General features: G+C 41.9%; 55 protein-coding genes. 32 read left to right on the top strand and 23 right to left on the bottom strand.

Features of this window, described 5'->3' with window-relative positions; translation table 11 throughout:
• Window positions 1–97 precede the first annotated feature (97 nt).
• Window positions 98–1,009: a DUF808 domain-containing protein gene (locus AN390_RS16510; protein WP_055255408.1), complete on the bottom strand. Its 912-nt coding sequence runs from the start codon at window positions 1,007–1,009 to the stop codon at window positions 98–100.
• Window positions 1,010–1,142: 133 nt separating this feature from the next.
• Here AN390_RS16510 and AN390_RS16505 point away from each other — a divergent pair, with 133 nt between their 5' ends.
• From AN390_RS16505 to AN390_RS16490, 4 genes are all read left to right on the top strand, one after another.
• A complete protein-coding gene (locus tag AN390_RS16505; protein ID WP_055255407.1) occupies window positions 1,143–1,436 on the top strand; it encodes an MliC family protein in 294 nt (97 codons plus the stop codon).
• A 136-nt stretch (window positions 1,437–1,572) separates the two neighbouring features.
• Complete coding sequence (ubiD, locus tag AN390_RS16500) at window positions 1,573–3,039, top strand: 4-hydroxy-3-polyprenylbenzoate decarboxylase (protein ID WP_055255406.1); 1,467 nt, start codon at window positions 1,573–1,575, stop codon at window positions 3,037–3,039.
• A gap of 103 nt (window positions 3,040–3,142) precedes the next feature.
• Entirely contained in the window at window positions 3,143–3,856 is a 714-nt protein-coding gene (fre, locus tag AN390_RS16495; protein ID WP_004588968.1) for an NAD(P)H-flavin reductase, read from the top strand.
• 162 nt (window positions 3,857–4,018) lie between these two features.
• Entirely contained in the window at window positions 4,019–4,435 is a 417-nt protein-coding gene (locus AN390_RS16490) for a CBS domain-containing protein (protein ID WP_055255405.1), read from the top strand.
• 46 nt (window positions 4,436–4,481) lie between these two features.
• On the opposite strand, the gene add is transcribed toward AN390_RS16490, so the two are convergent.
• The 8 genes from add to cyaY form a co-directional block, all read right to left on the bottom strand.
• Window positions 4,482–5,483: an adenosine deaminase gene (gene add, locus AN390_RS16485; RefSeq protein ID WP_055019972.1), complete on the bottom strand. Its 1,002-nt coding sequence runs from the start codon at window positions 5,481–5,483 to the stop codon at window positions 4,482–4,484.
• 138 nt (window positions 5,484–5,621) lie between these two features.
• Complete coding sequence (locus tag AN390_RS16480; RefSeq protein WP_055255404.1) at window positions 5,622–8,312, bottom strand: CHASE domain-containing protein; 2,691 nt, start codon at window positions 8,310–8,312, stop codon at window positions 5,622–5,624.
• A 46-nt stretch (window positions 8,313–8,358) separates the two neighbouring features.
• Window positions 8,359–9,468 carry a heme biosynthesis HemY N-terminal domain-containing protein gene (locus tag AN390_RS16475; RefSeq protein ID WP_055255403.1) on the bottom strand — a complete coding sequence of 370 codons (1,110 nt, stop codon included), beginning with the start codon at window positions 9,466–9,468 and terminating at the stop codon, window positions 8,359–8,361.
• Window positions 9,465–11,297: a uroporphyrinogen-III synthase gene (locus AN390_RS16470; protein WP_055255402.1), complete on the bottom strand. Its 1,833-nt coding sequence runs from the start codon at window positions 11,295–11,297 to the stop codon at window positions 9,465–9,467. Before AN390_RS16470 ends, AN390_RS16475 begins: the two co-directional genes overlap by 4 nt.
• Window positions 11,298–12,236 carry a hydroxymethylbilane synthase gene (gene hemC / locus AN390_RS16465; RefSeq protein WP_055255401.1) on the bottom strand — a complete coding sequence of 313 codons (939 nt, stop codon included), beginning with the start codon at window positions 12,234–12,236 and terminating at the stop codon, window positions 11,298–11,300.
• 35 nt (window positions 12,237–12,271) lie between these two features.
• Window positions 12,272–13,207 (bottom strand): DUF2914 domain-containing protein, encoded by a 936-nt coding sequence (locus AN390_RS16460; protein WP_055255400.1) that lies wholly within the window; start codon window positions 13,205–13,207, stop codon window positions 12,272–12,274.
• Window positions 13,208–13,228: 21 nt separating this feature from the next.
• Entirely contained in the window at window positions 13,229–13,885 is a 657-nt protein-coding gene (locus AN390_RS16455; RefSeq protein ID WP_055255399.1) for an alpha/beta hydrolase, read from the bottom strand.
• Complete coding sequence (gene cyaY / locus AN390_RS16450) at window positions 13,882–14,205, bottom strand: iron donor protein CyaY (protein ID WP_004588977.1); 324 nt, start codon at window positions 14,203–14,205, stop codon at window positions 13,882–13,884. The genes AN390_RS16455 and cyaY overlap by 4 nt, the downstream gene beginning before the upstream one ends.
• 148 nt (window positions 14,206–14,353) lie before the next feature.
• On the opposite strand from cyaY, the gene lptM reads away from it, so the two are divergent.
• The 9 genes from lptM (at window position 14,354) to AN390_RS16405 (ending at window position 21,806) form a co-directional block, all read left to right on the top strand.
• Entirely contained in the window at window positions 14,354–14,545 is a 192-nt protein-coding gene (gene lptM / locus AN390_RS16445) for an LPS translocon maturation chaperone LptM (protein ID WP_055255398.1), read from the top strand.
• Entirely contained in the window at window positions 14,546–15,799 is a 1,254-nt protein-coding gene (gene lysA / locus AN390_RS16440; protein ID WP_029773748.1) for a diaminopimelate decarboxylase, read from the top strand.
• A 64-nt stretch (window positions 15,800–15,863) separates the two neighbouring features.
• Window positions 15,864–16,694: a diaminopimelate epimerase gene (gene dapF, locus AN390_RS16435; protein ID WP_004588980.1), complete on the top strand. Its 831-nt coding sequence runs from the start codon at window positions 15,864–15,866 to the stop codon at window positions 16,692–16,694.
• Window positions 16,691–17,302 carry a DUF484 family protein gene (locus tag AN390_RS16430; RefSeq protein WP_024032071.1) on the top strand — a complete coding sequence of 204 codons (612 nt, stop codon included), beginning with the start codon at window positions 16,691–16,693 and terminating at the stop codon, window positions 17,300–17,302. The genes dapF and AN390_RS16430 overlap by 4 nt, the downstream gene beginning before the upstream one ends.
• Entirely contained in the window at window positions 17,299–18,243 is a 945-nt protein-coding gene (locus AN390_RS16425) for a tyrosine recombinase XerC (protein WP_055255397.1), read from the top strand. Before AN390_RS16430 ends, AN390_RS16425 begins: the two co-directional genes overlap by 4 nt.
• 10 nt (window positions 18,244–18,253) lie before the next feature.
• Window positions 18,254–18,961 carry an HAD-IA family hydrolase gene (locus AN390_RS16420; protein ID WP_055255396.1) on the top strand — a complete coding sequence of 236 codons (708 nt, stop codon included), beginning with the start codon at window positions 18,254–18,256 and terminating at the stop codon, window positions 18,959–18,961.
• A gap of 24 nt (window positions 18,962–18,985) precedes the next feature.
• Window positions 18,986–20,086, top strand: a complete 1,101-nt coding sequence (locus tag AN390_RS16415; protein WP_055255395.1) for a retroviral-like aspartic protease family protein — start codon at window positions 18,986–18,988, stop codon at window positions 20,084–20,086.
• A gap of 24 nt (window positions 20,087–20,110) precedes the next feature.
• Window positions 20,111–21,412, top strand: a complete 1,302-nt coding sequence (locus AN390_RS16410; protein WP_055255394.1) for a hypothetical protein — start codon at window positions 20,111–20,113, stop codon at window positions 21,410–21,412.
• A gap of 37 nt (window positions 21,413–21,449) precedes the next feature.
• The gene (locus tag AN390_RS16405; RefSeq protein ID WP_029773753.1) at window positions 21,450–21,806 is read left to right on the top strand and encodes a HopJ type III effector protein; all 357 of its coding nucleotides are present in this window, start codon (window positions 21,450–21,452) and stop codon (window positions 21,804–21,806) included.
• 15 nt (window positions 21,807–21,821) lie between these two features.
• Here AN390_RS16405 and AN390_RS16400 read toward each other — a convergent pair whose 3' ends face one another.
• Together AN390_RS16400 and AN390_RS16395 are read right to left on the bottom strand one after the other, a co-directional pair.
• The gene (locus tag AN390_RS16400) at window positions 21,822–22,229 is read right to left on the bottom strand and encodes a GNAT family N-acetyltransferase (protein WP_055255393.1); all 408 of its coding nucleotides are present in this window, start codon (window positions 22,227–22,229) and stop codon (window positions 21,822–21,824) included.
• Window positions 22,230–22,270: 41 nt separating this feature from the next.
• Complete coding sequence (locus AN390_RS16395; RefSeq protein WP_004588987.1) at window positions 22,271–22,576, bottom strand: DUF6482 family protein; 306 nt, start codon at window positions 22,574–22,576, stop codon at window positions 22,271–22,273.
• A 91-nt stretch (window positions 22,577–22,667) separates the two neighbouring features.
• Here AN390_RS16395 and AN390_RS16390 point away from each other — a divergent pair, with 91 nt between their 5' ends.
• The 3 genes from AN390_RS16390 to AN390_RS16380 all read left to right on the top strand — a co-directional run bounded on the left by AN390_RS16390 (window position 22,668) and on the right by AN390_RS16380 (window position 25,058).
• Entirely contained in the window at window positions 22,668–23,360 is a 693-nt protein-coding gene (locus AN390_RS16390) for a pseudouridine synthase (protein WP_055255392.1), read from the top strand.
• A 102-nt stretch (window positions 23,361–23,462) separates the two neighbouring features.
• The gene (locus AN390_RS16385; RefSeq protein WP_004588989.1) at window positions 23,463–23,837 is read left to right on the top strand and encodes a BlaI/MecI/CopY family transcriptional regulator; all 375 of its coding nucleotides are present in this window, start codon (window positions 23,463–23,465) and stop codon (window positions 23,835–23,837) included.
• 9 nt (window positions 23,838–23,846) lie between these two features.
• Entirely contained in the window at window positions 23,847–25,058 is a 1,212-nt protein-coding gene (locus tag AN390_RS16380) for a TonB family protein (protein ID WP_055255391.1), read from the top strand.
• A gap of 73 nt (window positions 25,059–25,131) precedes the next feature.
• Here AN390_RS16380 and AN390_RS16375 read toward each other — a convergent pair whose 3' ends face one another.
• Window positions 25,132–25,515, bottom strand: a complete 384-nt coding sequence (locus AN390_RS16375; RefSeq protein WP_055255390.1) for an MAPEG family protein — start codon at window positions 25,513–25,515, stop codon at window positions 25,132–25,134.
• A gap of 254 nt (window positions 25,516–25,769) precedes the next feature.
• Between AN390_RS16375 and AN390_RS16370 the strand changes: the two genes are divergently transcribed.
• Window positions 25,770–26,648: a DMT family transporter gene (locus AN390_RS16370; protein WP_173644041.1), complete on the top strand. Its 879-nt coding sequence runs from the start codon at window positions 25,770–25,772 to the stop codon at window positions 26,646–26,648.
• A gap of 82 nt (window positions 26,649–26,730) precedes the next feature.
• On the opposite strand, the gene AN390_RS16365 is transcribed toward AN390_RS16370, so the two are convergent.
• The 4 genes from AN390_RS16365 to AN390_RS16350 all read right to left on the bottom strand — a co-directional run bounded on the left by AN390_RS16365 (window position 26,731) and on the right by AN390_RS16350 (window position 31,861).
• Window positions 26,731–27,048, bottom strand: a complete 318-nt coding sequence (locus AN390_RS16365; RefSeq protein ID WP_004588993.1) for a multidrug efflux SMR transporter — start codon at window positions 27,046–27,048, stop codon at window positions 26,731–26,733.
• Entirely contained in the window at window positions 27,048–28,580 is a 1,533-nt protein-coding gene (locus AN390_RS16360) for a bifunctional GNAT family N-acetyltransferase/carbon-nitrogen hydrolase family protein (protein ID WP_029773759.1), read from the bottom strand. The genes AN390_RS16365 and AN390_RS16360 overlap by 1 nt, the downstream gene beginning before the upstream one ends.
• An 88-nt stretch (window positions 28,581–28,668) precedes the next feature.
• On the bottom strand, window positions 28,669–29,517 hold the full coding sequence (locus tag AN390_RS16355) for an MBL fold metallo-hydrolase (RefSeq protein ID WP_055255388.1): 849 nt from the start codon (window positions 29,515–29,517) through the stop codon (window positions 28,669–28,671).
• Between the two features lie 58 nt (window positions 29,518–29,575).
• On the bottom strand, window positions 29,576–31,861 hold the full coding sequence (locus AN390_RS16350) for a penicillin acylase family protein (RefSeq protein ID WP_055255387.1): 2,286 nt from the start codon (window positions 31,859–31,861) through the stop codon (window positions 29,576–29,578).
• Between the two features lie 146 nt (window positions 31,862–32,007).
• Here AN390_RS16350 and ycaO point away from each other — a divergent pair, with 146 nt between their 5' ends.
• From ycaO to folX, 7 genes are all read left to right on the top strand, one after another.
• The gene (ycaO, locus tag AN390_RS16345; protein ID WP_024032086.1) at window positions 32,008–33,768 is read left to right on the top strand and encodes a 30S ribosomal protein S12 methylthiotransferase accessory factor YcaO; all 1,761 of its coding nucleotides are present in this window, start codon (window positions 32,008–32,010) and stop codon (window positions 33,766–33,768) included.
• A gap of 114 nt (window positions 33,769–33,882) precedes the next feature.
• Complete coding sequence (locus tag AN390_RS16340) at window positions 33,883–37,245, top strand: ATP-binding protein (protein WP_055255386.1); 3,363 nt, start codon at window positions 33,883–33,885, stop codon at window positions 37,243–37,245.
• A 41-nt stretch (window positions 37,246–37,286) separates the two neighbouring features.
• Window positions 37,287–37,913, top strand: a complete 627-nt coding sequence (locus tag AN390_RS16335) for a YceH family protein (protein WP_055255385.1) — start codon at window positions 37,287–37,289, stop codon at window positions 37,911–37,913.
• Window positions 37,914–37,982: 69 nt separating this feature from the next.
• Entirely contained in the window at window positions 37,983–38,819 is an 837-nt protein-coding gene (gene nadE, locus AN390_RS16330) for an ammonia-dependent NAD(+) synthetase (RefSeq protein WP_055255384.1), read from the top strand.
• A gap of 117 nt (window positions 38,820–38,936) precedes the next feature.
• Window positions 38,937–39,656, top strand: a complete 720-nt coding sequence (folM, locus tag AN390_RS16325) for a dihydromonapterin reductase (RefSeq protein WP_055255383.1) — start codon at window positions 38,937–38,939, stop codon at window positions 39,654–39,656.
• A gap of 24 nt (window positions 39,657–39,680) precedes the next feature.
• Window positions 39,681–40,235, top strand: coding sequence for a GTP cyclohydrolase I FolE (folE, locus tag AN390_RS16320; protein ID WP_004589001.1), 555 nt, complete (start codon window positions 39,681–39,683; stop codon window positions 40,233–40,235).
• Between the two features lie 2 nt (window positions 40,236–40,237).
• On the top strand, window positions 40,238–40,594 hold the full coding sequence (gene folX / locus AN390_RS16315) for a dihydroneopterin triphosphate 2'-epimerase (protein WP_024032091.1): 357 nt from the start codon (window positions 40,238–40,240) through the stop codon (window positions 40,592–40,594).
• Between the two features lie 2 nt (window positions 40,595–40,596).
• Here folX and AN390_RS16310 read toward each other — a convergent pair whose 3' ends face one another.
• Both AN390_RS16310 and AN390_RS16305 read right to left on the bottom strand, forming a co-directional pair.
• Entirely contained in the window at window positions 40,597–41,031 is a 435-nt protein-coding gene (locus tag AN390_RS16310) for a YqaA family protein (protein ID WP_024032092.1), read from the bottom strand.
• A 55-nt stretch (window positions 41,032–41,086) separates the two neighbouring features.
• On the bottom strand, window positions 41,087–41,452 hold the full coding sequence (locus AN390_RS16305) for a DUF4870 domain-containing protein (protein WP_024032093.1): 366 nt from the start codon (window positions 41,450–41,452) through the stop codon (window positions 41,087–41,089).
• A gap of 181 nt (window positions 41,453–41,633) precedes the next feature.
• On the opposite strand from AN390_RS16305, the gene AN390_RS16300 reads away from it, so the two are divergent.
• The 4 genes from AN390_RS16300 to AN390_RS16285 are packed head-to-tail and all read left to right on the top strand — an operon-like array spanning window position 41,634 to window position 45,360.
• The gene (locus AN390_RS16300) at window positions 41,634–42,335 is read left to right on the top strand and encodes a spondin domain-containing protein (RefSeq protein ID WP_024032094.1); all 702 of its coding nucleotides are present in this window, start codon (window positions 41,634–41,636) and stop codon (window positions 42,333–42,335) included.
• 11 nt (window positions 42,336–42,346) lie between these two features.
• Window positions 42,347–43,081: a spondin domain-containing protein gene (locus AN390_RS16295; RefSeq protein ID WP_055255382.1), complete on the top strand. Its 735-nt coding sequence runs from the start codon at window positions 42,347–42,349 to the stop codon at window positions 43,079–43,081.
• Window positions 43,082–43,139: 58 nt separating this feature from the next.
• The gene (locus AN390_RS16290) at window positions 43,140–43,865 is read left to right on the top strand and encodes a response regulator transcription factor (protein ID WP_055255381.1); all 726 of its coding nucleotides are present in this window, start codon (window positions 43,140–43,142) and stop codon (window positions 43,863–43,865) included.
• A gap of 10 nt (window positions 43,866–43,875) precedes the next feature.
• A complete protein-coding gene (locus AN390_RS16285; RefSeq protein WP_055255380.1) occupies window positions 43,876–45,360 on the top strand; it encodes a cell wall metabolism sensor histidine kinase WalK in 1,485 nt (494 codons plus the stop codon).
• A 42-nt stretch (window positions 45,361–45,402) separates the two neighbouring features.
• Here AN390_RS16285 and AN390_RS16280 read toward each other — a convergent pair whose 3' ends face one another.
• Window positions 45,403–47,589, bottom strand: a complete 2,187-nt coding sequence (locus tag AN390_RS16280) for a S9 family peptidase (RefSeq protein ID WP_055255379.1) — start codon at window positions 47,587–47,589, stop codon at window positions 45,403–45,405.
• Window positions 47,590–47,722: 133 nt separating this feature from the next.
• The gene (locus AN390_RS16275; protein WP_055255378.1) at window positions 47,723–51,430 is read right to left on the bottom strand and encodes a S8 family serine peptidase; all 3,708 of its coding nucleotides are present in this window, start codon (window positions 51,428–51,430) and stop codon (window positions 47,723–47,725) included.
• A 238-nt stretch (window positions 51,431–51,668) separates the two neighbouring features.
• Between AN390_RS16275 and AN390_RS16270 the strand changes: the two genes are divergently transcribed.
• The gene (locus AN390_RS16270; protein WP_004589012.1) at window positions 51,669–52,133 is read left to right on the top strand and encodes a DUF2721 domain-containing protein; all 465 of its coding nucleotides are present in this window, start codon (window positions 51,669–51,671) and stop codon (window positions 52,131–52,133) included.
• Window positions 52,134–52,183: 50 nt separating this feature from the next.
• Here AN390_RS16270 and AN390_RS16265 read toward each other — a convergent pair whose 3' ends face one another.
• Window positions 52,184–52,717: a S8 family serine peptidase gene (locus AN390_RS16265; RefSeq protein ID WP_055255377.1), complete on the bottom strand. Its 534-nt coding sequence runs from the start codon at window positions 52,715–52,717 to the stop codon at window positions 52,184–52,186.
• Between the two features lie 11 nt (window positions 52,718–52,728).
• A complete protein-coding gene (locus AN390_RS16260; RefSeq protein WP_055255376.1) occupies window positions 52,729–55,062 on the bottom strand; it encodes a S8 family serine peptidase in 2,334 nt (777 codons plus the stop codon).
• 214 nt (window positions 55,063–55,276) lie between these two features.
• Between AN390_RS16260 and AN390_RS16255 the strand changes: the two genes are divergently transcribed.
• Complete coding sequence (locus AN390_RS16255) at window positions 55,277–55,729, top strand: cytochrome c (protein ID WP_024032101.1); 453 nt, start codon at window positions 55,277–55,279, stop codon at window positions 55,727–55,729.
• 64 nt (window positions 55,730–55,793) lie between these two features.
• On the opposite strand, the gene AN390_RS16250 is transcribed toward AN390_RS16255, so the two are convergent.
• Window positions 55,794–56,456 carry a cytochrome b/b6 domain-containing protein gene (locus AN390_RS16250; protein WP_055255375.1) on the bottom strand — a complete coding sequence of 221 codons (663 nt, stop codon included), beginning with the start codon at window positions 56,454–56,456 and terminating at the stop codon, window positions 55,794–55,796.
• A 149-nt stretch (window positions 56,457–56,605) separates the two neighbouring features.
• Between AN390_RS16250 and AN390_RS16245 the strand changes: the two genes are divergently transcribed.
• Together AN390_RS16245 and AN390_RS16240 are read left to right on the top strand one after the other, a co-directional pair.
• Window positions 56,606–57,310 (top strand): AzlC family ABC transporter permease, encoded by a 705-nt coding sequence (locus tag AN390_RS16245; protein ID WP_055255374.1) that lies wholly within the window; start codon window positions 56,606–56,608, stop codon window positions 57,308–57,310.
• Window positions 57,307–57,606 (top strand): AzlD domain-containing protein, encoded by a 300-nt coding sequence (locus AN390_RS16240; protein WP_004589018.1) that lies wholly within the window; start codon window positions 57,307–57,309, stop codon window positions 57,604–57,606. Before AN390_RS16245 ends, AN390_RS16240 begins: the two co-directional genes overlap by 4 nt.
• Window positions 57,607–57,671 lie beyond the last annotated feature (65 nt).

Genomic DNA, 57,671 nt, shown 5'->3' with positions numbered 1-57,671 from the left:
TTTTTGATTGAGCTTTTATGTTACATACTTTTAACAAAAATATACACCATACTTCTTCCCTTTATGTAAACAGGCGTAAATTAATAGGGTTATAAATCTAATGCTTAGGGTTAGTAAGCTTACTCCAAACTAAATGCAGAATAACAATGCATAGCCCTGCTACTACTCCTAGTAATCCGTCAAATATAAGGGGAGCTAATGTTTCGCCGGTGCCATTTAATAACGACTTACCTATGGCTATTACTTCTAATTGCCAATGATGTAGTAGCTCAATACCATGGGATAAAATGCCGCCACCGACTAAAAACATGGCTACTGTGCCGGCAAAGGCTAAAAATTGCATAAGCCTTGGTGCTGCAGCTAATAGCCCCTTACCAAGCATCTCTTTAAATTTATTAGCCGACACCTTTGATTGATTAAGCAAATACAACCCCGCGTCATCAAGCTTTACAATACCGGCTACAAGGCCGTATACACCTATGGTCATTAATACGGCTATAACACATAGTACAAGTGCCTGATTTACAAGTGTGGCACCTGCAACCGTTCCCAAGGTGATCACTATAATTTCGGCTGAGAGAATAAAGTCGGTGCGTATGGCTCCTTTTACTTTTTGCTTTTCATACTCAGCTGGGTCTAATTGCTGCGACTCATCAGCCTCTTTTTCGGGGTGAGGTAAAAACCGAGCAAATACTTTCTCAGCGCCTTCAAAACATAAAAATAAGCCACCGATTATTAGCAGCGGGGTTATTAACCAAGGCAGCCATACACTTATGAGCAATGCACCAGGCACCAAAATGGCTTTATTTAAAAATGAGCCCTTTGCCACAGCCCAAACCACAGGTAACTCACGATCGGCTGTAACCCCTGTAACTTGCTGAGCATTAAGTGCTAAGTCGTCACCAAGTACACCGGCTGTTTTTTTAGTGGCGACTTTACTCATTGTAGCAATGTCATCAAGTAAGGTGGTTATATCATCAAGTAATGTTAAAAGGTTAATGCCTGCCATGTTGCTTCCTAGCTAAAAAATAATGCTATCAACATAGCGTAATCCGTAATTTTCACCAACGGTTAATTTTGCTTTGTTATGCTGATTAAACGCACTGATTTTTATCAATGGCAAACTTACTTAGGGGATATTAATGAAAGCATCGGTGGTTATTTTTACAAGCATGCTGGTTTTATCAGCCTGTAGTAATGAATCTAAAAGTACCCACTACTTATGCAACGAGCGCGTAGTAGAATTAACCCACCAAGGAGCGGGGGCAACACTTACTTTAAATGAGCAAACATATACGCTTAATAAAGAGCCGAGCGCATCAGGGGTAAAGTATATTAATGAGCGAGTGCTATTTTGGTCTAAAGCCGATGAAGCGATGTTGATTGTTTCAGGTAATAAATACCACTGCCAACTTCAACAAGCCGACGCCTTATAATTTTGTCTTTCGCGATTTAAACTTTTTCTTTTTTCTCATCGTAATAAATAGCCTGTTATTACGCTAAACAACTGCACATGCATTTGTTGTTTAGTTGGGTATAATACTTTCACTTTTTGCTTAGTAGCGGCCTACCATGAAATATAAAGATTTACGTGATTTTATCGATTTGCTTGAAAAAAAAGGCGAACTTAAACGTATTACTCAAGAAATCGACCCGTATCTTGAAATGACCGAAATAGCCGACCGTACATTACGTGCTAAAGGCCCCGCATTATTGTTCGAAAACCCAAAAGGTCACAGCATGCCTGTGCTTGCAAACTTATTTGGTACACCTAAGCGCGTTGCTATGGGCATGGGCCAAGAAGATGTAAGCGAGCTGCGTGAAGTTGGCAAGCTACTCGCTTTTTTAAAAGAGCCCGAGCCACCAAAAGGGATTAAAGAAGCACTAGGGCAAATTCCGGTATTTAAACAAGTACTCAATATGCCGGCTAAAGAAGTTAAAAAAGCACCGTGCCAACAAGTTGTTCTAGAAGGTGACGAGGTAGATTTAGCTAAGTTACCAATACAGCACTGCTGGCCTGGAGATGCCGCTCCCCTTATTACTTGGGGTTTAACCGTTACCAAAGGGCCTTATAAAAAGCGCCAAAATTTGGGTATTTACCGCCAGCAGCTATTAGGTAAAAATAAAATAATTATGCGTTGGTTATCGCATCGCGGTGGCGCACTCGATTTTCAAGAATGGTGTAAAGAAAACCCTGGCGAACCGTACCCGGTTTCGGTTGCATTAGGAGCTGATCCTGCCACTATTTTAGGTGCGGTGACACCTGTGCCAGACACGTTAAGCGAATATGCCTTTGCTGGCTTACTGCGCGGTAGTAAAACAGAAGTGGTTAAGTCAATTTCAAATGACTTACAGGTCCCTGCTAGTGCCGAAATAGTACTTGAAGGCTACATTATGCCTGGCGAAATGGCTCCCGAGGGGCCGTATGGCGACCACACTGGTTATTACAATGAAGTTGATGATTTTCCTGTGATGACAGTGACCCATTTAACACACCGTAAAAACCCAATTTACCACAGTACATTTACCGGCCGTCCACCTGATGAGCCAGCTATTTTAGGTGTGGCATTAAACGAAGTGTTTGTGCCTATATTGCAAAAGCAGTTTCCAGAAATCGTCGACTTTTACTTGCCACCCGAAGGCTGCTCTTACCGTATGGCCGTGGTAACCATGAAAAAACAATACCCAGGCCATGCTAAGCGCGTAATGATGGGCGTATGGTCGTTTTTACGTCAGTTTATGTACACTAAGTTTGTTATTGTTTGCGATGATGATGTAAATGCCCGTGACTGGAACGATGTTATTTGGGCCATCACTACCCGTATGGACCCTGCGCGCGACACCACATTAATTGAAAACACGCCAATAGATTACCTCGATTTTGCATCGCCGGTATCTGGGCTTGGCTCAAAAATGGGTATGGATGCAACAAATAAGTGGCCAGGTGAAACCGACCGCGAATGGGGCGAGCCAATTGTCATGGATAAAGCGACAAAAGATCGTGTTGACGAAATTTGGCAAAGCCTCGATATACTTTAAGCACGCTTAGTGAATATAAACAGGCTATAAAATAACCCCGCAGATATGTTAATATTGCTCCACTTAACTGCATATCTGCGTAAACGCTGCTAAAAGGTAAAAAATGCAAACATTAAAAGCTGAAGTTGTTGCCATCAGCCCACTTACAGAATTTGTTCATAAAGTAATTTTAAAGCCTCAACAACCTGTTACGTTTGAAGCTGGCCAATACATGCAACTTGTACTTGGCGAAAAAGACAAGCGCGCATTTTCGATTGCAAGTCGTCCATCGCAATGTGATGAAATAGAGCTTCATATTGGCGCATCTAAAGCCGATTCATACGCAATGCAATCGCTTGAGCATTTACGTAATGCGCATCAAAATAATACACCGGTAGATATAGAAGCCGGCCTTGGTGTATCGCAACTACGCCTACAATGCGAGCGCCCTATTATTTTATTGGCTGGCGGCACTGGTTTTTCTTATGCAAAATCAATGGCTGATCACTTAGCTGAAATTAACTGCGACCGCCCGGTACTATTTTACTGGGGTGTTAAAGAAGAGTCTGCATTGTATGCTCACAGCGAAATGCAAGCATGGGCAGAGAGTAACGAGCACTTTAAATTTATTCCTGTTGTAGAAAACCCATCTGCTAATTGGCAAGGCCACACCGGGTTTGTACACAAAGCAGTCATGCAAGATATTGTGTCGTTAGAACCTTACGACATTTATATGGCTGGTCGCTTTGACATGATTGGCATTGTCCGTGATGACTTTATTGCTCACGGTGCTGTTCGCGAAAACATGTACGCCGATGCATTCGCGTTTATAAAATAAATTTTTATTTATAATACAAAGGCGCCCCATGGCGCCTTTGTTATTTCTATCAAATTTAAGCTATTAATTGGTATAACCTATTACTTTAATCAGTATAAACAATTTCCTAAATTCCTATCTATAAACCATACTTTGTATAGAACATCAGCGGGAGAGACCCAAATGTTAAATACAAAAGTAAAAGATTTTATGCAACGTAAGTTGCCACACATTACCCCAAATACCGAAATGACCACCGCCATTAGTGAGCTGCAAAAGTTTAACTTATTAGGTGCACCAGTATTTGATGACAATAAATCGCTGGTTGGCTTTATATCTGAGCAAGAGCTGTTAAAACCATTAATGCGAAGCAGCTATTTTTGCGATGGCGTTGTAAAAGTTTCGCAGCTTATGCAAACCGATGTTGTAACCGTTAATGCCGATACCAACATTATCGAGCTTGCTGAGCAAATGAAAACAGGAAAGCCAAAAAACTACCCCGTTGTTGAGGGTGATACCGTGATAGGGCTGATTGGCCGAAGCGATGTATTAAAAGCACTGTTTGATAATTACGTGAGCTGCCAAACAAAAGTAAGCTAACATAAAAAATGCCGCTAATAAGCGGCATTTTTTGTATTAAGTGTGTTTAACGTGCTGCAGCAAGCGCAGTTAATGCGTTTTTATCGCTGTCGCTTAAAAATGCAATCTCTAAGGCATTAGCTTGTGCCTTATGCATATCGGCTTGTGTTAAACCCGCCTTTGGCGCAGCCACTAAATATTCATGCTCAATTTCAATGCCCTCTACAGCCGGATCGTCGGTATTAATACACGCTAAAATACCGTGATCTAAAAACTGTTTAAGAGGGTGTTTAGCTAAATCGTTTACGGTACTGGTTTGAATATTACTGGTTAAGCACGACTCAATACCAATGCGGTTATCGCGCAGGTAGTCCATTAATTTAGGGTCTTCAATTGCTTTTACCCCATGACCTATACGGCTTGCACCTAATTCATTAATGGCTTGCCAAATACTCGCTGCGCCCAGCGCTTCACCGGCATGAATGGTAGCGGCCAGGTAAGCGTCTCTTACTTGCTTAAATTGTTCGACAAAAAGCTCTCCCGGAAAACCAATTTCATCTCCGGCTAAATCAATCGCCACTAAATCATTTTTAAAGGCAAGTAATGCGTCAAGCTCCTGCTGGCAGGTTTTAACACCGTAAGTACGCGACATAATACCAATTAAGTTTGCTTTAATATTTGCGCCTTGCGTAGCCGATTTAATACCATCAACCACGGCCTCAACCACCCCTTGCGGGTGTAAGCCTTGGCTTTGTGCCATATAATACGGGCTAAAGCGAAGCTCTACATAATCAAGTCCCTGAGCTTGAGCATCTTCTATGTTTTCAACGGCAATGCGTCTACAGGCGTCGTAGTCGCCCAGTACCGTTACACCCCAGTCGAGCTTTTGCAAAAACGCCATTAAATCAGGCTCAGGATCAATAACTTGCACATGAGGGATAAGCGCCTCTACGTTATCAGCAGGTAGCGTAATATTAAACTGTCGACCAAGCTCTAGTATGGTTTGCGCACGTACATTGCCATCTAAATGACGATGAATATCTAGCAGAGGTAATTTTTTATTTATCATAATAGCGACTCGGTTAGGTTAAAATTGCGCGCATGATACGCAGGTACAGTTATTTTTCAAGTGTAGAGCAGTTAAAGTAAATATTAGCGGTCATATGTCTGCTTTTTACTCAAAAAGTGAACAAAATTAGGTTTTTGTTCACTTATTTTGATGAGCTAAGTGATGCCAGAGTGTTTTGAATAAGGTATTTGCTTCAATGGGTTTAGTAATATAATTATCCATACCGCTGGCAACTGCTTTTTTAACATCGTCATCGTGGGCATTAGCAGATAAGCCAATAATAGGTAGGTCAAACAAACCAAGTTCATTACGAATAACTCGCGTGGCTTCAAGGCCATCCATTTTTGGCATTTGTATATCCATAAGCACAATGTCGTAGGTATGCTCTGTCAGCTTTTCAATCGCCTCAAAACCATCATTAGCAATATCAGCAACGCACCCTTTGGTTTTTAAAATAGCACTCGCGACGTGCTGATTTAATGGGTTATCTTCAACAAGTAATAATTTATAATCTGCAAAAGAAAGCGTACTAACATCTATCTCATCATATTGTTGCTTTATTTGCTCAGCCTTTGGTAGCGGCGAATAAATTGGCAGGCTAAAAGTAAACGTAGAACCGTGCCCTTCGTGGCTTATTAAATCAATTTCTCCGCCCATCAACTCTACAAGCTTTTTGCATATACTTAAACCCAAGCCCGTGCCGCCATATTGACGCGAGGTAGAGCTATCTGCTTGTGCAAACGGTTTAAAGAGCTGTTTTTGTGCCTCTTTACTAATACCAATACCGGTATCGTTAACGCTAAAGTAAGTCATTTTTTTAGATTGCCACACTTTAAGCGTGATGCTGCCTTTGGCTGTAAACTTAATGGCATTATTGATTAGGTTTAGCAAAACTTGTTTTAAGCGTATTGGGTCGGTGTTAATAACCAAGTTACTTGATTTATCGTAATCAAGCATAAATTCTAGCGACTTTGCTTCTATATCAAACTGCAGTAAATTAGCCACTTCTTCACTGAGTGTGCCTACATCAATTGGCTCTTGAATTAAATCAAGTTTGCCTGCTTCCATTTTAGAAAAATCGAGCACATCATTTAATACTCTAAGCAATACGCCTAGTGCCCCATCTGCTTGCTCAATATAGCTGCGAGCTTGCTGCCAATCGTTTTGCTGTAGGGCTAAATAATGCAGCCCTTTAATACCATTAATAGGCGTGCGAACTTCGTGGCTCATATTTGCTAAAAACTGGCTTTTTATTTCATTGGCTTCATCGGCCTTTTGCTTTTCTAAGCGTAAAATTTTTGTTTGTTTTGCTACCTGCTCACGTATACGAATATTGGTACCCGTTACCGATATTAAAAAGGTAATAAGCAGCCAAACAAATAACATGCCGGCTATTTGTGCAAGCCAGTAAACTAACCATGACTCTCGTTGCATTGGCTGATGCAGCTCCACCTGCCACACCCGCTTACCTACCAATAACTTATAGTCTTTTAACGGCAATAGTTGCTGGTGATCGGCAATAAAAATAGGCTGTGCATTATTCTCTGTCGTGGTGTCTGTAAAGCTCACTGCAACGCCGTTGTTTTGATCAAATAACACCGCGTTTGATAGTCTTTCTAAACTAACAACGGCTACCACAAAACCTTTAAAATCGTCTTCGGTAATATTGTTGCCAAACACCGGATGAAAAAACAACACGCCGCGCTCAGCTTCGTTTTGTACTAAATTTATTGGCTCACTGATCACCAGCTCATTTAACACTTTTGCTTTTATTAATGCAGATCGCCTTACCTCATTTGAGGCAAGATCAAAGCCAATTACGTCTTCATTTCCCGACAAAGGATGTGCGTATTGTACGGGGTAGTAAAAATCTCGTGGGGGTGCGGCCTGCCAACTGCCATCTTTTGCTCTTTCTTTTAAGTTATATTTAGCCAGCTCGGTGTTGTTATTAGCCTCTATATACTGAGCTAAGTTTTCACTTGGTAAGTAGGGCACCCACTCAAATGCTAAAATTTCTTCGCTGTAACTAAGCTGCTTAGAAGTAAACTGCTTAAATTCAGTAAAGCTCACATCGTCACTACTAGAAAAAAAGGTCGCCAGTAAGGCGAGGTGTGCGGTTATTTCGTTAATTTTATTGTTGATAGCATCTTGAGTGGCTAATATTTTCAGCTCTTCTTTTTGAATGTTTTTTTCTTTTTTTACACTGGCCGCGCCATAAAAACTAATACTTATAACCATATAAATTAACAGTGAGGGCAGTATAACTTGTAGGCGATAATTTACCTGTGAATAGTTAAATGCCGCTAGCATAAGCGGAGTAAAAACAAGCACCCCAATACTGTCGCCTATCCACCACGCTATAAACGTATCCCAACCGGCTTGAGACACAATAACGCCATTAAAAATTAATAAGCTGGTGCCTACACCTGCAGCTATAACACAGCACAATGGGCCGGCAACAACGAGGCTTTGAATACAGTGTTTTAAAGAAGATAAGTCGAGTGGTGCTTTAATCACTTTAGTGACCAATTGGCTACCTACCCATGCTTGTAAAGTAGCAGCAAAGGTAACAGCCGCAGCATGCATAAATACACTTAACTGAAATATCGCTGAGGCGCTTTCTAAATGAATGAGGTTAGTAAAAAAAGCCCCTAAAACAATACCTAGTAAGCTCTTTCTGCCCCAAATTAAAAAGCCAGCAAGCGCAATTCCCGAAGGCGGCCACACAGCCACTGCGTAGCCATCTATCGCTAATAGTAAATTACTAAGATATCCGGTAAAAAAGTAAGCGCACGCTAAACTTACAGTGACAATGAAAAAGTGTTTCAACCCAATGCTCCCGAATATCAAAGCTGCAAAAGTATAAGTGTAGCCTTTATTGATACAAAACGAGTGCTTTATCGGCTTGTGCGGTATTTTTATAGCTAAGAGCTGCTTGCTGAGCAAATTGCTTTTTGTTTTCGATATTCAAGGCTTTATCAAAAACCTTTGCGGCTAACTCATAATCGCCTTGGGCATTAGCTAAACACGCAAGCGAGAGTAATAATGCGTTGTTTGCATCATCTTTTTTCAGGCGCTCTTGAATACTACTTTGAAGCTTTACAGCCTCTGCCGAGGTGGCGTTACTTAATATATTAGCCAGCTGAGCATGTTGCTCGTCGTGCTTCACCATTTTAATTAAGTCACTTTCAATCGCACTTAACTGGCCCACTTTAGCCATTTGAATTAAGTAAGCTGTATTAGCATGAGCTTGTAGCTTTTTAGGAAGTTGTTTATATTTTTCAGTGATTTTATCGCTAACTTGTGCATTAAAATAGGCATTAAACAGCTGCGTCCACTGCGCATCGTTGAGGACTTTTTTGCGAAGTAAACGCGGTAAAAAGTCTTCAAGTGCACTAAAGTGCTGTTGCTGTACAAGTATTTCGGCGTATAGCTTAAGCTCAAGTGGTGTCGCTTTTTTTGAATCGCTGTTTGCACGCATTTGTGATTCTATTGCGCTGCTATCGCCACTGGCTATCCAAAGTTTAGCAACGTTAAGTTGCTGCTCTGGGCTAATTTCAAATAAACGCTCTAGAGCTTTGTCGGTTTGGTTATTAGCAAGCGCTGCTTTTGCTAATAGCGCTAAGCGTATATCTTCAAACTTACTGGGTACACTATTACCTGATAACGTTTGCTCAACAAGCTCGTAATCATCGTTTATCGCACTCCATAAGGCTTGCTCTATAGCTGCTTGCTTTCGGTCTTCGCTACGCGCAAAAAATCCATGTTTAGTATTATGATAAATCGACAATAAATAGCGCACTAATTTGTAAGTTAAAAACAAAATTGTTGCACTAATTACCGCCATAATACAAAACGATACAATCGTGCCTTCAATCGTGGTGTTGTTAAACGAGATCAGCACATAGCCTTTTTCATCCAGTACAAATGGCGTAATCGCTAAAACTAAAACAATCGCAACAATTAATACTATAAGCCCTATCATTGCGCCCACTCCTTAACCTGCTGCGTACTTTGTAGGTTTACTTCAGGGTTAAAGTTTAATGGCTCTTTTTCTAGGCTAGTTAGTGCATTTATAACCACTTTTGTCGCCTCGTCATCTTGTTTAAAGTACTCATTAACAAGACGCTTTGCCTCACTTATGGCACTAAAATAAATGCTCGCTTGTTTGCTCATTAATGCATCTTGAGCTTGCGTCACATTTAATTTAATACGTTGATTAATTAAGTGGCGCTCCTGATCGGTTAGCAGTGGCTCTATAGCAACCCCTTCGTGCTGGCGAATAGTAATAAAGCTATCAACTAGCTTGTTCCAGCTATTACTTAGGTTTTGCTGCCAATCGCTTACATCTTCACTCAAGGCATTTTTTTCAATTTCTGCTGCTTCTTGCGGTATGTTAACGGCATTAAATGCAAGCTTATCTATGTTTGATAACACACTATTAAGTTTTAAGTAAATGGCTTCTGTTGGGATAGGTTTTAAGCTATCTAGTGTTTGAATGTCTTGTGTTATTGCTTGACGAACTGCAACAGTACCTGGGTGTTCACTCAATAAGGCATCTAAGCGTTTAAGTACAGCGCTGGCACCTTGGTAATCTTTTTCAGCCCACAGTTTAAACTCAGCCATACGTTGTAAGCTGGTTACTTCTTGCGGGTTTAGTGAAGCGCCTTGCTGCTGAGCTTGTTGCAATGCTGCTTTTAATTGTTGCTGGTTACTCTCTGCACTTTCATTAAGCGCAGCTGCCACTTTTTGCTCACTATTGAACAATGCTTGCTGAAGATTAGATTGCGCCGACTTGAGCGCCTGTAACTCTTGTGACAATAACGCGTTTTCTTCTTTTAGTTCATTAACAGCTACATTTTGGGCTTTACCTGCATTGAGTTTTTGGTAAAACTCATACCCCACACCACAGGCAACAATAAGCGAAATGATCAGCGCTAATACCGCTAATTTACTTATTTTTTGCTTATCGTTATGTGGTTTACTGTGTGCTTTAGCTGCCTCTTTTTTTTGTGCAGAGGCCGCTGCCTTAGTGGTTGGTGTATTATCTGCCGTTACTGGCTTTGACTGTTCGCTCATCTTGCTACCTTGCTGTTTTATGCAGGAAAACATAGCGGTATCGCTTGCCCCTGCGGCAATGTGTATATTAGCCGAGCTTACCTGTTGCTGTTGTAAATAAGCGGCTATACGCTCGCTAGCAACATAAAATCGGCACTGTTGTAACCACTGTAACTGTTGTTCAGTCAGGTTATTAAATATTGCATCAACTGCTGCATTACTGGTTATGACTATACCTTGTACTTTCAGGCTTTGCCAGTGGTCTGTCCAGTTGATTTTTTCAGCGCTTATTGGCTCGCGCTTGTATACCACACAGTTATTTAAAAATGCCCCACGCGCCTTTAAGGTTTTGGCAATATCAGGGCGCCCCGCTTGGCCTTTTACTAATACAATATTGCTACCATCAACCTCAGCTAACGAGTTTAGCGCCAATAACCCTTCAGAATCATGTAGCTTAGGCACTGCTGCTCGCACGCCAAATAACGCATAAATAGTATCTGCAGTTTGCTGCCCTACTGCGTAAAATTGCGCTTTGGTATTTATTGTTGGCTTTAATTGCGCAAGGGCAGTAACGGCATCTTGAGAGATAAAAATAATTTTATCGGCATTAATTAGCGGGCTTAGCTCGGTAGTAGAAGGCGTAAGGTAGGATATTTTTAAAACAGGAAATAATGACGCCTGATAACCCGCTTGCACAAGTTGCTGAGCAAGGGCTGCGCCTTTTCCTTCGGGCCGAGTTATCAGGATATGTGTCATTTATGCGTCTCTATATACTTCTGCTAATATTTTGTCGGCGCCTTGCGCTAATAATTTTTTAGCAAGCTGCACACCGATAGCTTCTGCATCATTTATATGACCGGTTACTTCGTCATGTAAAATTTCACTACCATCTACCGCACCCACTAAGCCGCGTAAATGCACTTGCTCGCCATCAACTAATGCGTAGGCACCAATTGGTACTTGGCAGCCACCTTCTAAATGACGATTCATAGCACGCTCTGCATTTACACGAATGCGTGTTTGGGTATGCTCAAGTGGGGCCAATAAGGCTTTTGTTACTTCATCATCAATGCGACATTCAATGCCGACTGCACCTTGTCCGTTAGCAGGTAGAGATACCTCAGGCTCGATATAATCAGCAATACGCTCGTCCATTTTTAAACGTAGCAGTCCGGCTGCGGCTAAAATAATCGCATCGTACTGGCCATCATCTAGCTTAGCTAAACGAGTATTAACATTACCACGTAAGTCTTTAATGACTAAATCAGGGCGCAAAGCTCTAATTTGGCACTGACGACGAAGGCTAGAAGTACCAACTACAGCGCCTTGTGGTAATTCGCTTAAATTGGCAAAGTTATTTGATACAAACGCGTCGCGCGGGTCTTCACGCTCACAAATTGTGTGCATTGCTAAGCCTTCTGGAAATTCAACGGGTACATCTTTCATTGAATGCACAGCAATATCCGCGCGGCCATCTAACATTGCTTGCTCAAGCTCTTTAACAAACAAGCCTTTACCACCAATTTTAGCAAGCGGTGTATCTAAAATAATATCCCCTTGAGTAGACATAGGGACTAATTCTACGCGCACATCAGCATGAAAATGCTCAAGCTGTGCTTTTACAAATTCAGCCTGCCAAAGCGCTAAAGCACTTTTACGGGTTGCAATGCGTACTAACTTTGTTTTTTCTGTCATAGGGGTATCCAAATAGTTACAGCTAATAGCCAAGCTTAATTAGCTAAAATTCTAAATTCTTTTTGAGCAATTAAATTACCTTGCTCATCAACAACATCTACACGCCAATGGCCTGTTTGTGTATTCATAATATTTTTGGTTGAGTACGTTCTGTAGCGCGGCGAGGTAACATTAAGTGAAATCTCAGCCATGGTTTCACCCTCATAAGACCATACATGCTTTACTTGTTGGCCTTGTAGGTTTTTAAGCTCACTAAAAAACGAAAGTGCCTCTTCAAACTGATTTAAGCGGATATCTGCAGCAAATACATTAGTGGGCTCGCGCTTACTTACTTTGCGAGTAAGCACTGCACGGCTAATTTTACCTGTATCAATTTGTGCGCCCAACGCAACACTGGCAATGTGCGCATTAGATGAAAAACCTTCACTGCTAGTTAGCGAGCCGTCGTCGTTTTCAATATCTGGAAGCTGCCCATTGGGGGATGCGCTTAACTGCGTGCTAGTAAGCGGCTGATTAGCGATAGGCTCAGCGAGTTCGGTATCTGATTGCTCAATAACAGAAACTTGATTGCTTTGAACGTTAGCAATTGGTTCTATATCCGTTTGCTCATTATTGCTTTGCGCTAACGAAGTATTATTAACGCTTTCATCCTCAAGCACCGCTGGCGCAACATCTGCTATATCATTTGTAAGCTCATTTGGGCGCGCTTGCTCGTCATTTACACTCACCGTGGGCTCAACATTATCTGCTGTGTTGTCGCTTAAATGTAAATATGACGATTGCTCATTAGGTTGCTCGCCCTGCTCGGCATTTACCGAGCTAGTTAAGCCATACACAACCGCTGCCGAGGTCATTGCTACCAACATAGAAACACTCGCAATACGACGCCAATGCCACTCGTAGCTTACATTAGGTACACTATTTTGTGGTTCGCGTTTTACATTTGCTTTAATAACTATTTTTTGACTCATATTGACCTCAGCGGCTCCAAATTAGCTTAAACGGGCAATTAACCATTGGCGAATAGCTTGCAGTTCTTCTGCGCAAACCTGATGAGCCATAGGGTATTCTTGCCAGCTTACATCCATGTTATGTGCTGTTAATACTTCAAACGCACTTCTACCCGCGCTATGCGGCACTACATTATCTTGGCTGCCATGAGCCATAAATACATTTAAATCAGTATGCTTTGCTTCTTGCGCTAGCTTTTCAGGCACGCACATATAAGTAGACAGCGCCATAATACCTGCAAGTTTGTGCTCAAATCGCGGCGCTAAATGTAAAGACACCACGCCCCCTTGCGAAAAGCCCGCCAAAATAATTTTATCGGCAGGTATACCATTTTCAATTTCTTGATTGATCAGGGTTTGCACTTTTTCGGCTGAATCTCTCACGCCTTGTTCATCGGCACGTTTGTCTAATTCTATAGATTTAATGTCGTACCACGAGCGCATTTCCATGCCACCATTTATGGTGACCGGTTGAATAGGCGCATGCGGAAAAATAAATCGTATACCAAGCTCACTGGGTAAGTTAAGTTGCGGTGCAACCGGTGCAAAGCCATCGCCCGAGTCGCCTAAACCATGTAACCAAATAACAGTGGCTTTGTGCTCACCTTGCGCTGGATATTGTGCAAACTCTAAACTCATAAGCTTGATTGCCACTTAATTTCTTGGCCAGCTTGGCGAGTAGACGCTTGGTTCATAAACTCCCAAAACTCTGCACCCGAGCGGTTATCAATCCACTGGCCGTCACGCATTTCAAAATGGTGGCCATTAAATTTAGTCGCAACCCACACTTGATGCAAAGGCGCTTGTTTGTTAATTACAATTTTACTTTTATCAGGGAAAATTATTTCTAAAATACCCTCTGCCGATTCGTAGTCTAAATCTGCTTCGCAATCATCAACTTGCTCTTCAATTGTGAACATAAGAGCTTCGGCTAATTGGTGATATTCGTGTTCAGTCATTGTAATTTTCCTTTGCAGGCGAGCTGCCTAATATTGGGTACGGTTTATATACAGCTAGTGTAACAGGAATAAAATCATCCGCGAATAGCTGCATTTTTTAGATATTCTGTTACTCTGCGATTATAAAGCCAGCAACCGTATTAATCTAATGAAAGCGACACATACCTTACAATTAAAACGACTATATATAAGTACTTTACTGCTAAGTGCATTAGCTGGCTGCGGCCAAAGTGGGCCTTTGTATTTACCAGAGCAACAGGCTGAGCAAAACACACCCCCTAATACAGAACAGCCAACGCCCGTAAAAAAAACCAACACAGAGCAAGTGCAGGAGCAATAAATGGATTATTTTAACTATCAAAACAATCAATTATTTGCCGAAGATGTCAGCATTGCCACAATTGCTCAGCACTATGGTACGCCGTGTTATGTGTACTCGCGTGCTACTTTTGAGCGCCATTATTTAGCCTTTGCAAATGCCACTAAAAATCATAAAAGCTTGGTGTGCTACGCAGTTAAAGCTAATTCTAATATTGCAGTATTAAATATATTAGCGCGTTTAGGCTCAGGGTTTGACATAGTGTCCAAAGGTGAGCTGGCGCGTGTAATAAAAGCTGGCGGTGATGCCAGTAAAGTGGTGTTTTCAGGTGTGGCTAAAACCGCCGACGAAATTGCTTATGCACTAAAGTTAGGTATTAAATGTTTTAACGTTGAATCGGCCTCAGAGCTTGAGCGTATTTCTGAGGTAGCGTGCGAGTTAAATTTAGAAGCCCCTATTTCTATTCGTGTAAACCCTGATATAGATGCCAAAACACACCCGTATATTTCTACCGGTTTAAAAGAAAACAAATTTGGTATCGATATTCAAACGGCTGTGAGCGTTTATCAGCATGCGGCGTCTTTACCTGGTCTAAAAGTCACTGGTGTAGATTGCCACATAGGCTCGCAATTAACTGAGGTTAAACCTTTTTTAGAAGCGCTTGATAAGCTAATGGCATTAATAGATGAGCTTAAAGCAAATGGTATTGAGCTTACTCATTTAGATATTGGCGGCGGGTTAGGCGTTCCTTACAATGATGAACAGCCACCTCACCCAAGTGAATATGCTGCGCAAGTTACCGAGCGCTTAGCCAATTACAAACACCTTGAACTTATTTTTGAGCCAGGGCGCGCTATAGCCGCTAATGCTGGAATTTTAGTTACGCAGGTTGAATTTATTAAGCAAAACCAGGATAAATTTTTTGCCATTGTCGATGCGGGTATGAACGACATGCTTCGCCCTTCGCTTTATCAGGCATGGCAAAAAATCATTCCTGTATCGGTGCGCGATGACGACACTCCAACACACAACTTTGATATTGTGGGCCCAGTGTGCGAAACCGGCGACTTTTTAGGAAAAGACCGCGAACTAGCGCTTAAGCAAGGCGACTTATTGGCGCAGCGAAGTGCTGGTGCCTATGGTTTTACAATGAGTTCAAACTACAACTCTCGCCCACGCGTGGCCGAAATAATGGTAGATGGTGAGCAACACCACCTTATTCGCCAACGCGAAACCATCGAGAGCCTTTATCAAGGTGAGAAAATTTTACCATAAACGTTTTTGTTAAGGCGCTGCTCTGTGGCATGATTAGCGCAGAGCAAACCCGAATTAGAGCGCTATGTTAGTTAATTTTTCCAAAATGCACGGCTTAGGCAACGACTTTGTTGTAATTGATAACATTACACAAAATGTATTTTTGTCTCGCGATCAAATCAAAAAACTGGCTGATCGCCACTTTGGTATTGGCTTTGACCAATTACTTATGGTTGAAGCCCCTTACTCCCCTGATCTCGACTTCCATTACCGTATATTTAATGCCGATGGCAATGAAGTAGAACAATGCGGAAATGGCGCACGCTGTTTTGCCCGCTTTGTGCGCATGAAAGGCTTAACTAACAAGCACAAAATTAGTGTCTCGACTAAGTCGGGCAACCTCACGCTATACATAGAAAAAGACGGCCAAGTGACGGTAAACATGGGCCATCCTAATTTTGAGCCGGCTAAAATCCCGCTTAAAGCCAGCAAGCGAGAACTTACTTATATAATAAGAGCTCAAGAGCACACTGTATTTAGTGGCGCTGTGTCTATGGGTAATCCGCATTGCGTGTTAGAAGTTGACGATATAGCTACCGCACAAGTTGAGGTGCTTGGCCCACTGCTTGAAAACCACGAACGTTTTCCAAATCGTGCCAATATTGGCTTTATGCAGGTGGTATCGCAAGATCATATTAAACTTAGAGTGTGGGAGCGCGGCGTTAGTGAAACCCTAGCGTGTGGCACGGGTGCCTGCGCAGCAATGGTAATTGGCCACATTCAAAGCAAACTTAACACCACGGTACAAGTTGATTTACCCGGCGGCACTTTACAAGTACGTTGGAGCGGCGAAGGTCACCCTGTCCGCATGACCGGCCCAGCCGAGCATGTATTTGATGGGCAAGTTGCCTTATGAGCGAGCTAACAAAAGAGCAAGTCGCTGAGTATTTGGCGCGTCACCCTGATTTTTTAATAGAGCAGCCAGAGCTGCTTGCACAACTTGAGTTACACCACAAAACGCAAGGTGCCACCTCGCTTGTGCACATACAACAGCGCCAATTGCGCGAGCACAATACTCAGTTAAAAAATCAAATACACAGTATGAGCGAACACGCTACGCAAAATGAGCTAGTGTATCGCTTGTTTAGCCAATGCCATCGCCAACTGTGGACAAACTACGACTTTAATACGCTTGCCGCAAATTTGCGCAATATTATTTGTACCAGCCCACACATTAGCGAGTGTAGGTTGGTTAAATACAACAACACTTTAGATGGGCTTATTGAGCACCGCCTTAGCCAATTTGGGCACTACTTAGGACGCGTTAATCAGCAAGAGCGTGAGCTATTATTTTGCGAAAACACGCAATCTTCTGCTATTTACCTTATTGGTTGCGCTGAAAAACCCGTCGCTATATTGGCCTTTGGCAGCCATGATGAAAACCATTTTGAACCCGCACAAGATAACCTATTCGTGCTTGATTTTGTTCATGCATTGCAACTTAGGCTGTTGGAATTGGCATGAGCGACGAGACGCCTAACACTGAGCAATTAAGTGAGCATTGGCGTACACCCATTCATTTATTTAGTGACTATTTAAAATACGAAAGACAGTACTCAGAGCACACTGTAAATCAATATGTTAGCCAACTAAACTTTGCCGCCCTGTATTTTAGTAAATTATGTGATGACTGGTTTGGCGTACAAGGCGAGCATATTCGCCGCTACAGCATGGCGCTTCGTTCAAAGCAATTAAGTGGGCGCACCATTAGTTTAAAATTAAGCTGCATTCGTAGTTTGTATAAATTTTTAAAAGCCAAAAACATTGCTCAGCACGCGCATTATCATAACCCAGCACAAGGCATTAAAGGGCCTAAATTTTCTAAGCCTTTACCTAAAAATCTCGATGTAGATCAGATGGCGAGCCTGCTAGAGATTAACGATGACGACCCATTAGCCATACGAGACAAGGCTATGATGGAGCTTATGTATTCATCTGGGCTGCGTATTAGCGAGTTAGTTGGCACCAACTTACTCGATATAAACGCCGCAAGCGGCGAAATATTAGTCAAAGGTAAAGGTAACAAAGAGCGCCTCATTCCCGTAGGTCGTAAAGCGCTCACAGCGTTAAAAAATTGGCTCAACATACGGGGGCAATTTGCAAAGCCTGACGAAATGGCGGTGTTTTTAAGCAGTAAAAAAAATCGTATTTCGGTTCGCCAAGTTCGCTTACGCATGCAAGAGTGGGGAATAAAACAAGGCATTAGCTCACAAGTGCACCCGCATAAACTTCGCCACTCGTTTGCCTCTCATATTTTAGAATCATCTGGCGATTTACGCGCTGTGCAAGAATTATTAGGGCACAGTAGTTTATCGGCTACGCAAGTATATACGCATTTAGATTTTCAGCATTTAGCAAAAGTGTACGACAACACTCATCCGCGTGCTAAAAAACAAACCGATTAGGAATGTAATTATGATCCGATTTAATCGTGCTCCTCGCCCTTTTTCAGTTATGAGCTTTGATTTAGACGACACCCTGTACAATAACCACCCTATAATAAAAGCCGCGGTTAAAGCCCAGCAAGATTACTTATACGCGCTACCCAGCTACTTACAAAAAGGCCCAAAATACTGGCAACAATGCCGCAATGAGGCCGTAATACAGTTACCTGAGCTTGCTGATAATGTAACTAAATGGCGCCAACATACGCTACGCTTAGCCCTTTCAAAGCTAGATTTAAATGAGCAAGAGGTAGAGCATCATGCCGATGCTGCCTATAACGCCTTTGCCGATGCGCGCAGTAAAATAGTGGTAACCGACGACGTACTAAAGCTGCTAGATAACTTAGCCCAGCACTTTACGCTGGTTGCAATAACCAATGGCAATGTTGAAATTGAGCGCTTTAACTTACGCGATAAATTTGAGCTGGTATTGCAAGCTGGTATGCACGGTAAAGCCAAGCCCCACGGTACACTGTTTGATAAAGCCGCCGCACACTTAAACGTGGCTAAAAGTGAAATTTTACATATTGGCGATAGCCTAGATACCGACGTACAAGGCGCTAATAATGCAGGCTGCCAATCGGTTTGGTTAAACGACCAAGGCGCTGCTTATCACTACAAAGGCCTTGCCGATGTTGAAATTGCGAATATTCATGCCTTAGCGCACTTTATCAAATAGCCTAGATAGAACGAAGAGGTTGCAATGAGCCATTATACCAAGCTAATTACCTTGCTATTAATAGGCTCGCTTAGCCTAAACGCTTACTTATTGTGGCCACAAAAACAGCCTGTAGTTGGCACACAAAAAATCCACAGCGGCAAGAGCATCAAAGCGCCAAAAAGTAACCTGCTCAGCCAAGCTCAACAGCAATTTACACAACACAAATTTGATGATGCTCTAAATACGTATCAGCAACTAAATCTAAGCGCTCCAAAAAAAGCACATACTTTATACGCTTCGTGGGTAGCACAACTAAAGCAATGGCTAAACACAAACCTACCGCTTAGCCAGTCATTGTTAAATACACTTTTAAATAAAGACCCTTACAATACCGAGTTACTCACTTTACACGTAGATTACCTAGTAAAAAGCGGGCAACGGCAAAACGCAATTATTGCGCTATTTGAGCTCTACCCATTATTAAATAAGCACCAGCAAGGCCCTGTAGATAGGCGCCTTGTGCATTTAACGACTAACGAACTGCATAGTTTGAGTGAGCAGCAAAATTGGCAAACAATTATTGAACAAACTCAAATTTGGCTCGACTATCAAAACGACAATAGCCATTTTTTATACGCACTCGCTCATGCTTATTATCAACTAGAGGACTTTATTAGCGCCTTAACAACTATTGAGCGCATGCCATCAAATCACCCACTACAAGCAGAAGTAACTGCCTTACACGCAATGATAAAGAAAGCTCAATCGCAAGATGACTTTATTGCGCTTACCCCCTACGGCGCACATTACTTAATTAGCACCGAGCTAAATAGCTCAATTAAAACAGAGCTAATGATAGATACCGGCGCAAGTATTACTTCTCTTTCGAGTGACGTGCTTAACCAACTTTCACCCCGACCACTGTATTTAGGCGATGTAACCGTAAACACGGCGAATGGGCAAATTAGAGTAAAACGCTACCAAATTGAGTCGTTTAAAGTAGGGATGCAAACTATTTACGGTTTTGAAGTGCTCAGTATTGAAAACACCCGCGGCCAAGGTTTGTTAGGAATGAACTTTTTATCTAGATATAAATTTAATATAAATCAACAAACAGATGAGTTAGAGTTGAGTGCTAAATAAACAAAAAATAATAAAAGGAAGTTTATGCGTACTCTACTATTTACACTACTTTGTTTTTGGCAATGTACTGCTCAGGCAACACATTATTTTGTAAAAGACAAAAGTTGTGAGGCTATTTCACCCGAAATAGAAATAAGCCTTAGCGCTACACTGAGAGATTTAGATAACCATCAAAGAAAAAGACAAAACCTTAGACAAAAAGCGCTGAATAAGTATAGCGAACAGTACAATCAACAGCATGAGCAACTATATGTAGAGGAACGCTTTACTACAAATAGCAGCCACGCTGCTGAAACTCCTACAATAAGCAGAGCCCAAAAAAAATTACACTACCTTATTAAGCTCACCCCCTCAAAAAACTGCAATCAACAAGTCGCTATGACTAGCGAGCTATTTATTTCTGGAATGCACAAGCACAGCCTCTCAAATACCATTGAGGGGAATGCAATTGATGTCACTTTAGACATAAACAGTTCCCCTAAGTTTACTCAATTTAACAACCCCCTCATCACCCCCACTAACTTTTTTGGACTCCAATTTGGCAGTAGCTATGAGCAGGTATTAGCGTCTCTCGGACTTGCTAGTTTATCGCTAAGCGATAACAATAACGCAATACTTGTATATGGAAGAAATCATGCTTTTCACTTTAAAAACAATGTATTTATAGGTTATCAGTTCCATGAAACGCTACTACCTATGGTGATAAATAATGAGCTTTCTTTGGCAAATGAAAAATTACAAATAAGCACCGGTACAGATCAGGCTATTTTCTTAGATACAGATTTAACCCAACCAGCAATTAATAAATTAAAAAACAGTTTTGATGAAGTGGAAACCGCATCTTATAAAGTATCCATTAACAAATCAGAGCAAAGAGTTGTTGGTATATCGCACGGTGAATTAGTTGAACATATAAAGAGCAACACTCAATGCTATAACGGCACAATATTGGCCGATGAATACTTAAAAAAACACAAAAATAGTAAAACGCTTAAAGTGGTTAATGAAAATCATGAAAATATAATCATTACTCCTTGTTATGAGTTTATATATGAAGGCAACGGCTACATTTCTAAATTAAAGCTTGTGAAGCCCTTTTCAACCGCTAAAATTAAGCTCGCTGCATTAGCTGGCTATATTAACCAAAGTACACAGTGGAACTTATCAGGCGTAAAATACAACGACCCTGTTGCAAGCCTTGCTAAGTTAGGCGATTACGACGAGTTCTTTGACTCAGCAGAATTTACTTCTCAACACTGGGATGGCTATTTTTATATTTATGACGGAAAGCTTTTAAGCGCAGAGCTTACAAGCAACGACTATTAATTTTTCTCTTTGAATCTTCTGTTAGAAAAGGACAAACATGTTATTAAACGATTTTTTACAGCAACTTGCAGACAACCCTAAAAGCATACAATTTAGCGATACCATGGCGGTAATAGAAGCTAATTACGATTTTACCGCGTGTGGATTTAATAACCACGGCTTACTTAGCTCTGCAAGCGAGAACAATGGCTCATGTAAAATTTTTGCGTTTGCTAAATTAAACGATTTAAGCAAGCAAAATACATTGGATTGCTTTGGTAAGTTTTACCGCGAAGACGTACTACAAAACCCTAAAGGCGATGATCACATGAACATTCGCACATTTATGTTAGCGCCAGAAGCGACTCCATTTTTAGGCCTGAGCTTTGATGGTGAGCCACTAAAAGAGAAATAACACTAAGCTGCTAAATTAGAGCGTTTTTTCCATAAAGTAACGCGTACCAGAGCGCGGATAGTTGTTAAGCTGATACTTAACCACGTATCCGCGCTTTTCATAAAAAGGCTTGGCCTGAAAATCGAGTGTATCGAGCTGTGCGGTCGTTGCACCTAGTTCAGCAGCTGATTGTTCAAGTGCCGTTAGTAACTTATCTGCAAGCCCTTGACCTCGCGCTACACCGCTACACCAAAGCCAACTAATCATCAGCCAATTTCCAAACACACACCCACTAATACCTGCAACAAGCTCACCTTGCTCATCAACAAATTTATAGCCTAATAGCACTCTTTGCGCATCAAAGTGCTGTGCGTTAAATTCAACTATTTTAGTGCGAAGCGCTGAGTTTAACGCGTCGGTATTATCTGCTTTTAATTGATACATGTACCGCCCTTAAAGAAGCAGATACTAGCAAACAAACTTAATTAAAAAAGGTTATTTTTTCCATAAGGTACTTCTAGCAAATTGCTGCTTGTTTTTTCGGGTTGGCCGCACATTTCATCGTAAGCGCTAGTATGGCGCAGTACCATTTCGGCGTAGGCTATTTTTTCAAAACGTTTTTGAATATGCAGCGGGCTGAGCGCTTTAACAAACTCGCCATTTTCTTCAGTAACGTAATACTCTACGTTATTTATAATGACAGACACCTGATAGAGCGCCATTTCAAGGGAGTGCGCGACCACTTTTTGTAATGGTTCGTGCTTTTTCAACTCAGAAAATTTCATACCCATAACAATCGCCTTTTAATAAAAAGTAACTTTATAGATACGCACCTTTGCTATAATCGCGATCAAATTATTACATCACTGCCTTTTTAAGCTTATGAGCAATAAAATTCGACTCGCTAAATACATTGCTCACGCTGGTGTGTGCTCACGAAAACAAGCATCGCGTTTAATTGATGAAGGGGTAGTAACGGTAAATAATCGCCCTGCTAATCATATTGATCACGTTAATGAGCAAGACGACGTAATAGTTAATGGCCAAGCAGTTAAAGGGGCTGCCGATTTAGTTTATTTTGCGTACCACAAGCCTATAGGCATTGACTGCAAATTAAATGAAAATGACCCTGCCAGCCTTATTCACCATTTACCTACCCTCACTCGGGTTTACCCCATTGGCCGATTAGATAAAGACTCTCGTGGCTTGCTTATTTTGACCAACGACGGAGATTTTTGTAATCAACTTATTCACCCTGACTTCCACCAGCCTAAACGTTATTTAGTCACGGTAGATAAACCTATTAATAATGCGTTTTGCGAAAAAATGGCCGCAGGAATCCCCGTCGATAAACAAGTAACCTTACCGTGTGAAGTAACAAAAATAGCTGACAACCAGTTTAGTATTATTTTAAAGCAAGGGCTTAACAGACAAATACGTAAAATGGCGCATTACTGCGGCTTTAAAGTAATTGATTTATTTAGAGTGCAATTTAGCGAACTCGCCCTCTCAAACCTAAACCTACCTGAAAACCACTATATACAAATTAATAAAACAGATATTTCAAAAACCTAATACCAAGTCGCTTAATTACATCATAAAAAGTTAAAAAATAACCTTGCAAAAATAGATTACAGGTGTAGTCTTAAATTAAAGATTACATTTGTAGGCAATAAAATGATTGAGTTATCAAAAGCAGAATTTGACGTGCTTGATGCACTTTGGATTAATTACCCAGCAACCGCCAGCCAAATAATTGAGCGCTTAAGCGATGACAAACAATGGCACGAAAAAACCATTAAAACCCTACTGGGTCGATTAGTTAAAAAAGGCGCACTGACCTTTGAAAAAGACGGCCGCCAATATATTTATACTCCTTGTATGGAGCGCGCCGACTACACATTAAAAGAAAGCAAAAACTTTATTGAGCGTTTTTTTAGTGGCCGTATAGCGCCGCTGGTAAGCGGGTTTGCTAAATCAGAGCAGCTTTCGCAGCAAGATATAAACGAGCTAAAAAAGGTCATTGATGACTGGGAAAAAAACCAAAAGTAAGGAGTGGCTATGGATATTCAAACCCTGTTTAACTGGTTACTAGAGCAGCAATTATTACTCAGCATAATGCTTGGCGGGTTTATTATATGTGAGCGTTTTAGTTTAAGGCTGCTTGGCCCAGGCTTTGTGTATAAATTAGTATGGCTAATCCCCGTATCGTTACTGGTTGCAAACTTACCAAGTAACATTAAGCCACTGCAAAATAGCGCCATTAGCCATTATTTAATAACGCCTAACCAACCCCTTATTAATAACTTAGGCCTAAATTGGGCCGTGCTTTATGTAGTGGTTAGCCTAGTGCTGTTTAGCATAGCGTTTGTTGTGCATATTCGCTTTATAAAAAACCTGCAGCTCAATTATTTAATTAATAGCGAACACACTCTAACCTCACACATTAAAACCTATACCAGTAATCATATTGCATCGCCAATGGTGGTGGGTATTTTACAAAGTAAGCTCATACTGCCTAGTAATTACAAAACCCAGTTTGATAAAGCCACTTTGGCACTTATTTTAGAGCATGAGGCTGTGCACATAAAACGCAAAGATAACCTAATAAATGCCCTGCTGTTACTGACTACTATTTTAATGTGGTTTAACCCGCTCGCTTGGATGGCTTACGCAAGCTTTAGACGCTTGCAGGAGCTAACTTGTGATCAGCGGGTACTTGCCAATAAAACCACACACCAACACATTTTATACAGTAAAGCCTTAGTTAACTGCGCGGCAGCAACGCCCGCAGGCCTAATGGCTTATTCACACTACGGAGATAAAAAAACCATGTTACAACGACTTACCAATATAAAGCACAGTGGCAATCACTCTCGCCTTGCCAAAGGTGGCTTACTACTAATAGCAACAAGCATGCTTAGCGGTTTAGCCATTGCAAAACAGCCCCAAACTGAAATAACGAAAGAGGATCATATTTCACCAACAATACGCATTGAACCTGTCTACCCAGCCCAAGCAGCTAAGCAAGGCATTAGCGGCTCGGTTGTATTAAAGTATGATATAGCCGCCAATGGCAGAACAAAAAACATTAGTGTCATTCAATCTAAGCCGTCAGACGTTTTTGATAAATCAGCTAAAGAAGCGCTGGCAAAGTGGGAGTATAAAATCTCTGAGTCAGGCTTTAATGATGTACTTGTACAGCTCGATTTTGCCATAAACAGTGAGGTTGCTAATACCGATTTAATAGAGCGAATTAAAGTATCGCATTAAGGCTAATGAGTGATGCAAGAGCACAAAGCAAGCGCCCTTTTAGGCCGCTTGCTTTGTGGTTTTAACAATAAAATTAAATACTCACTACAATCATGGCAATGGCAGTGCCTAAGCCAATAAACCATACAAGCGAACGTATAATATCTAAGTTCAACCAATAAAAAATGCAATACAAAGTGCGCGAAACTATATGAGTAACCGCCAAGGTTTCGGTTACTGCATTTACCGAGTTAGTTCCCAATACCACCACAATAGCAACGACAAACACTGCTAGTGATTCAAAACAATTTTGATGAGCAGCGAGCGCACGCGCACCAAAGCCTGTTAATTTTGCTTGTTGAGAGCGCGGGTGTTTATTGTCGTATTGGCCAAGCTTTGCCATCGCAATGGCCACTGGTATTTTTGCAAAATAAGGCATTAATACAGCAAGTAATGCGCATACTACTAATGTTGTCATAATTTATTCTCTTATTTTAAAACCTAGTTATTTAATCAATACATATAACACACATACACAAAAAAGCCGCCAACACGTTTTATGACATACGCAGGCGGCTAAACAATAACATCATACTTACTATAGCTAAGTTTACCTATAAAGCAGTGCGGCATAATGTCGCAGGTGATGAATATTCACTATCACCCTTAATGCATCGCATTAATAACTAAAGATTGTTAACTTATAGACCTTATTTTTTACCGACGACCCCTATGACCTGGATCTTTTTCACTTTTTTAGCCGCCTTTATGCAAGCATGGCGAAATGCCCTACAAAGTAAATTAAGCGCACATGCAAGTGTGGCTGGCGTAACCCTTTCGCGCTTTATTTTAGCCGGCCCTATTGCTGCAGTGTATTTGTATGGCTTGTATCAATATAAAGACACAGCCATGCCTACCTTTAATAATGCCTTTTGGGGGTTTGTTATTGGCGCAAGTGTTATGCAAATACTCGCCACCGGCTTAATGGTAAAGCTGTTTAAAATGAATAATTACGCCATAGGTGCAGGGCTTGCTAAAAGTGAGGCATTAGTAGCGGCTATTTTAGGGGTATTGTTTTTTGGTTCTGCGCTTAGCCTTTTTGGTTGGCTGGGTGTATTTTTAGGCGCTATTGCGGTGCTTTTACTTAGCGGCATAACCAGCGTAAAACACTTTGATGCTAAAACAGCATTACTTGGCCTTGCCTGTGGTACCAGCTTTGCCCTTACATCGCTGTGGGTGCGTGAAGCGAGCTTAAACTCAGGGTTATTGTTTCCACACTCAGCTGCATGGGTTTTACTGTTTGTAATAAGCCTACAAACGCTTATATTACTTGGCTATTTATTACTAAAAGAGCCACACACTGTTGGCAAACTTTGGCAATATAAAGGCACCACTGCCGCAATTAGTACTTTTAGCTGTGTAGGCTCTATTGGCTGGTTTAGCGCGATGAGTTTACAGCACGTAGCGTATGTGAAAACGCTTGGTCAGGTAGAGGTATTTTTTACCATGCTAATTGCTGTACTTTGGCTCAAACAGCCACTTAAAAAGCAAGATACCGCGGGCTTAATACTTATAGCCATTGCCGCTGTTTTAGTAATGCTGCCAAATTGAGAACATAAAAAAAGCGCAGGCTTTTAAACCTGCGCTACTATAGGCTGCTTATAACGTTTAAAGCGAGTATTAAGCGCTCTTCTTAAGAGCTAATTTTTAGCGTTATCACACCGCAAATGATCATGAGTACACCAGCAATACGGCCAAACGTGGCTGCATCACCGTAAAGTAATATACCCACTAAAAACGTACCCGCAGCACCTATTCCGGTCCATACGGCGTAAGAAGTCCCCATTGATATTTGCTTTTGTGCAAGCCACAACATAAAACCACTGGCTGTTAAAAATGCAATGGCCATTACTATACCCTGCCAGCGTGTGTCGGGATTTTGTGAAATTTTTAAACCAATTGGCCAGCCTATTTCAAGCAAGCCGGCAATGACTAAATAAACCCATGCCATTAAACATCTCTCTTTTTCAAAATTACGTCGTATAAATCTTCGCGGCGATCTTTTAAATTGCGCACCGTACCTTCGCTATGAAGAATTTTTAGCTTATCCATATCAAGGTCGCTAAATAGTAACATTTCAGTATTAGGTGTGGCTTCATTTAATGTTGCATCGTGCGGAAAAGAAAAGTCAGACGGGGTCAATACTGCCGATTGTGAGTACTGTACGTCTAGGCTTTCTACCTCAGGTAAGTTACCCACTGAGCCTGCAATAACCACATAACATTCGTTTTCGATTGCGCGCGCTTGCGCACAGTGACGAACCCGTAAATAACTATTTTTAGTATCGGTCCAAAACGGCACAAAGAGTATATCAAGCCCCTGCTTGGCTAATATGCGCGAAAGCTCTGGGAACTCTACATCGTAACAAATTTGAATACCTACACGCCCAGCATCGGTATCAAACACGGCAATTTTGTCGCCGCCTTGAATCACCCAATCATTTTGCTCATGCGGGGTTATGTGTATTTTGCGCTGCTCGTCTATTTTACCGCTACGGTGGCATAAGTAACTTACGTTATAAATTTTATCGTCTTCGGCAAGCGGCATAGAGCCGGTAATAATATTGGCGTTATATTCTATTGCCATACGCGACATCGCGTTTTTAAATGTTTCGGTATATTCGGCTAAATAGCGGATTGCTTCGGTTTGATTATTCTGATCGCCTAAACCCATAAGTGGCGCGTTAAAAAATTCCGGAAATAATATAAAGTCGCTTTTGTAGTCAGATACCGTATCTACAAAGTATTCTACCTGCTTGAGCATTTCGTCAACCGACTCTACACAGCGCATTTGCCATTGCACCGCACCTATACGCACTATCGATTTAGTTGATTCGAGTACGGTGTCGGTTGGCTCGTACATTATGTTATTCCACTCAAGCAAGGTGGCGTAACCTACAGACTCTTGATCCTCCGGCAGGTACTTTTTAAGTAACCGTTTTACCTGAAAGTCGTTAGAGAGCTGAAAACTTAAAATTGGGTCGTAAAGCTCTTTTTGGTCAACCTTTTCAATGTATTCCATTGGCGTCATTTCACTGCTGTGATTGTAATAACGCGGAATACGGCCACCGGCTAAAATAGCGCGCAAGTTATATTGGCGGCACAACTCTTTACGGGCATCGTATAATCTGCGCCCTAAGCGCATGCCTCGGTGGGTTTCGCTAATTGCTACATCTAAACCGTATAGCGCATCGCCGTCGGAGTCACTAAATACACGGTCGTGCCCATCGGCTATGTCTTCGTAAGTGTGAGGATTTGAAAAACGCGCGTAGTCTACTTGCACGCTTAGTGCTAAACCCACCAACACGCCATCATCTACAATGCCTATTTGCCCTTCAGGGAACTGATCTATCAATCTAAAAATAGTATGGCTTGGCCACGCGCCACCTAAATCAGGATAAGCCTGATCCATCAAGGTTTTAATTTGCGGATACTGCTCTTTTGTTAGGTTACAAATTTCTAGGTGGGTTTTTTCTGCCGACATACACAACTCCTTTGGGCATAATAAAATAAAAGCCGAATGTACGCTAAAGTACACTCAGCTTTGTATCATGTTTTTTACGTTACGCGTACTACTTTAAGCTGCGATAAAAAAGTGTAGTCACTTTCTCTTTTGGCAACCAGCCTGCGTATTCAAGGCCAAGCTCTGCCAATGGATCGGCTTTTAGTACTTGCTCTAAGCTTGCGTCATTTTGCATTGCTTTTAGCATTAAATCTTTGGCTTTTTTAACAAGTTTAGCATACGTTTCCAGTCCTGAACGGTTACTTACCGGCCCATGCCCGGGTATCACTATGGTGCGCTCATCTATTTGCTTAATAACGTCATTTACGGCCTCTAGTATTCCATCAACACTGCCGCCGCTATCTACATCAACAAACGGTAAACTGCCAAAGTTAAAGTAAATATCGCCCATGTGCACTATGTTATCGTTATTAAAAAATATCACCGAATCACCGTCGGTATGTGCATGGGCGTAGTGCACTACATGGGCGTGTTCGTTATTAAAATGCAGCTTTAAATCGTGCCCAAAGCTAATGCGTGGCAGGTAATCTGAGTTTGCACCGTGTTTTTCTTCTAATCGCTTATGTACGTTGTCGTGCGCAATGACATGCGCACCGGCTTTGGCAAAGTTTTCGTTGCCGCCAGTGTGGTCGCCATGATGATGCGTATTAATTACAAACTCTGCACTACCGGGTTTTAAATCGCTAATGGTTTTTTTAATGTCGTTTGAAAGCTTAGCAAATTGGTCATCAATAATGTAAATGCCATCTTCCCCTACACTTGCGGCAATGTTACCGCCTTGGCCAAACAGTACATATACACTGTCGCTTAGTTTTTCTGCCGTTACCGGATTTTCATCTGCATGTGTTGCACTGCTAAGTAATAAGCCTGTTATTAATGCGGGTAGTATTTTTTTCATTTTAGTTCTCTGTTGATTTATTAATGATTATATAGAACGTGATTAACTGTAATTTAGTTCATCGTGCTGGCTCTATCACTATTTGATGTATTAGCGTTTGTGGTAGTAAAGGCGTGTGCTTACCTTCAATGTAGTCACTAAAGCCTGCACGGTAGAACGCGGATAGCGGATGCCCCGACTGCCCACCGGGCACTGCCATAATGGCGTTTTCTAAATGCCCTGGTTGGGCAATAAAGCGCTGCGATGCACCAAAGCTTTTGCCTTGTACGGCGGGCATGTAGCTATCGCCAAAAGCTGGCGCTACAGGCATATTTAAAAGCTTAGCCAGTATGGGCATTTGTTTAGCAAACGGGTGCTCAATATTAAGCGCATTTACTTTACCCCACTGCCAATTTTGCAAGTTATCCCCATACTCAGCCCCAAGTGCTGTCACTGTTTGGCTAAATGCACCTAATAACTGCTCGTCCCAATTTTTATACTCAGGGTTTACCCATGAGCCCGGTCTATCCTTAATAAGCTGCCATATAGCTGGTTCTAGATCGCGTTTTACATATTTGAGCGTGGCGTCTTGCTCATTAAGTTTGTTCTCCATGCTTGCAAATACAGTATTAATTAATGTGCTGCGGTAATGTTTAACTAAGGTATAACCTACCGAGCTTGCACATGCGCATTGCTGCCAGTTTTCAAGTGCACTTATGTACTGTGCGTTTTTGGCTTTGTCTTTTTTAAGCTGATTAAGTAGCAATGTGTGCCATGGCGTTAAAAAGCGGGCTTGGTTATCAAGCTGTAGCGCGTAAAAGTCGCTCTCAGCAAAGCTTTGTTTTTCAAATAATCTATCACGAATTTGGCTTGAACGTGCGCCTAGCGCGTACCCGCCATTGCCAAAGCGCGCATTATCAGTGGCCGACACAACGCGGGAATTACCTGTCCATAATCGCCCATTTTGAGGGTTCTTAACATAAGGGCGCTGATGCTCATTTTGCTGCCAGTCGGGTGAGTATTCGTTTGCATTAACACTTAGCTCACTCGGTGTTTTACGCGCCGGTATAGCGCCAATATGTTGCCATGCGGCACTGCCTTGGCTATCTACCACCATTAAATTTTGTACCGGAATACCCACATCGCTTGCTATTGCTAATGCATCATCAACCGTATTTGCTTGTTCAAGTTTTACTAATTCCATATCAACGGCATAAGGCTTATGTGCAGCCCAGCTAAGTGCGTAGGGTTTTTTATTAATGTATTTTACTGGGCCATATTCGCTTAACGTTAATGGGTAGCTTTCTACCTCATCATTTGGCAGCGCTATTGGCTCATTTACTTGCCATGTTTTACTGTCATCATTTAGCGCTATCCAATCAGCCGTGTCTATGTAGCCATTAGTAAAGCCCCAGGCAATTTTATTATTTGTACCCACCACAATAGCGGGGGCGCCGGGTAGCGATACGCCAGTTACCTGAGCTTGCTCGCCATTTTGTGTGTAATTAAGCTGCGCCCTGTACCAAATAACCGGCACCGCCATAGATAAATGCATATCGTCAGAGAGCATGGCTGCTCCCGTTTGGGTATGCGCACCGGTTACTGCCCAGTTATTGCTACCGCGCTCTTGGTTTGCCTGAATATTTTTAACCGTGTGCTGTGCTTGCTCTGGAAGTTGAGGAATGGTGCCTGTAAACGGGGCAAGTTTACTGCCATCAAGCGCCGCTTGGTATTGGCTAGGTTGTGTTAAAAAATCAACCATGTGCTGCCCGTATGCTTGCTCAATATGTATGAGAGCTTCATCTCGCTCAAAGGTGGCACTTTGCAAATCAAGGTACATGCTAAATATAACTAATAGGCTATCTTCACTTTGCCATGGTTTTTGCGCTCCGCCTGTAAGTAAATACTCAAAGCTTGCAAAGCCAACTTGTGCCAGCCCTTCGTTTACACCTTGGGCGTAGCTGTTTAATAGTTGTTTATCACTTTCGGGTAAGGTGTTTAATATAGCGCGGCTGCGTTTTCGCAATTGATGAAAGCGCATTTTTTTATCAAGCCCAAGGGCCGCTTTACCAAATAACTCACTAAGCTCACCTGCGGCGTTACGTCTTAATAAATCCATTTGAAAAAAACGGTCTTGCCCATGCGCATAGCCTAGCCCGTATGCCGCGCTATTGCGGTTTTCGGCCTTTATAACCGCCTGCCCTAGTGCATCACGCGAAATAGTAACCGGCTTATTAATTGCTGTACTTTGGCCTTTACCATCAAGTGTGGGCATACTTAAACTTAATACGCCATACACAAGCGCTGTACCAGCTAACCCTAAAACCACAACGAGTAATACTAGCCATTTGATTACTTTAAACATTAATTTGTCCTTTGCACCATTTGTTGCACATATAATAACCATAGTTTTATTAAATAATAATGTTCTTACTCGCAAAGGGTGAAATAAACATCAAAATCCACGATAATAGCCATTCCACATTTTGTGCAGATCTAGTTGAGACTCATATGACTGAAAAAACATTTATCAAAGGTAAAGACCGCGACCTAGAATCGTCTATCTCTACCATGCAAAACAAGCTAAAAGCGCTAAACATCAATGTTGAAGAAGCACTTTGGCTTAACCCTGTAGCTAACTGTTATTCAGTTCATATAAAAGACAGCGACTGCGGTGTTATGTTTACCAATGGTAAAGGCGCAACCGATAAAGCATCTATCGCCTCTGCGTTAGGTGAATACTTTGAACGATTAAGCTGTAATTACTTTTTTGCCGACTTTTACCTAGGTGAAGAATTTGCAAACAGCGACTTTACTCATTATCCAAATGAGAAATGGTTTAAAGTTGAAGGCAATGAAGTGCCAGAGGGCATAATGGACGAAAGCCTTTGGGATTACTTTGACCCAGAGCGTGAGCTTAATGCCTCACACCTTTTTGACTTTAACTCAGGTAATAACGAGCGCGGCATTTGTACATTGCCATACACGCGCCAACGCGATAACCAAGACGTATACATTCCGGTAAACGTAATTGGTAATATTTTTGTTTCTAACGGCATGAGCGCAGGTAACACTAAATTTGAAGCACGCGTACAAGGGCTTTCAGAAGTATTTGAGCGCGCCATTAAAAACCGTATTATCGCAGAAGGTATTTGTTTACCTATCGTCCCTGAAGAGGTTGTAAAGCAATACCCTAAAATTCACGAGGCGTGTGAAGAGCTACGCAGCCATGGTTTTCATTTACGTATTGCCGATGCATCACTAGGCGGTAAATACCCTGTAATGAGCGTAACGCTTATTAACCCTGTTGATGGCTCTGTGTTTGCCTCATTTGGTGCTCACCCATCATTTGAAGTTGCCCTTGAGCGTACGGTTACCGAGCTACTACAAGGTCGTCGCCTTGATCAACTTGATGTGTTCCAACCAGCTACTTTTGATAACGATGAAGTTGCAACGCCTGAAAACATTGAGCTGCACTTTATCGACTCAAGCGGTTTAATCTCGCATGACTTTTTCCGTGCCGACGCTGACTTTGACTTTGTTCATTGGGACTTTAGCGGTACAACAGAGCAAGAATACAACTTCTGTACTGACTTAATTCACAGCATGGGCCACGACATTTACATTATGGATTACACACACTTAAACGTGTATGCATGTCGTATTTTAGTACCAGGTATGTCAGACATTTACCCAGTAGATGAACTAATTTGGCGTAACAACAACGAAGGCGCTAAATTCCGTGAAGCATTCCTATCGCTTGATCAGTACGATGCGCAGCAGTGGATGGACATTTACGACAGCCTAGAAGAAGCAGGCCACAGCGATATTATTCGTGCTGCTGAATTTATTGGCCTTGCCACCGATGCCGATACACCATGGCATACACTGCGTATTGGTGAGCTTAAAGCGCACTTATGTTTAGCCGCAGGCAACGAAGAAGCCATTGATTGGGTAGACTGGATACTACACACAGGCCAAGTAAACGAAGATGCAATGCGTCACTTCCGCTGTTTAAAAGCCATTCTTGAAATTAAATACGATGACGAGCGCGACTACGCCGACTACCAAGATGCACTGGGTTTAATGTTTGGCAGCGATAACGTAACGCTGGCTATTGAAATAGCAGAAGGCCGTAAATTATTTAATGGTTTAACCTTCCCAGGTTTATCGCTTGAAGGCTTTAAAAAGCATGCAGCACTGCTTGATGGTTACCGTAAGTTACATGTCGCTAAGCAAAACCATTGGGCACGTGAAGTAACCGATGCTTAATAGTTAAACTACTAATTATAAAAATAAAACGGCGCTAATTTATCAGCGCCGTTTTTATTTATACAATAAATTAGCTATAGTTAAATTGCCTAAAATAACAGCATGACTTAGCCAATGCCGCCAAAAAATAACAACAAAAAAAACACTACCAGCAACTATAAGCTGACCTTTTGGTTATCGCTTACGCTAATAATACTAGTGAGCATTGTATTAGATAGAATTAACTACAATCGCGCAAAAGACGCCCACCGCCTACAAATTTTATCTCAAGTAAGTACATACCGTGCACAACTAGAGGCCACCTTGGTATCAAACATTCAGCTTGTTCGTGGATTAGCGGTTGCTGTATCAGCTGAACCTGAGTTACAACAAGCACGGTTTGAACAAATTGCCGCGCCTTTATTTAAAACCTCCAGTGAGCTGCGCCATATTGGTGGTGCACCCGACATGATAATTCGTATGTCTTACCCACTAAAAGGTAACGAAAAAGCCATTGGCTTAAACTTTTTAGAAAACAAAAACCAACGCCTAGATGCCATTAGAGCCCGTGATACCAAAACTATTGTTATGGCAGGGCCACTTAAACTAGTGCAAGGCGACATTGCCCTTATTGCCAGAGTGCCTGTTTATATTCCGCCCGAAAACCGCTTTTGGGGGTTATTATCGGTAGTGCTCGACATTGAAAAAGTATACAAAAACTCAGGCATAAAAGAGCTTGAAAAAAACTACAACATTGCTATTCAAGGGCGTCATGGTTTAGGAAAAAAAGGCGAGTTTTTTTATGGCAATAACAATATAACCTCACAAGAGCCGCTTGATTTTACGCTCAATTTTCAAGGGGGAAGCTGGCAATTATACGTAGCCCCTAAAGAAGGTTGGAGCCCCGCACCTTCAACTATATGGCCGCTTAGAATCGCCATTATAATTATTTGCGGATTACTAATATGGGCGTTCTTATTCTTTTTAAAAATGCTAAACCGCCAGCAACAAAACGAAAAAATGCTGGAGGCAATGAGCGACCTTGCCCAAATTGGGGCGTGGTCATTTAATCTAGAAACCAAACAAGTGTATTGGTCAGATATGACCAAAAAAATCTTTAAATACCCGCTAAATAAAGAGCCTACCTGGCCTACAAACTTAAATTACTTTAAAGCAGGCGAAAGCAGAGAACGTATCACTCAGCTGGTTGAATCTGCAATTAAAGAAGGCAAAAGTTATGAAGCCGAACTTGAAGTAATTGACTCTGAAGGGCGCGAAATGTGGGTGCTTATTCATGGTGAAGCTGAGCGCAAAAACGAGCGCTGTGTAAGAATATTTGGCTCATTGCAGAATATTGATACCCGTAAGCGTATTGAGCTTGAAAACAGCAAAATTGCTCTACATAACGAAATTTTAGCGTCGCTTACTGCCAACGACCTTATTTTAAGTGGCCAATTAAGCCAATCTAAACAAGTTATTACTGAATCTATTTGCCATGCTCTAAACATTGAGCAAGCCAGTATTTGGTTTTTTAATAGCTCAAAAACCTCATTGAGTCCTATAGCATCTCATAATATTGAAAACAGAATGGGTAATAATAATGCGGTATGGCTTAAAAAAGAGGCGCCTGATTTTTTTGAAGCCATAGAAAAACACGCTGTATTTAGCACCAGTGATGCCCAAAATCACCCTCTACTAAAACCCCTTAAAGCGCATTACTTTGCGCCGCTCAATATTAATGCCATGCTGTGCGCAATCATACCGGCGGGAAGTGGCTCCATTGGCATAGTATGCGCTGAGCAATGTGCTTCAATGCGCCCGTGGTCACGTAACGAAGAAAGCTTTTTAATTGCTGTAGCCGCCCTCGTGGGCAGCTTGCATTCAAGTCAGCAACGTATTGAAACAGAGCAACAGCTAGTCACCGCCAAAGAGGCTGCAGAGCAAGCTGTAATGGCTAAAAGTGAATTTTTAGCCAGTATGAGCCACGAAATAAGAACCCCCATGAACGGCGTACTGGGCATGCTAAATATTATCAAGCGCACTCAGCTCAACCAACAGCAGGAGCACCATATTGAGCTTGCACAATCTTCAGCTCAGTCGCTGTTAAATATAATTAACGACATTTTAGACTTTTCTAAAATTGAAGCAGGTAAACTTGATATAGAAAATGTGCAATTTAACTTACCTAAATTACTTGGTGAAGTTGTTGAGTCGTTTGCGCTTAAAGTGGAGCAAAATAATACCAATCTCATTTTAGATGCCACCCAAATTACTATCAGCGAAATAATTAGCGATCCGAATAGGTTGCGTCAAATTTTAAATAACCTGATAGGCAATGCCGTTAAGTTTACTATTGATGGGCAAATTCTGGTGACCGCGCAGATAGATGAAACCACCGATGGCAGTTTTTTACATTGCTCTATTATTGATACCGGCATAGGAATAGACGCAGAAAAACAAAAAACTTTATTCGACTCATTCACTCAGGCCGATGCCTCAACCACCCGCCAGTTTGGCGGCACAGGCCTTGGCCTAGCTATTGTTAAGCAGCTTTGTGAGCTCATGGAAGGCGAAGTAAGCGTAACCAGCATGCTAAATGAAGGCAGCACTTTTTCGTTTTCTATAAAAATACAGCCCCGTTTAACTAAAGCGCAAGATTTACCCAGCCACTTAATTAATAACAAACATATTTTAATTATTGATGCCTGCACACTTAACGCCAATATTGCCGCCAAACAATTACGCGTATGGGGCGCACACGTTAATATTTTAAATGACTATAGCGGCATCATTAATTATTTTGATAACTGCGATACCCAGCCAGATGCATTGCTAGTCGATTATCATTTTTTTGAGCAAGCTGCGCACCCACAAATAAATACATTAAAAAACAGAGTAACCACCAAGCAAAGCAAACTGGTTGTTATGGCACCGATGAGTTATTCGCAAGAGCATAACAACATTGGCATAAATATAGACTGCCTGATATTTAAACCGCTTACTCCGTCAGATTTATTTGATTCACTCACTAACGATAAATACATTGAGCAACAACAGCGCCAAGCACAACTGCAAAATGAGTTAACCGAAAAGCCCAAAGAAATATCAGCGCACGCGCAAGTGCTTTTAGTAGAAGATAACAAAGTAAATCAGGTGGTGGCCTCAGCGTTGTTAAAACAAGTTGGGCTTACCTTTGATATTGCACAAAACGGCCAAGATGCACTAGATAAGCTAAACAGCAGCCAAGACAAAAAATACCAGTTAGTTTTAATGGACTGCCAAATGCCCGTGATGGATGGCTACCAAGCCACGCAAGCTATACGCGAAGGCAAAGCGGGCAAGCATAATAAACATATTACAATCATTGCGTTAACGGCAAACGCAATGCAGGGCGACAAAGAGAAGTGCCTCGATGCAGGAATGAACGATTATTTAACCAAACCTTTAGATTCAGCAGCACTAGAGCCTAAATTACAACAATGGCTTGGTACACAATAAAGGTGTAAGCTAAAAATACTGTTTACTAATAAAGAAAAGCCATGCATTTATCAGCAAATCAGCAGCGCGTTATTGGCTGCCTTTTAGAAAAACAAAGCACTACACCCGAGCATTATCCACTGTCGTTGAACGCACTGACGAATGCGTGTAACCAAAAATCAAATCGAGACCCGGTTGTAAACTTGAGCGAAAGTGAGGTGCAACAAACACTTGATGAGCTTATAAGTCAGCGCCTTGTAACGCTAGACGAAGGGCTTTCGGGACGAGTTAATAAATACGATCACCGTTTTTGTAATACAGAATTTAGTAGCTTACAGTGGAGCACGCAGCAACGGGCTATTATATGTTTACTGCTGTTACGCGGCGCACAAACACCCGGTGAGCTAAGAACGCGCAGCGCTCGCCTAGCTGACTTTACAAACGTTAGCGAAGTAGAAACTGCCCTGAGCGCGTTAGCAAAAGATGACTACGTAACGAAGCTTGAGCGCGAGCCCGGCAAACGAGAAAGTCGCTACATGCACCTTTTTGCTGACCCAGCAGTAGCGCCAAGCCCAGTGCCAGCTACAGAAGTCGCAGAAGTTAAAAACGATGAAATTAACGAGTTACTTGCAGAAATTGAGGAACTAAAAGCCGAGCTTAGCCGTATAAAAGCACATTTAGGACTTTAATTAATAACCACTAAACCAGATAATGTAAGCCTATTTAAAAACAACTTATTAAATAACGAGGAGCTGGCCATGCGCGCCGAAATTATGGCTGAAATGAAAGTTCAGCCAACTATTGATGTAAACGCCGAAATTACCCGTCGAGTTAACTTTATAAAAGCACGTTTAGTGGCAGCCCATAGTGTATCGCTAGTGCTTGGAATTAGCGGCGGTGTTGACTCATCGACCTGCGGGCGCTTGTGCCAATTAGCCGTAGATGAACTAAACGCAGAGCAAAACACTAATAAGTACCAATTTATTGCGGTTCGTTTGCCATACGGTGTACAAGCAGATGAAGACGAAGCGCAAATGGCCGTTGATTTTATCAAGCCAAGTAAACGCATGACCGTCAACGTAAAACCTGCTGCCGATGCATTACACGAGCAAGCTATGGCGGCGGTAGTAGGCAGTGGTGAAGAGCTACCAGAGCAAGCTAAAATTGACTTTGTAAAAGGTAATGTTAAAGCACGCCAACGCATGGTAGCGCAATACGAAATAGCTGGTTTTTGCCAAGGCCTCGTTGTGGGTACCGATCACAGCGCTGAAAACATTACTGGTTTTTACACCAAATTTGGTGATGGCGCATGCGATTTAGCCCCGTTATTTGGCTTATCAAAACGTCAAGTTCGAGCACTTGCAACTGCCTTAGGTGCGCCTGAGCTATTAGTAACAAAAGCCCCAACAGCTGATTTAGAAAGTGACCGCCCAGGCCTCACCGATGAAGAAGCATTAGGACTGAGCTATGATCAAATTGACGACTTTTTAGAAGGCAAGCCGGTGGCTGCAGAGGTTGAGCAAAAGCTAACTGATATTTATGTTCGCACTCAGCATAAGCGCCAACCCATTCCGACTATTTACGATGATTTATAACGGCTAAACAGCTAGTGCTGCATATGCACTAGCTGATCTATTCGCCGTATTGTTACGTAAAACAAAAAATTGATTTATAGTTAATTTTAACGCCTGCCAAAGAGAAAACTGCATTACATGACATCTCCTATTTTAATAACAGGCGCTGGTCAACGTATTGGCCTTGCGCTTGCTAAGCACTTTTTATCGCAAGGCCAAGCTATTATTATTACCTATCGTACGCGCCACGATGCAGTCGACGACTTAGAACAACAAGGCGCCATATGCATACACGCCGACTTTAGCAGCGATGCCGGTATAGCTAGCTTTATTGAAACACTCAAACAGCAAACTCACTCTTTACGTGCCATTGTGCACAATGCCTCTAGCTGGGACTGCGAAGCCAGTAACCCTGATTTTTCGAGTTTGTTTGATAACATGATGCGCATTCATGCCAAAACACCGTATTTAATTAATAACGCCTGTGCACAGCTATTAATGGCATACCAAGCTGATGCTTGCACACCGGCTGACATTATTCATCTTACCGATTACGTTGTTGAAACAGGTAGCCCAAAGCACATTGCCTATGCCGCAAGTAAGGCTGCACTTGATAACTTAACCAAGTCGTTTAGCGCTAAGTACGCACCAAACATAAAGGTGAATTCGGTTGCGCCATCGTTGATTATTTTTAATCAGCACGATGACGAGGCTTACCGTGCTAAAACCCTTAAAAAATCTCTTATGGGTATAGAGCCAGGTTGCCAAGAAATTATTAATAGTATTGATTTATTACTGCGCAGCCACTACATCACAGGCCGCGCTTTGCCTGTGGATGGCGGCCGCCATTTAAAGTAGAACACACATTAAACTGAGAAATTTATGCATGACGATTTAAAGCAAAGCTACCAAAACATTATTACCGCTGTGGGTGAAGATGCAGGCCGAGAAGGTCTTCTCGATACACCAAAACGTGCAGCAAAAGCCATGGAGTATTTAACCAAAGGGTATCGTCAAACGCTTGATGAAATTACCAATAATGCGGTATTTAGCTCAGACGCTGACGATATGGTACTTGTACAAGATATAGAGCTTTACTCTATGTGTGAGCACCACCTATTACCTTTTATTGGTCGTTGCCATATTGCTTATATTCCCGATGGCAAAGTACTAGGCTTATCTAAATTTGCACGTATTGTTGATATGTTTGCTCGCCGCTTTCAAATTCAAGAGCAGCTTACTCATCAAATTGCTAAAGCCGTTGAAGAAGTAACCGGTGCTAAAGGCGTAGGTGTTATTGTTGAAGCTAAACACATGTGTATGATGATGCGCGGTGTAGAAAAGCAAAACTCAAGCATGCGTACCTCTGTAATGCTAGGTAACTTTAGAAGTGACTCTAAAACGCGTAACGAGTTTTTACAGCTTATTAAGGGTTAATTATGGCCAACGCAATTATTAACGTAACCAACTTACGCTTACGTACATTTATTGGTTTTAACCCAGAGGAACGGGAAAAAAAGCAAGATGTAGTGATTAATTTAGAAATTCACTACCCTGCTGATGACGCCTGTAAAACAGATGAAGTGGACCAAGCGCTTAACTATAAAGTGATCACCAAAGAGGTGATAAACCTAGTAGAGCAAGGGCACTTTTTGTTGCTTGAAAAGCTGGTTGCCGAAATACTTGCAGTATGCCATACACATCCAAGCGTGCATTACGCAAAAGCCAGAGTAGATAAACCGCATGCACTGCGCTTTGCCGACTCAGTTTCGCTCACGCTTGATTGGTCAAAGTAACTTTACAAAACTGCTTGTGCACCACTGGCAAGGGCAATAACGGCTAAATACCGCGCGCCTTTGCCAATGCTCACTAATAATAAAAACAGGCTAAAACGCACTTTAAATATGCCGCCAATTACCGTTAGTGGGTCGCCAACAATCGGCAGCCAAGCAAACAGTAAGCTATATACCCCATATTTTTTAAATTGAGATTGCGCTTTTTCAAGCCCCTTGGCCGATACCGGAAACCACTTTTTGTGCTTAAAACGCAGTACATGAGTTCCCAACCAATAATTAACACAACTTCCTAATACATTACCTGAAGTAGCGGCTAACCACAGCAGCCACAGATTAGCTTTTGCTTGGCTTATCATGGTAACAAGTACCACTTCTGAAGAACTTGGTAATAAAGTAGCGGACACAAACGCACTAAAAAATAAGGTGATATAAAGCATTAAGTACTTAAAGTAAAAACCCAGCATACAGCTGGGTTTATTAAAGGGTCGTCATTTATTTTATCAAATTTAGACTCAGTGGGTAATTAAACTCTTTCCCTTCGTTGGCTTTAATACTGGCTAAAACCACCATGATAAAAGAAAAAATAGCCACTAAAGGCAGCAAAACGAGGCCGATTACGGCAAATACTAGTAAAAAACATACAAAGTAAGCTATAGCCATAGTAATTTGAAAATTAAGCGATTTTTTACCGTGTAAATCGACAATTGGCATTTCATCTTTTTTAATAAGCCATACCACTAATGGCCCAAGTATAGAGCCAAACGGAATAACAAAACCGGCTACAGCGCTTAAATGGCAAAGCATAGCCCATGTTTTTTCGTCTTTTGATAACGGCTCAAGCTGTTGATTTTCTTCCATTACGCTCTCCTTATTAGTTAATACATACTGCCTTTTTATTGAGCAGGTGTCTATATAGAGGCGGCTATATTGTTAAATAACACGCCCTAACCCGCAGTGATAAAAAAGTGATAACTTTGTGAGAGTTTCTTGAGGTGGTTATTCAATACTTAGCCTGAATCATCACTTACAGGAAATAATAATGAAAGCTTCAGCATTTACAGTTGCAACCCTTTTAGCAGTAGCTAGCCAATCAACATTGGCAGCAGAGCTAGAAGTAGAAATTACTAACCTTACTAAAGGCCTTTACTTTACACCGGTACTAATAACAGCACACGATAGCGAAGATAAATTATTTGAAGTCGCAACCGAAGCCTCTGCTGCACTACAGGCAATGGCTGAAGGCGGCGATATATCAGCACTTGTTACTCAAGCGTCAGCATCGAGTAGCGATATTGCAGAAAACCCAGCGGCAGGCCTTTTAGCACCCGCGGCATCTGCAACAGCAGAGCTCACAACTACCGATGGCAACGAATACCTATCTGTAGCGGCTATGTTACTGCCAACCAATGATGGCTTTGTAGGCCTTGATAGCTGGAAAGTTCCAACAGAAGCAGGCACCTACACTGTTTACCTCAATGGTTATGATGCAGGTACAGAAGCAAATAACGAACTTGTAGTAGAAGGCTCGGGTGCACCTGGTGTATTAGGTATCCCTGCTGCGCCGGGCGGCCAAGCTGGTACTAACGGCACAGGTATTACAACTGGCGATACAAATACGATGGTGCACATTCACCCGGGGGCCCTTGGCGATGATGACCTAGAAGGTGGAAACAGTGATTTGAATAACACTGTACACAGATGGTTAAACCCCGTTGCAAAATTAACTGTGACGGTTAAATAGGAGAGTTAATTATGTCATCTCTTTCTAATTTTAAAAAAAGTGCGCTTATTTTACTGTTAGCCAGCTCACTAGCCGCATGTGGCGATAACGATAATAACGACTCTATTGAAGAGCAAGAACCTGTGGTTGTTGTAGAGCCCGAACCTGTTGTTTATGAGTTTACTATCACTTTTAGTAACTTAACGGCTGGACAACCACTATCACCACTCTCGGTCATTGCATTTGATGAAACCCCACCATGGAAATTTGGTGAGACGGCTTCTGTCGGTTTAGAAATGATTGCTGAAAGCGGCGCTAATGAAGAGTACCTTAGCGATGAAAATGCACTTGCTTCAGCCTCGGCTGAAGGCGGCATTGGCCCTGGCGAAACAACCTCTGTAACCCTTTTAGTTGATGCACAAGATGTTCTTAATTTATCTTTTGCTGCCATGCTTGGGAATACAAATGACGCTTTTACCGGTCTTAGTTCTGTAGATGTATCAACATTGGAAGTAGGCAGTTCAATATCACGAACGACGTCCGTTTACGATGCAGGTACGGAAGCGAATACAGAAACAGCTGACACTGTGCCTGGTCCCGCTGCTGGCGGCGAAGGGTTTAACGAAATACGCGACGATATTGCCGATATAATCACAATGCACCCAGGTGTTGTGTCTAATCAAGATGGCTTATCAAACTCTGCACTAGGTGCTGAACATAAGTTTGATAACCCAGTATCAAAAATCGTGATCACTCGTACACAGTAAAACAGCTTGTAATGGGGATGTGAGGCGACACGGATGTCCCTTTTTTACGAGGTTAACCATGCGGCACGAAAAAATACTGGTAGTAGAAGACGACAGAGAAATAGGGCAATTAATAACAACTCAACTTGCTGCGTTAAATTTGCATGTTGATCATGTTGTAAGCGCTGAGCTCGCACTAAAAAAAATAGCAAAACAACCTTACGGGCTTATTTTACTGGATATAAACCTGCCACAAATGGATGGCTTGAGTTTATGCCGTAAAATTAAAGAGCACTACCCTACCATTTCCGTTATTTTACTTACCGCGCTCAGTAGCGATATGGACCGTGTAATTGGCCTTGAAATGGGTGCTGATGACTATATTTGTAAACCCTTTTTTGCTCGCGAATTACAAGCCCGCGTTAAAACACAACTACGCCACCGCTCACAGCTTCTAGCGATTCAAAATAACGAAAACGACAGCCCGAGCAGCGAACAAAGGCTAAATATCGGCTCACTCAATATTGAATTTAGCTCACATCAAGTTTATTTAGACGAACAAGCACTTAACCTCACCGCCACTGAATTTGATTTACTGGTATATTTTGCTCGCCACCCAAACCATGTTTTTAGCCGCCAGCAATTACTCGACAAAGTATGGGGGTATCAGCACAGCGGGTACGAGCATACCGTTAACTCACATATAAATAGGTTACGCGCCAAACTTGAGCTACATCATCAAGCGCCTATTATCGAAACCGTTTGGGGCGTTGGCTACAAACTAAATCCAAGCCAACTTACTTAAGAGCCTTATTATGAACCTATCTTTGTATCAAAAATTAGCCGTGTCGTTGGTGGTTATATTTTGTTTTATTTGTGCACTTGTTTACAGCTGGAGTAAACAACTAGAGCTCACCTCAAAACATCATGGCGAGCAAAACCTGCACTTAGCCCTAGCTGAGCATTTAGTACAAGATAACCCATTAATAAAAGAGGGTGTATACGACTACGCAGCCCTAGAAAACCTATTTCATACCTTAATGTTATTAGGCCCCGCATTTGAGTTTTATTTTGTAGATGAAAACGGAAAAATCCTCACTTACTCAGCAGAGCCTGGTAAAGTTAAACGCACTCATATTAATTTAGCCCCCTTAAAAAAGCTGATTAACACCCCAGCTGCAGCGCCAATTTATGGTGATGATCCAAGAAATAAAGCGCAGCAAAAAATATTCTCTGTAGCGCCTGTTTTTAATAACGATAAGCTGCAAGGGTACTTGTATGTAATTATTGGCGGTGAAGCTTACGATACCTCTTTAAACACAATTAAAAATAATGACAAACTATGGCTTGCCGCATTATGGCTTGGAGCTGCACTTGCATTTTTACTGATTGCGATGCTTATTTTACTGCGCTTTTTTACTAACCCTATTCAGCGATTAGCCCGTGATGTAAGCAATATTGAAGCAGCTAATTACAGCCTTACCGATACCAAACTTAGTAACTATTCGACCCAAAAAAGTAACGAAGTGCACAGTTTAGGCCGTAACATTCAAGCGATGGTTACCCGTATTGACGAGCAATTTAAAGCACTTGAGCAAAGCGATAAACAGCGCAAGGAGTTGCTTACCCACTTATCTCACGATTTAAGAACCCCCCTTGCCTCTTTGCAGGGGTTTTTAGAGGTGCTTAATCAATCGAGGTCGCAATTAAGCGTTCAAGAACAACAAGCATACTTACATGTATCCCTTAATAACTGCGCGCAGCTTAAACAGCTTATTGAACAAATTTTTGAATTAGCCCATTTAGAAAACGGCGAAATAAGCATTCACAAAGAAACCTTTAATTTAGGTGAGCTTATTTACGATTGCATTGCTAAGTTTTCTCTAACCGCCGAGAAAAAAGGCCTTAACTTAACGGTAGAACCTGCAATTTGCGATTTTCCTGTTGTAGCCGATATTGCAAAACTTGAGCGTGTTTTAAGTAATTTAATTGATAACGCAATAAGGCACACGCCTAAAGGCGGCAGCATAGCTGTAAACGTTAAGCGTATTGATGAAAAGCAATTATTTGTGCAGGTTTCTGATACCGGCGTGGGTATTAAGCATGATGAGCTAAACGCGATTTTTAATCCGCATTATCAGGCTTCAAATTCAAATAACGAAGGGCGCCAACAAGGTGGCTTAGGGCTGGCTATTTGTAAGGGGTTACTAAAACTTATGGACAGTGAAATAAATGTACAAAGTGAGCTGGGCAAAGGCACTATGTTTAGCTTTAACTTGCCGCAAAAAATAAAGGTATAGCCAACGGCTATACCTTTAGAACATTACTTAATTTTGATTTAGTTAGTTTTTAATACCGGCTAAATCAAGCATAAATGCATAGTTTAGCGCAGTATCTTCTAGGCGTTTAAAGCGACCAGACGCCCCGCCATGGCCGGCTTCCATATCTATTTTAAACAGCAGTTTATTATCATCTGTTTTATAGTCACGCAGCTTTGCAACCCACTTAGCCGGCTCAAAGTATTGAACTTGTGAGTCATGTAAACCGGTAGTCACTAACATATTAGGATACGCTTGCTTTGAGACTTGATCATACGGCGAGTACGACAGCATGTAATCGTAATACTCTTTTTCATTTGGGTTACCCCACTCACCATACTCATTGGTAGTAAGTGGTATGCTTGCATCAAGCATAGTGGTAACTACATCAACAAAAGGCACTGCTGCGACCACCCCTTTATATAGCTCTGGTGCTTGGTTAACCACCGCGCCCATTAATAAACCACCAGCACTACCACCGTAGGCAAATATTTCGTCTTTTGCGCCATAACCTTGTGCCACTAATGATTTGGTTACATCAACAAAGTCGTTAAAAGTGTTCTTTTTAGTTAATAACTTTCCGTCTTCATACCATGGGCGCCCTAACATTTGCGAACCACGCACATGCGCTATAGCAAACACAAAGCCACGGTCTAATAAGCTTAAACGTGAGCTTGAAAAAGTAGGGTCCATGGTGGCGCCGTACGAGCCATAACCATATTGCAGTAATGGGTTTGTGCCATCCTTTTTAAATGCATCTTTACGGTACACTAAGCTTACGGGGACTTTTATACCATCGCGCGCATTTACAAAAATACGCTCCGAGGCATAGTTATCTGCGTTAAAATCACCTAACACGGCTTGCTGTTTAAGTAGGGTTTTATCACCTGATTTAAGGTCAATATCGTACGACGAAACCGGTGTCGTCATACTGGTATAATAAACACGTAATTTGTCGCTGTTTATATCGTTGTTGCCATAGCTTGCAATGGTATAGGCACTGTCGTTAAAGCTTAGCGTGTGCTCATCTCCAGTCGATAAATGGCGAACAATAAGGCGCGACTGACCCAGTTCTCGCTCTTGATATACAAGGTAGTCTTTAAATAAATCAATGCCTTCTAGCTTAATATTATCGCGCGGCGCAATTACCGTTTGCCAATTTGCTTTTTCATGCGCTTTATCTACATCCACCTTCATAAGCTGAAAGTTAACCGCATTTAAGTTAGTGACGATGTAATACGTATTGCCAAGCTTTGAAATACTGTATTCTAGATCGTCCTCACGCTCAATTAAGCGCTTAGGTTTTGCTTTATTATCATCTGCGCTGAGTACCGACATACCAGAGGCATTGGTGCTGCTGTGCCAAATATATATTTCTGAGCCATCTTTGCTCTTACTAATACCCGTGTAATAACTTGTATCAGCTTCTTCGTAAATAAGTTCATCATCGCTTTGCGGTGTACCTAACGTATGGCGAAAAACTTGATAGCCAAGTAAGGTTTGTGCATCTTTTTTAATGTAGTAAAAGGTTTTATTATCGTTTGCCCAAATAACGCCGCCATTTGTTCCCTCAAGCGTGTCTTCGAGTAAATGACCTGTGGTTAAATCTTTTACCTTTATGGTGTAAATTCTACGGCTAACGGTGTCTTCCCCATACGCCATTAAATTTCCGTTAGTACTTACAGATAAGCCACTTACAGCAAAGTAGTCGTGATCTTTGGCCAACGCATTTACATCTAAAATAACTTGCTGATCAGTGCCTTTAAAATCGCTACTGCGAACATAGGTAGGGTATTCGTTTTCGCCACGCGTTTGCGATGAATAAAAATAGTCGCCTTTTTTAACAGGCACCGAGTCATCGTCTTTTTTAATACGCCCTTTCAACTCTTCAAATAACTTATCTTGCAATGTTTGAGTATGCGCAAGCATTGCCTCGGTATAAGCGTTTTCAGCATTTAAGTAACTTATAACGTCTGGCGCTTTACGCTCGTCATCACGCAACCAGTAGTAATCATCAATACGCGTATCGCCATGAATCGTCATTTCATGAGGTACTTTTTTAGCAATTGGCGCCACGGCGCTCACTGGTTTTTCTGTTTGTTGTGTTTGCATAGTAGTTGCTGTATCTGAAGGTGTACTTTTTGGCGCATTATCACACCCGGCTAGCACAGCGAGTGATAACGCGGCTAGCGTGAATGAAGAACGAATCATTATGAAATCTCTATGGTTTTTATTATTGGTGCTATTAAATATACCTAATAATAAAGCGTGGTGTAATTTAGTTTGTGAAGCTATGTAAAAAGGGAGCCGAGGCTCCCTTTAAAATAACGTGCTAGTTATAATATTACTTTTGTTTACGACGACGCATAAATGCAAACGGCGCAGCAAGTAACGTTAACCAAGCTAGTGAGCCCGATGAACCATTGCTTTCAGGCTCTGGTGTTGGCGTCACTGGCTGAGGGTCTGCAATGGTATCGTTAACAACGATTGATACCATAGTTTCTTCGGCGCTAGTGCCTGATGCTTCACGCACTGTGTATGTAAAGCTATCTTCACCAGAGAACTGTGCATTTGGCGTATAATCAATCGTGCCATCTTCATTCACGGTTGTAGAGCCATTTGCTGGTGCTGAAACCACTTCAACAGTTGATGCCACTAAGCTGCCTTTAATCCTTACACCTTTATGGGCAGAGAATTCTGCGTTTTCTGTTTCTGAAGAGGCTACTGCGTCAAATACAAAACGCGACTCAGCCATATCATTAGCTAATACATCAATAGTCACTGTTTGTTCTTCATCAACTTCTACTGCATCTGCGGCTGTGTAATGGCTGCGATCTTTTGCAAAAGCTTGATATTGAATATCAACAACACCGCCTTTGATTTGATCGACTAAGTAGCCACTACCAATAGCATTACCCGTTGGAACAGTGTCCAGCATTGCACCTACGTTGCCATCAGCAGACTCTACACCCGCTGAGTAAGGCGCAGGTAAAGCAGGCACATCAATGTAGTTCATACGAACTTCATCAGTGCCTTCTTTTAAGATCACTTGGAACGTGTACTTATCACCTAAAGAACTACCCCAAAGTTCAACGTCATGCCATTCTACAACTACATAGCCGCTATCAAATTTAGCCACATAAAGATCACCGCCACCGCTCGTGCCACCCGCTAAATCAAAGTCAGCCCAAAGCGGCGCAATAACACCATTAGGTGTACGTGCATTAGGCATTGCTTGAGGGCTCCAAGAGTTAGTTGTATTTACATCTGCACCAACAGCAATAAAGCCGTTATCTGAGATAGTAAATGCTGAGTACTCTTTCCCATCAAAAATAAAGTCAGCTTCAACCGTAATAGTTATCTCATCACACCCGTCAGGACACGCTTGTGGCTCAATGCCTTCATCAGCCAATGAGAAGGTACCTAAGAAATCACTGCTGTTAATAGCAAATTCTTTTGGTCCCAATGTACCTGTCCAGGTTAGCTCTTTATTGTCTTCACTTAATGTTACTTCACCTGCACCATTAGTCACTTCAACAACAGGGGCAGCACCTTTAAGAAGTTCCGCATTTTCATCAAGTTTTACATTTACTGATAGCTCGTCAGTGAACAGAGTATTATTAAATTGCACACCTACTTTTGCTGGAGTAGAAGAATTTAAAGAATCGGCATCGACTGTTGCACTAAACACACTGCTATTGGTTGCTTCGTTATCGTAAATAGCAAATGGTAAGTGAGCGATTTGACCTGTCTCAGTATGAGTCCACACTACATGGCCAAAGTTCCAACCTTTAACATCGTTAAATGTTGAATCAATATCTAAGTTAAATTCAGCCATGTCAGTGCTTGTTTCTGCGCCTTCAGAGTCTGTAGAGGTAGAACCGTGCGCGCCAAGCATAACGGTGCTAGGCGAAACCGTAATTTCAGCGCCTTGCATATCGGTTACTACTTTTGCAGTCCACTCACCAGCAACATCAGTCATATTTTGCACGGTATTTGAGAAGCTACAAACGCTTAAACAACTTGGATCGGCGTAAGAGCCATGATCAAATGTAAGTGCTGCCTCTAGCGCATTAGGCATATCTAATCGACCGGCACCTACATCAAATGCATCAGCTTTTGTCACTAAGTCTTCTTTATGTAGGCCATCCATTTTAGATGAGCTCATAAGCGCCGTTTTGATTTGTACCGCATTCCACTCTGGGTGAGCTTGCTTCATCAATGCTGCTGCACCAGCAACATGAGGGCTTGCCATACTTGTGCCTGTAATCGCATTAAAGGTAATACCATTACCTTCATCTGGCGAGTACGCAGATAAAATATCTGTACCTGGCGCTGCAATATCAGGTTTTAAGAAGCTAGGCTCACCATTAGGACCACGCGAACTTGAAGAGTTTACTGCATCAGTAAATTTCTCTTGAATTGTTCTTTTAACACTAGGGTCGAGTGAAGCAATAACCGGCTCTTCAGCTGCAGTTAACAGCTCAACCAAGCTTAAACCATCTTCTTGGCTAATCGCTGAGGCTGGAATTGTGGCGTCATCCATAGACATGCCCATTGCACCGCCAGCAACATTGTTATGAATTATAACCGCCGTCGCACCTGCTTTCGCCGCATTTTCAGCTTTGGCTGAAAACGCACAGCTACCACGAGAGATTAATGCTACAGAGTCTGCAAATGAGATATCTTCAGCAAACTCTTCACACCCTTCAAAATTATCAGGAGCAATCACTTGCGCCGAAATAATAGGAAGTGAAATAGGGCCTGTTAATAAACCATTGCTTCCTTCAATGCTTAAATAGGTTTCACCTGCCACTTCAATTTGTTGAGAGAAGAAACGCCCTGTTTGCGTATTGGCAACTGTTAAACCAGACTCAATACAGCTAGGGCAACCAATAGTTTGTGCGCCGTTACCATCGTTACCTGCTGCAGTTACAACCACTACACCCGCTTCTTCTGCAGCTGTGAATAAATCACTGTATGCACTGCTTGATGGATTACCACCTGCACCACCGCCCCACGAGTTATTAATTACGTCTGCGCCATCTTTAATGGCCGCTTCTAATGCCCCCATTAGTGCAACGGTAGTACCGCTGCCTCGTCCATCGGCTGTGTGCCAAAGCGCTTTATAAGCCATTAACTGTGCCGCTGGTGCAACACCTGAAATTGACACGTTATTGTCTTGGTAAGTAATTTCAATTGGGTTACCTACAGCAGTACCAGCAACATGCGTTCCGTGACCGTCGTAACCGAGTGGAGAACCAATATATTCATCAGGGTGAACATCACTTGGTGTTGGGCCAAATGCACGCGCCACTATTAATTTATTATTACAAAAATCGGCTTCACCACCCTCTATACGACAGTAATCGGGGTTTTCTGCGATGTAAGCCGCTTCTTCTTCACTAAACTCTGCAGCTGCAAAACCCACATCTGAAAACATAGGGTTTTCTGGGCGAATACCCGAGTCAATAATAGCAACTTTAACGCCTTTACCAGCTTCAGATTGACCACCAAGCGCCTGCCATGCCTCAACGCCTCTAATCACATCAATAGAAGCATCCATTAATGTGTGGTACTCAGTATCTAAAAATACTTTTTTTACACCCGCAAGTTTAGCGAGCTTTTCACGTTGACCTTGCTCACCTTCTACCACGATACCGTTGAATAACGTACTAAATGAATGTGAAACCGAGCCACCGCTAACAGATGCGGCTACTTGCGCTACACTTTTTTGTTTTGCTTTTAAGTAGCTGCTGTACTTTAACGCAGGTGCTGAAGATAGATTAACTTTATTATCCCCAGTTACTGCTGCAGAGGTTGCTTCAAGCCCTGCAATGCCGCCTTTGTAGGTTGCTAGCGGCTCGTCTTCAAGCTGGATAATATAGCGTGCTTTAGTAGAAATGGTTTTATCTTGAGAGTATGTTTTTACACTTGATGTTTCTGGGACATATCCTTTAGATAAATCAGGTGCGGCGGCTGCACCGTATGACATCATAGCTAAACCTATAGCTGATGAAATAGCGGTTCTTTTCAGTGTTATATTAGACATTATTTCCCCTGGAGTGAGTTTTATATTATTGTATTTACTCAATTCAATGTGATTAGAATTGTGATTTTAATATAGAACTACAGCCCTCAAGCTAGCAACAACTCAATTACAAGTGGATTACAAAACAGCAGGAATAGCATCGCAAAAACATCACAACAAACTAATTTTAAATAAGTTTTTCCATTTCTGTAATTTGTAAATCACTGTAAACAAAACCTAACTTCTCTATGGAAAATGAATGAGTAACGACGTTATAAATATTTTAACCATGGCTAAAGTAATTCAGACAGCCGTCGCCCCAGTCTTTTTAATTACGGGTATTGCTGCCACGCTCGGGGTTTTATCTAATCGCTTAGCCCGCATTACTGACCGTGCGCGACAACTTGAGCGAAAACTCAAGGTAAGCACCGATGAAGACTTTAATAAAACCCTAGCCACAGAGCTGCGAGCCCTGTTAAAGCGCTCTCGATGTATTCACATTGCTTTTAGTATGAGCGTGCTAAGCGCCTTGCTAGTATGTGCTGTGGTTATGCTGTTGTTTTTATCACACATTCAGTCTATTAATTTAGGGGTAACAATTGCCAGCTGTTTTGTGGCTGCAATGGCCTTATTAATATGTGGGTTTATGTCGCTACTTGGCGAGGTATTTTTGGCCACACGTAGTATGCGCCGAGGGATGATATTTGCTGATATTAACGATTAGCAATAAAAAAGCCCGAGATTTTCTCGGGCTTTTATCACAACATTTTAATTTTATTGTGCAGTATAAATAGTCTCTAACACTTCAATTCGCGCTTCTTTAGTATAATCAGATGACTTTAACTGCTCTGCAGCAGCTAAAATATCTTGACCCTCATTAACAGCTAAAACCGCTATTTTAGTACCTGGGAAAACAGACACTACCTTTAAGCCAGACAGCTGAGCTACCTCTGTTGCGTTCATGCCATCTTTAAGCAAAACAGTAATATTGCCAGAAAGCGACGTTAAGTTGTTTGTTAGGACATTACGTACCAGTGTACCTTTTGTTACTAACGATGAAGCCTCAGAAGACTCAACAACCGCCATCTCACCTTTAGTAGAAACAACATACTCATCAGCAGCAACACTTGTTGGTACTAAACGTAAGTTTTTTTCTACAACGTAAGAGCCAAAGGCGGTTTTGCTGTATTTCACACTATTTACCGGCTTTTTTGGAAGTTGCAGCTCTTTATCTGCTACTGAACTCGCTGTTGCACTTAGAGAAATACACGCAGCAGCACCTAAAATAACTAATTTATTCATTTTCATATCTATATTCCTTACTCTTGACCTGCGTGACCAAATGCTCTCAACGAAACGCCTTCTAAAACGCTTGCGGCACGGTTATTTGAAATACCTACGGCACCAAGTCCGTTATCCCCGCCATCGCTGAATGCAAAGCTATCTGCTGCAGCATCAAGAACACGAATAGTCCAAGTACCTTTTGTTGTCTCGCCATAGAAAGCATTAGACAGTAGTACCGCATCTTTTAAAACATAGCCAGTGTTCCAACCGTTAGTAAAGCTATAAGCTGGGTAAAATAGAGCTTGCTTAGACGCTAGTAATACACTGCGTGTGCCTGATGGAGACGTCACTTCAATTGCTAAATCGGTACCAGCAGATGTTTGCGTACCATCCGCTAAACCAAAGCCCATTTCAGTATTGCTCACATCAAACTTAAACTGCATTGCTTCAATGTTTAGCTCTTCTTCAACAGTGATTTGCTGTGTAACACCCGCGGCACTGTTATCTGGGATTTCTAGCGTAAGGGCCTCTTCTTCAACAACAGAGCCAACACCACTCCAATCTGTAATAACTTGCTCACCTAATGCTACGTCGTACTCTTTTGCCATCGCAACTGCAGCACCAGCATCTACACGTCCAAAACCGTATAAGTTATTAAAGTTATAACCTGCTGCATTTTCAACCCAGCCGTCATGCGCTACAAATTCACCTTCACCAACGCTTAGCGTTACAACTTCATCTTCTGCATCGTTGACTGTGCTTGTAGTAGCTAAGATATGACGAACATCACGCCATGTTAGCTCTGAATTAGCTGATAAAATCAGTGATACTACACCTGACGCATTAGGTGCTGCCGAAGAAGTACCATTAAACGTAGAGGTATAGTTACAGCTAGCGTTATCTTCATGTCCTGGGTAGTTGAATGGGTATTGCGATGCAGCAAAGTCTTCGCCATATGCTGCAGCCCATGCCGTAATCGAGCTACCATTAAAGCCTGAGTACCCATTAATACAGGTCATTTGATCAGTTGTTACCATGGCAGGCGCCCAGCGCCCATATTCACCTGCAGGGGCTGAAACCATTAAGTTAGCACCACCGCTTGAGTAGCTTGTATGCGTACCATCAGCATTTACAGCTGCAACGCTTAAGTAATATGGATGACCTTGGCTTGGCTCAAACGCGCCGTTATAACAAGTAAGGCCTAGCTCATTTGCGCCGTTATCGGCACATAATGACCCTTCATCGCCACCATCTACAAACGAGTTACCGCTCGACTTCATGTTTAGCGCACCTTTACCATCACGAAGGTTAAGGTTAGGGTATGACTCGATAGCTTCATCTAGCTCTGAGTAGCCAATAAACGTTGGGAATGTAATACCGTAGCTGCGGTTAAACGCAGAAATATTTTCTGATGTGCTAATACCGCTACCTGGGAAACCATGCGCGAGTAAATCAGTTTGCTCAATTTTATCGCCACCTAGGTAGTTCATGCCAATTAGACCAGCATCTGGTGCAACACCGCGCCCGCCCTTACCATTCCAACCTTTCGCTGCAATTAAGCCTGCAACACTGGTACCGTGGTCGCCGCTATTTGACAGACTTGTAGGGTCGGTGCGATCCAACACATCAACATCTAAATTTAAAGAACGGTTTGGTAACACGTTATCAACTAAGTCTTCGTGACGAATTTCCATACCAGAGTCAACAACAACCGCCGTTACGCCAGCACCTGTAACACCTTGAGCGTACGCAGCTGCTACGTTCATATCTTCGCCAGCAACCAATTCTTCTGCTTCTGATTCAGCAAAATCCTCGTCAAAAATAGTTTGCGCTTCTTCTTCGCTGTAACCTAATTGGTTGACATATAAATCAATTAGGCCTTGTTTCATTTCATCGCTTAGCGCGTACGATTTTTGACCTGTGTTACGCAGGTGCCATTGCTGATTAGCTAACGGGTCAGTTGCAATATCACTAATTGTTAATTGCGCAGACGCCGACTTACCATTTGCATTAGCGGTGTAATCAATTACCGCGTCTTCGCCTGAAACAGGAACGTAAGTAAAGGTATCGCCTTCAACTGTTAGTAAGCCATGGCTAAAAGTATATACGCCATCTTGCGCTTCAACCGCTTCACCATTTTCAGTAAATGTATAACTAAGTGTATCGCCATCGTTATCACTTGCATTAAACTCAGCAGTTACAGGTACCCATTGCTTTAAATCAGCAACGGCTACATCGCTTGCTTTTGGTGCAACATCAGTTACTACAGCAACTTGGCTATTATTGTCATTGTCGCTGCCGCCACACCCTGCTAGCGTCATAACTACTGCGGCAGAAAGTGCCGACATTTTAAAAATATTATGCTTCATAAACTTCCTTCGTTAATTATTTTTATGATGACTCAAGGTACACAACAGGGCACTTAATAACAACGCGCTGTTTACAGTCGTTAACAATAAACTGACAAACTGTAATGATATATTCAGAAAACAAGCTATGAGACATTAAAGTTTCACTTGAATAAAATAAGTAATCGATTCAAGATGTCTAATTAGTAGATATAATTTCTTACAGGGGCAAAACATGAAATTAAAACAATTTTTAGCAGGGGTTGCTTTAGCAACATGTACACTTAGCGTATCTGCAAATACTGCATTTAAAGAGCCAAGTGATGCTATTGAATACCGTCAAGCTGCGTTTTCTATGATTTCAGTTCAAATTAGCGATATGGGCGCGATGCTAAAAGGTAAAATTCCTTTTGATGCAGAGCAATTTAAAATGCGCGCTAATAACGCAGCAGCCCTTTCTAAAATGCCGTGGGAAGCGTTTTACGAAGGCACTGATAAAGGTGATACAGCAGCATTAGCTGATGTATGGTCTGATAATGCAACCTTTGTTAAAAAAGCCAATGCCTTTGCTGCCAATGCAGATAAGCTAGCTTTAGCAGCCCAATCTGGCGATAAGGCGGTAATTGGTAAAGCATTTGGCGCATGGGCCAAAGGCTGTAAAGATTGCCACAAGCAATTTAAAGACTAATTACAATTAAAACAATGCACACTAAAACGGCGCTTTATGCGCCGTTTTGTTTTTTTGTTAGCTATTAACTTAGCAAATAACTAAGTGGTTCTTTGCCCCACGTAACTGCCAGTAGTACTAACAATCCAACAAAAATAGCCCACGCCAACCAAGGAGCTTTCGTGTTATCTATATTAGTTTGAGTGGCTTGCTCGCTGTTAGCCTGTTTACCGGTGAACATTGCTTTGACAAGTGGTTTTCCTTTTATTTTATACACAACAATGGCAGTAACATGCAGACAAATGGCATAAAATAAAATATCGAAATTAAGGCGGTGCAGCCAATTTGCAAAATCAACCGTTGAGCTCGACACATACTCAACCAAAGGCCCATCAGTCAAAATACCATCACTGCTCATTAGCCCGGTCACTAACTGCACGATAATAAGTACAAAAAACAACAAAACCATATAGCTACCTGGCGCCGAATGACCCACCCCTTTAATGGGGTTTTTAAACTCTTTAAATACTGCTATTGGCGAGTGCAGTAACGCGCTTAACTTTGCCGTTTTACTGCCCACCAGCCCCCAAACTAAACGGGTCACTATTAATGCGATTGCGAAAAAGCCAGCCACAAAATGAAGCTCAATCATGCCCTCGTCAATGCTAAAGTAAAGCACAGCAATATTAATCACTAATAACCAATGAAAGCTTCTTATAAAGCCATCCCATACTTTTATACTTTGCATATACATCCTCAACTTGTTGCCAGGCTCTGACACATTATTTTGATACTAAAGCCATTATTCCAAAGTTTTACTACCGCTGCATTAATGATATTACATAAAGCGCTATTTATGGCACACTAAACGCACAAACTTATTACTTACTTGTATTAATGAATATAACTAAACGCGCAGTATTAAAAGGTTTTTTTGATATGCTCCCGCTTTGCCTGGCGGTCGTTCCTTGGGGAATATTATGTGGCTCTTTAGCGATTCAAAATGGCTTTAGTGCCTTTGAAACACAAGCAATGTCATTACTTGTATTCGCGGGTTCTGCACAATTAGTTGCAATTGAACTGATGGCCGGTAACACCCCTTTACTGACTATTTTATTTACCACATTTATTATTAGCTCTCGGCATTTTTTATACGGTTTAGCCGTACGCCATAAAGTTATTTCACAGCCATTTCGGTGGCGCTTACCAATAAGTTTTGTACTAACCGACGAGCTGTTTGCCTTTTCGCATCACCGCAAAGCCTATAAAACAAAAGCGCGCCTAATATATGCTTTAAGCGCGGGTTTTAGTTTTTATATTGCATGGAACCTTTGGACACTCATAGGCATAGTTGCAGGAAGTGTGCTCCCTGATTTAACAAATTTAGGGCTCGACTTTGCTATTGCAGCTACATTTATTGCGCTTGTGGTACCGGGCATAAAAAATTTAGCCTCGCTGGTTACTGTGATTGTTGCGGGTATTAGCGCCACAGTTTTAAAAAGCACGGGGTTTGAGTTGTGGTTGGTTTGTGCTGCTCTACTTGCAATGAGTGCAGGCTACTTTACTACAAGGCTTACACAAAAAAAGGACAGCCCATTATGATGCTCACTATATTATTAATGGCGTGTATTACCTTTTTTACTCGTTACTTATTTTTACATCAACGCCTTGGTTTTAAAGTGGGCCCTAAAATGCAGCAGTTTTTAAGCTTTAGCGCACCCGCTGTACTAACCGCTATTTGGGTACCCATTATTTTTATAAATGAAGACGGGCTCAACCTAAACTGGCACAACCCTTATTTAAGCGCAGCCATCGTTGCCATTATTGTTGCCTATAAAACACATAATATTTATTACACAACGCTTGCCAGTATGGGGTTATTTTTAATTTTAAACTAGGGCGTGTTGACCTTTGGCGTTTGAATTTGCAGCAGTATGTTTGGTTTTTAGGCAAGGCAGAGCCT

Origin of the sequence: Pseudoalteromonas sp. P1-11 (assembly GCF_001399995.1) — a bacterium.
GTDB lineage: Bacteria > Pseudomonadota > Gammaproteobacteria > Enterobacterales > Alteromonadaceae > Pseudoalteromonas > Pseudoalteromonas atlantica.
This window is presented reverse-complemented; position numbering and strand designations above follow the sequence as displayed.

What these genes read in the sequence shown, in the direction of transcription:
- AN390_RS16365 (WP_004588993.1), bottom strand. Translation starts at nt 27,048, where the DNA reads ATGGCATGGGTTTATTTAGTCATTGCCGGCTTGCTTGAAATAGGCTGG.
- AN390_RS16290 (WP_055255381.1), top strand. Translation starts at nt 43,140, where the DNA reads ATGCGGCACGAAAAAATACTGGTAGTAGAAGACGACAGAGAAATAGGG.
- AN390_RS16285 (WP_055255380.1), top strand. Translation starts at nt 43,876, where the DNA reads ATGAACCTATCTTTGTATCAAAAATTAGCCGTGTCGTTGGTGGTTATA.
- AN390_RS16420 (WP_055255396.1), top strand. Translation starts at nt 18,254, where the DNA reads ATGATCCGATTTAATCGTGCTCCTCGCCCTTTTTCAGTTATGAGCTTT.
- AN390_RS16475 (WP_055255403.1), bottom strand. Translation starts at nt 9,468, where the DNA reads ATGATAGGGCTTATAGTATTAATTGTTGCGATTGTTTTAGTTTTAGCG.
- AN390_RS16350 (WP_055255387.1), bottom strand. Translation starts at nt 31,861, where the DNA reads ATGTTTAAAGTAATCAAATGGCTAGTATTACTCGTTGTGGTTTTAGGG.
- AN390_RS16505 (WP_055255407.1), top strand. Translation starts at nt 1,143, where the DNA reads ATGAAAGCATCGGTGGTTATTTTTACAAGCATGCTGGTTTTATCAGCC.
- cyaY (WP_004588977.1), bottom strand. Translation starts at nt 14,205, where the DNA reads ATGACTGAACACGAATATCACCAATTAGCCGAAGCTCTTATGTTCACA.
- AN390_RS16400 (WP_055255393.1), bottom strand. Translation starts at nt 22,229, where the DNA reads ATGTATCAATTAAAAGCAGATAATACCGACGCGTTAAACTCAGCGCTT.
- AN390_RS16245 (WP_055255374.1), top strand. Translation starts at nt 56,606, where the DNA reads ATGAATATAACTAAACGCGCAGTATTAAAAGGTTTTTTTGATATGCTC.
- hemC (WP_055255401.1), bottom strand. Translation starts at nt 12,236, where the DNA reads ATGACAGAAAAAACAAAGTTAGTACGCATTGCAACCCGTAAAAGTGCT.
- folX (WP_024032091.1), top strand. Translation starts at nt 40,238, where the DNA reads ATGGCCAACGCAATTATTAACGTAACCAACTTACGCTTACGTACATTT.
- AN390_RS16310 (WP_024032092.1), bottom strand. Translation starts at nt 41,031, where the DNA reads ATGCTTTATATCACCTTATTTTTTAGTGCGTTTGTGTCCGCTACTTTA.
- AN390_RS16405 (WP_029773753.1), top strand. Translation starts at nt 21,450, where the DNA reads ATGTTATTAAACGATTTTTTACAGCAACTTGCAGACAACCCTAAAAGC.
- AN390_RS16300 (WP_024032094.1), top strand. Translation starts at nt 41,634, where the DNA reads ATGAAAGCTTCAGCATTTACAGTTGCAACCCTTTTAGCAGTAGCTAGC.
- AN390_RS16510 (WP_055255408.1), bottom strand. Translation starts at nt 1,009, where the DNA reads ATGGCAGGCATTAACCTTTTAACATTACTTGATGATATAACCACCTTA.
- AN390_RS16355 (WP_055255388.1), bottom strand. Translation starts at nt 29,517, where the DNA reads ATGAAAAAAATACTACCCGCATTAATAACAGGCTTATTACTTAGCAGT.
- AN390_RS16395 (WP_004588987.1), bottom strand. Translation starts at nt 22,576, where the DNA reads ATGGGTATGAAATTTTCTGAGTTGAAAAAGCACGAACCATTACAAAAA.
- AN390_RS16410 (WP_055255394.1), top strand. Translation starts at nt 20,111, where the DNA reads ATGCGTACTCTACTATTTACACTACTTTGTTTTTGGCAATGTACTGCT.
- AN390_RS16380 (WP_055255391.1), top strand. Translation starts at nt 23,847, where the DNA reads ATGGATATTCAAACCCTGTTTAACTGGTTACTAGAGCAGCAATTATTA.
- AN390_RS16260 (WP_055255376.1), bottom strand. Translation starts at nt 55,062, where the DNA reads ATGAAGCATAATATTTTTAAAATGTCGGCACTTTCTGCCGCAGTAGTT.
- folE (WP_004589001.1), top strand. Translation starts at nt 39,681, where the DNA reads ATGCATGACGATTTAAAGCAAAGCTACCAAAACATTATTACCGCTGTG.
- AN390_RS16305 (WP_024032093.1), bottom strand. Translation starts at nt 41,452, where the DNA reads ATGGAAGAAAATCAACAGCTTGAGCCGTTATCAAAAGACGAAAAAACA.
- AN390_RS16375 (WP_055255390.1), bottom strand. Translation starts at nt 25,515, where the DNA reads ATGACAACATTAGTAGTATGCGCATTACTTGCTGTATTAATGCCTTAT.
- AN390_RS16460 (WP_055255400.1), bottom strand. Translation starts at nt 13,207, where the DNA reads ATGAGTCAAAAAATAGTTATTAAAGCAAATGTAAAACGCGAACCACAA.
- AN390_RS16280 (WP_055255379.1), bottom strand. Translation starts at nt 47,589, where the DNA reads ATGATTCGTTCTTCATTCACGCTAGCCGCGTTATCACTCGCTGTGCTA.
- AN390_RS16265 (WP_055255377.1), bottom strand. Translation starts at nt 52,717, where the DNA reads ATGAAAATGAATAAATTAGTTATTTTAGGTGCTGCTGCGTGTATTTCT.
- AN390_RS16295 (WP_055255382.1), top strand. Translation starts at nt 42,347, where the DNA reads ATGTCATCTCTTTCTAATTTTAAAAAAAGTGCGCTTATTTTACTGTTA.
- AN390_RS16455 (WP_055255399.1), bottom strand. Translation starts at nt 13,885, where the DNA reads ATGAGTTTAGAGTTTGCACAATATCCAGCGCAAGGTGAGCACAAAGCC.
- AN390_RS16255 (WP_024032101.1), top strand. Translation starts at nt 55,277, where the DNA reads ATGAAATTAAAACAATTTTTAGCAGGGGTTGCTTTAGCAACATGTACA.
- ycaO (WP_024032086.1), top strand. Translation starts at nt 32,008, where the DNA reads ATGACTGAAAAAACATTTATCAAAGGTAAAGACCGCGACCTAGAATCG.
- AN390_RS16425 (WP_055255397.1), top strand. Translation starts at nt 17,299, where the DNA reads ATGAGCGACGAGACGCCTAACACTGAGCAATTAAGTGAGCATTGGCGT.
- AN390_RS16250 (WP_055255375.1), bottom strand. Translation starts at nt 56,456, where the DNA reads ATGCAAAGTATAAAAGTATGGGATGGCTTTATAAGAAGCTTTCATTGG.
- fre (WP_004588968.1), top strand. Translation starts at nt 3,143, where the DNA reads ATGCAAACATTAAAAGCTGAAGTTGTTGCCATCAGCCCACTTACAGAA.
- AN390_RS16470 (WP_055255402.1), bottom strand. Translation starts at nt 11,297, where the DNA reads ATGACACATATCCTGATAACTCGGCCCGAAGGAAAAGGCGCAGCCCTT.
- AN390_RS16390 (WP_055255392.1), top strand. Translation starts at nt 22,668, where the DNA reads ATGAGCAATAAAATTCGACTCGCTAAATACATTGCTCACGCTGGTGTG.
- AN390_RS16370 (WP_173644041.1), top strand. Translation starts at nt 25,770, where the DNA reads ATGACCTGGATCTTTTTCACTTTTTTAGCCGCCTTTATGCAAGCATGG.
- add (WP_055019972.1), bottom strand. Translation starts at nt 5,483, where the DNA reads ATGATAAATAAAAAATTACCTCTGCTAGATATTCATCGTCATTTAGAT.
- lysA (WP_029773748.1), top strand. Translation starts at nt 14,546, where the DNA reads ATGGATTATTTTAACTATCAAAACAATCAATTATTTGCCGAAGATGTC.
- ubiD (WP_055255406.1), top strand. Translation starts at nt 1,573, where the DNA reads ATGAAATATAAAGATTTACGTGATTTTATCGATTTGCTTGAAAAAAAA.
- AN390_RS16335 (WP_055255385.1), top strand. Translation starts at nt 37,287, where the DNA reads ATGCATTTATCAGCAAATCAGCAGCGCGTTATTGGCTGCCTTTTAGAA.
- AN390_RS16385 (WP_004588989.1), top strand. Translation starts at nt 23,463, where the DNA reads ATGATTGAGTTATCAAAAGCAGAATTTGACGTGCTTGATGCACTTTGG.
- AN390_RS16490 (WP_055255405.1), top strand. Translation starts at nt 4,019, where the DNA reads ATGTTAAATACAAAAGTAAAAGATTTTATGCAACGTAAGTTGCCACAC.
- AN390_RS16240 (WP_004589018.1), top strand. Translation starts at nt 57,307, where the DNA reads ATGATGCTCACTATATTATTAATGGCGTGTATTACCTTTTTTACTCGT.
- AN390_RS16340 (WP_055255386.1), top strand. Translation starts at nt 33,883, where the DNA reads ATGCCGCCAAAAAATAACAACAAAAAAAACACTACCAGCAACTATAAG.
- AN390_RS16415 (WP_055255395.1), top strand. Translation starts at nt 18,986, where the DNA reads ATGAGCCATTATACCAAGCTAATTACCTTGCTATTAATAGGCTCGCTT.
- nadE (WP_055255384.1), top strand. Translation starts at nt 37,983, where the DNA reads ATGCGCGCCGAAATTATGGCTGAAATGAAAGTTCAGCCAACTATTGAT.
- AN390_RS16270 (WP_004589012.1), top strand. Translation starts at nt 51,669, where the DNA reads ATGAGTAACGACGTTATAAATATTTTAACCATGGCTAAAGTAATTCAG.
- lptM (WP_055255398.1), top strand. Translation starts at nt 14,354, where the DNA reads ATGAAAGCGACACATACCTTACAATTAAAACGACTATATATAAGTACT.
- AN390_RS16430 (WP_024032071.1), top strand. Translation starts at nt 16,691, where the DNA reads ATGAGCGAGCTAACAAAAGAGCAAGTCGCTGAGTATTTGGCGCGTCAC.
- AN390_RS16275 (WP_055255378.1), bottom strand. Translation starts at nt 51,430, where the DNA reads ATGTCTAATATAACACTGAAAAGAACCGCTATTTCATCAGCTATAGGT.
- AN390_RS16360 (WP_029773759.1), bottom strand. Translation starts at nt 28,580, where the DNA reads ATGTCGGCAGAAAAAACCCACCTAGAAATTTGTAACCTAACAAAAGAG.
- folM (WP_055255383.1), top strand. Translation starts at nt 38,937, where the DNA reads ATGACATCTCCTATTTTAATAACAGGCGCTGGTCAACGTATTGGCCTT.
- dapF (WP_004588980.1), top strand. Translation starts at nt 15,864, where the DNA reads ATGTTAGTTAATTTTTCCAAAATGCACGGCTTAGGCAACGACTTTGTT.